The organism is Streptomyces sp. XM83C, from assembly GCF_023072675.1.
Taxonomy (GTDB): domain Bacteria; phylum Actinomycetota; class Actinomycetes; order Streptomycetales; family Streptomycetaceae; genus Streptomyces; species Streptomyces thermocoprophilus.
The window spans coordinates 1-57,671 of sequence record NZ_JALLGL010000002.1 but is presented as its reverse complement, the minus strand read 5'-3'; the positions used below and the strand labels follow the sequence as shown (position 1 = coordinate 57,671).

Genomic DNA, 57,671 nt, shown 5'->3' with positions numbered 1-57,671 from the left:
AGCGGTTCCTCCCCCGCGTTCTCGGCGGCGAGGTGGGCCAGTACGGTCGCGCCCACGGTGCGGCCGTCGGCGCGCACCGCGTGCTGCACCTCGCCGCCCTCCGGGTTGGAGGTCAGGGCCAGCACGAACAGCCCCGCGCCGCTCTCCCGGGCCATGGCCACGGCCGGGCCGAGCGAGCCGTACCCGAGGTACGGGGAGACGGTCAGCGCGTCGGAGAAGAGCGGGGAGTCCTTGCGCAGGAAGGCCTCGGCGTACGCGGCCATGGTGGAGCCGATGTCGCCGCGCTTGGCGTCCATGACGACCAGCGTGCCGGCCGCGCGGGCCTCCTCGACGGTCCTCTCCAGTACGGCGACGCCGCGTGAGCCGAACCGCTCGAAGAAGGCGCTCTGCGGTTTCACGACGGCGACCCGGCCGGCCACCGCCTCCACGACGGTGCGGCTGAACCGTTCGAGACCGGCCACATCGTCGTCGAGGCCCCACTCGGTGAGCAGGGACGCGTGCGGGTCGATACCGACGCACAGGGGGCCGCGCTCGTCCATCGCGCGGCGCAGTCGGGCTCCGAAGGGCTCGTACGGGCTCATGCTGCCTTGCTCCTCACATCGGCGCCGACCGCGTCGGCGAGGGTGGCGTACGGGCTGGTGCGCAGGCGCGCGGCGAGTCCCTTGTGGACGGCGCGCATCCAGAAGGGGCCCTGGTAGATGAAGGCGCTGTAGCCCTGGACGAGCGTGGCGCCCGCCAGGATGCGCTGCCAGGCGTCCTCGGCGTTCTCGATGCCGCCGACGCCGACGAGGGTGATCCGGTCGCCCACGCGCGCGTACAGGCGGCGCAGTACCTCCAGGGAGCGCTCCTTGAGGGGGGCGCCGGACAGGCCGCCGGTCTCCTGGACGAGGGCCGGGGCGGAGCGCAGGCCGAGTCCTTCGCGGGCGATGGTGGTGTTGGTGGCGATGATGCCGTCCAGGCCCAGCTCCACGGCGAGGTCGGCGACGGCGTCGACGTCCTCGTCGGCGAGGTCGGGGGCGATCTTCACCAGCAGCGGGACGCGGCGGGCGGGGACGGCCCGGTCGGCGGCATCGCGCACGGCGGTCAGCAGGGGGCGCAGGTGGTCGACGGCCTGGAGGTTGCGCAGGCCGGGCGTGTTCGGCGAGGACACGTTGACGACGAGGTAGTCGGCGTACGGGGCGAGCCGCTCGGCCGATTTCACATAGTCGCGGACGGCCTCGGTCTCCGGTACGACCTTGGTCTTGCCGATGTTGACGCCGACGACCGTGCGGAAGGCGGGGGTGCGGGAGGCCAGGCGGGCGGCGACGGCCAGCGAGCCGTCGTTGTTGAAGCCCATGCGGTTGATCAGCGCGCGGTCCTCGACGAGGCGGAAGAGCCGCTTCTTGGGGTTGCCGGGCTGTGCCTCGCCGGTGACGGTGCCGATCTCGACGTGGTCGAAGCCCAGCATCGCCATGCCGTCGATCGCCACCGCGTTCTTGTCGAAGCCGGCGGCGAGCCCGAAGGGGCCGTGCATGCGCAGGCCGAGGGCCTCGGTGCGCAGCTCCTTGTAGCGGGGGGCGAGCACGGCGGCGACGAAGGTCCGCAGCACCGGGACGCGGGCCGCCAGACGAATCCACCGGAACGCGAGGTGGTGGGCCTGTTCGGGGTCCATCCGCCGGAAGACCAGGCGGAAGAAGAGGTTGTACATCGCGGGGAAGTCCTCTGGGTCCTGGGGGGTCCTCATGACGAGGGGGACACCGCTGGACGGTGTCCCCCTCGCCGGCTGCTAGTCGCGAGCCGCAGTCAGGTGTTCCGCGTGTTCCTGAAGCGAGCGCACGCCCACGTCGCCGTGGTTGAGCGCGTCGATGCCTTGGACGGCCGCCGCGAGGGCCTGGACGGTGGTCAGGCAGGGCACGGAGCGGGCGACGGCGGCGGTGCGGATCTCGTAGCCGTCGAGCCGGCCGCCGGTGCCGTAGGGGGTGTTGACGATGAGGTCGACCTCGCCGTCGTGGATGAGCTGGACGATGGTCCGCTCCCCGTTCGGGCCGGTGCCCTCGGACTGCTTGCGCACCACGGTGGCGTTGATCCCGTTGCGCTTGAGGACCTCGGCGGTGCCGGAGGTGGCCAGCAGCTCGAACCCGTGCGCGACCAGCTCCCGCGCCGGGAAGATCATCGACCGCTTGTCCCGGTTCGCGACCGAGATGAACGCCCGCCCCTTGGTCGGCAGCGGCCCGTAGGCGGCGGCCTGCGACTTCGCGTAGGCGGTGCCGAAGACGCTGTCGATGCCCATCACCTCACCGGTGGAGCGCATCTCCGGACCCAGCACGGTGTCCACACCGCGCCCGGAGGTGTCCCGGAACCGTGACCAGGGCATCACCGCCTCCTTCACCGAGATCGGCGCGTCCAGCGGCAGCTCACCCCCGTCCCCGGTGGCGGGCAGCAGGCCCTCGGCGCGCAGTTCGGCGATGGTGGCGCCCAGGGAGATCCGGGCGGCGGCCTTGGCCAGCGGCACCGCGGTGGCCTTGGAGGTGAAGGGCACGGTGCGCGAGGCGCGCGGGTTGGCCTCCAGGACGTAGAGGATGTCCCCGGCGAGCGCGAACTGGATGTTGATCAGCCCGCGCACCCCCACACCCTTGGCGATGGCCTCGGTGGAGGCCCGCAGCCGCTTGATGTCGTGCCCGCCCAGCGTGATCGGGGGCAGCGCGCATGCGGAGTCACCGGAGTGGATGCCGGCCTCCTCGATGTGCTCCATCACACCGCCCAGATACAGCTCGCTGCCGTCGTAGAGGGCGTCCACGTCGATCTCGATCGCGTCGTCCAGGAACCGGTCGACCAGCACCGGGCGGGTCGGACTGATCTCGGTGGACTCGGCGATGTAGGCGGACAGGCGGGCCTCGTCGTAGACGATCTCCATCCCGCGCCCGCCCAGCACGTAGGAGGGGCGGACCAGGACCGGGTAGCCGATCTCGTCGGCGATGGCCTTGGCCTCGGCGAACGTCGTCGCCGTGCCGTGCTTGGGGGCGGGCAGCCCGGCCTCGGCCAGCACCCGCCCGAACGCCCCGCGGTCCTCCGCGGCATGGATGGCCTCCGGGGAGGTGCCCACGACGGGGACGCCGTTGTCCTTCAGCGCCTGCGCCAGACCCAGCGGGGTCTGCCCGCCCAGCTGCACGATCACACCGGCGATCGGCCCGGCCAGCGCCTCGGCATGGACGATCTCCAGCACGTCCTCCAGCGTGAGCGGCTCGAAGTACAGCCGGTCGGAGGTGTCGTAGTCGGTGGAGACCGTCTCCGGGTTGCAGTTGACCATCACCGTCTCGAACCCGGCATCCGACAGCGCGAAGGAAGCGTGCACACAGGAGTAGTCGAACTCGATGCCCTGCCCGATCCGGTTCGGACCCGACCCGAGGATGATCACCGCCGGCTTCTCCCGCCGGGCGACCTCGCTCTCCTCGTCGTAGCAGGAGTAGAAGTACGGCGTCCGCGCCGCGAATTCCGCCGCGCAGGTGTCCACCGTCTTGAACACCGGGCGGATCCCCAGCGCGTGCCGCACCTCCCGCACCACGTCCTCGCGCAGGCCGCGGATCTCACCGATCTGCAGATCGGAGAACCCGTGCCGCTTCGCCTCCGCCAGCAGCTCCGCCGTCAGCTCCGGCGCGGCGGCCAGCTCGTCCGCGATCTCCTTGATCAGGAACAGCTGGTCCACGAACCACGGATCGATCCTCGTCGCCTCGAACACCTCCTGCGCCGTCGCGCCGGCACGGATGGCCTGCATCACGGTGTTGATCCGGCCGTCGGTCGGCCGCACCGCCTCACGCAGCAGCTCGGTCTTGTCTCCCGGGTCACCGACGAACGTGAACTGGCTGCCCTTCTTCTCCAGCGACCGCAGCGCCTTCTGGAACGCCTCGGGGAAGTTCCGCCCGATCGCCATCGCCTCACCCACCGACTTCATGGTGGTCGTCAGCGTCGAGTCCGCCTGCGGGAACTTCTCGAACGCGAACCGCGGCGCCTTGACGACCACGTAGTCGAGGGTGGGCTCGAACGACGCCGGGGTCTCCTGCGTGATGTCGTTCGGGATCTCGTCCAGCGTGTACCCGACGGCCAGCTTCGCCGCGATCTTCGCGATCGGGAAACCGGTGGCCTTGGAGGCCAGCGCGGAGGATCGGGAGACCCGCGGGTTCATCTCGATCACGATCACCCGGCCGTCGACGGGGTTCACCGCGAACTGGATGTTGCAGCCACCCGTGTCCACACCCACCTCACGGATCACCGCGATGCCGATGTCGCGGAGGATCTGGTACTCGCGGTCGGTGAGCGTCATCGCCGGGGCGACGGTGATCGAGTCACCGGTGTGCACACCCATCGGGTCGAAGTTCTCGATGGAGCACACGACCACGACGTTGTCGTGCTTGTCCCGCATCAGCTCCAGCTCGTACTCCTTCCACCCCAGGATCGACTCCTCCAGGAGCACCTCGGTGGTGGGAGACAGCGCGAGCCCCTGCCCGGCGATACGGCGCAGCTCCTCCTCGTCGTGCGCGAAACCGGAACCGGCACCGCCCATCGTGAAGGAAGGCCGCACCACAACCGGATACCCGCCCAGCTCCTCGACGCCCTTGAGGACGTCGTCCATGGAGTGACAGATCACCGAACGCGCCGACTCACCGTGCCCGGTCCTGGCGCGGACGGCCTCCACGACCTCCTTGAACTGATCGCGGTCCTCACCCTTGTGGATCGCCTCCGGCCTGGCACCGATCAGCTCCACGCCGTACTTGGCGAGCACCCCGTTGTCGTGCAGCGAGATCGCCGTGTTCAGCGCCGTCTGCCCACCCAGCGTCGGCAGCAGCGCGTCCGGGCGCTCCTTCGCGATGATCTTCTCCACGAACTCCGGAGTGATCGGCTCGACATACGTCGCGTCGGCGATCTCCGGATCGGTCATGATCGTCGCCGGGTTGGAGTTGACGAGGATGACACGCAGACCCTCGGCCTTCAGTACCCGGCACGCCTGCGTGCCGGAGTAGTCGAACTCCGCGGCCTGGCCGATGACGATCGGGCCGGAGCCGATGACCAGGACGGACTGGATATCGGTGCGCTTAGGCACGCTGGCCCTCCATCAGGGAAACGAAGCGGTCGAACAGGTAGGCGGCGTCGTGCGGACCGGCGGCCGCTTCGGGGTGGTACTGGACGGAGAAGGCCGGCTGGTCGAGCAGCTGAAGCCCCTCCACGACGTTGTCGTTGAGGCAGACGTGAGAGACCTCGGCGCGGCCGAAGGGCGTCTCACTGACCTTGTCGAGCGGTGCGTCCACGGCGAAGCCGTGGTTGTGGGCGGTGATCTCCACCTTGCCGGTGGTGCGGTCCTGGACCGGCTGGTTGATGCCCCGGTGGCCGTACTTCAGCTTGTAGGTGCCGAAGCCGAGGGCGCGGCCGAGGATCTGGTTGCCGAAGCAGATGCCGAAAAGCGGGGTCTTGCGCTCCAGGACGGCCCGCATCAGGGCGACGGGGCCGTCGGCGGTGGCGGGGTCGCCGGGGCCGTTGGAGAAGAACACGCCGTCCGGGTCGACGGCGTACACGTCGTCGACGGTGGCGGTGGCGGGCAGGACGTGCACCTCGATACCACGCTCGGCCATGCGGTGCGGGGTCATGCCTTTGATGCCGAGGTCCACGGCGGCGACGGTGAACTTCTTCTCGCCGATCGCGGGGACGACGTACGCCTCCTGGGTGGCGACCTCCTCGTAGAGGCTCGCGCCCTTCATGTGGGGCTGGGCCTGGACGCGCTCGATCAGCTCGGCCTCGGCGGCGATGGCCTCGCCGGAGAAGATCCCGGCGCGCATGGACCCGCGCTCGCGCAGGTGGCGGGTGAGGGCGCGGGTGTCGATGCCGGAGATGCCGACGACTCCCTGGTCGACCAGCTCCTCGTCGAGGGAGCGGGTGGCGCGCCAGTTGGACGGCACGCGCGCGGGGTCGCGCACGACGTAGCCGGAGACCCAGATGCGGCGGGACTCGTCGTCCTCGTCGTTCCAGCCGGTGTTGCCGATCTGCGGGGCGGTCGCGACGACGATCTGCCGGTCGTACGACGGGTCGGTGAGGGTCTCCTGGTAGCCGGTCATGCCGGTGGAGAACACGGCCTCGCCGAAGGTCTCCCCCACGGCCCCGTAGGCGCGGCCGCGGAAGATCCGGCCGTCCTCCAGGACGAGTACGGCGGGAACCTTGGCGGTTCCCCTTGTGGAGGTCGTCATCGTGCGCCTTCCGTCTTGTTGATCATGTCGTTCAGGGTGTCGACCCATTCGGTGTGCTCGGCCGCGCGGTCGGAGCGGAAGCCGGAGTCGATCAGCCGGTCGCCGTGCGCCCAGGTCACCACCAGCAGCCCGCCCTCGGTGAGGACCTTGCCGGCGATGCCCTTGTCGAGCCGGGCGCCGCGCAGTGCGCCGGTGGGGACGAAGAAGTCGGCCGCTCCGGGGCGTACGACGTCCAGGCCCGCGTCGGTCAGGGTGAGCTCGGCCCGGCTGCGGGTGCCGAGGCCGTGGGCCACGATGCGGTCCAGCCACTGCCCGGCGGTGGTGGAGCCGTGGTAGCGGCCGCTCATGGTCAGTTTCGCCTCGCCGGGCGAGTCCGGCGCGGTGGGCAGCTCCGGAAGGTCGCTCTGGAGGGTGCCGCGCCATTTCCAGCCCTCGCGCATCAGCCAGTACACGAGGGCGATGAACAGCAGGATGCCGATGACCCAGCCGATCCGGGCGGCCCAGTCGGTCACCTCGGCCGACTGCTGTTCTGCGGCGATGGTCAGAAGGGGTGTCACGTGAGCTTCCCGTCGACGAGCGTGGCCTTGCCCCGCAGCCACGTGTGCGTCACACGGCCCGGCAGCTCACGCCCCTCGTACGGGGTGTTGCGGCTGCGCGAGGCGAAGCCCGCGGGGTCCACCCGGCCACGGTATGCCGCATCGACGAGGACGAGGTTGGCGGGCTCACCTGCCGAGACGGGCCGGCCGTGTCCGGTGGCCTGTCCGATCTGCGCGGGCTTGAAGGACATGCGGTCGGCGACGCCGGCCCAGTCCAGCAGACCCGTCTCCACCATGGTCTCCTGCACCACTGACAGCGCGGTCTCCAGGCCGACCATGCCCATGGCGGCGGCGGCCCACTCGCAGTCCTTGTCCTCGTGCGGGTGCGGGGCGTGGTCGGTGGCGACGATGTCGATGGTGCCGTCGGCGAGGGCCTCGCGCAGCGCCATCACGTCACGCTCGGTGCGCAGCGGCGGGTTGACCTTGTAGACCGGGTTGTAGGTGCGGACCAGCTCGTCGGTGAGGAGGAGGTGGTGCGGGGTGACCTCGGCGGTGACGCGGATGCCGCGGGACTTGGCCCAGCGGACGATCTCGACGCTGCCGGCGGTCGACAGGTGGCAGATGTGGACGCGGGAGCCGACGTGGTCGGCGAGGAGCACATCGCGCGCGATGATCGACTCCTCGGCGACGGCGGGCCAGCCGCCGAGGCCGAGTTCGGCGGAGACGACGCCCTCGTTCATCTGGGCGCCCTCGGTGAGGCGGGGCTCCTGGGCGTGCTGGGCGACGACGCCGTCGAAGGCCTTCACGTACTCCAGGGCGCGGCGCATGATCACGGCGTCGTGGACGCATTTGCCGTCGTCGGAGAAGACGGTGACGCCGGCGGCGGAGTCGTGCATGGCGCCCAGCTCGGCGAGCTTCTTGCCCTCCAGGCCGACGGTGACGGCGCCGATGGGCTGCACGTCGCAGTAGCCGTGCTCCTTGCCGAGCCGCCAGACCTGCTCGACGACGCCGGCGGTGTCGGCGACGGGGAAGGTGTTGGCCATGGCGAACACGGCGGTGTAGCCGCCGCTCGCCGCCGCGCGCGTGCCGGTGAGGACGGTCTCGGAGTCCTCGCGGCCGGGCTCGCGCAGATGGGTGTGGAGGTCGACCAGGCCGGGCAGCAGCACCTTGCCGTCGGCTTCGACGATCTCGGCGCCCTCGGCGGTGAGGCCGCTGCCGACCTCGGCGATGGTCTCGCCGTCGATCAGGACGTCCTGGGGCTCGCCGCCGAGCACCTTCGCACCGCGGATCAGGATCTTGCTCATGGGGTCACTTCTCCTCGGAGCCGGTGGGGCGGGTGTGGGTGACGGCGGGTTCGTTGCCGCCCAGCAGCAGGTAGAGGACGGCCATGCGGATGGACACGCCGTTGGCGACCTGCTCCACGGCGGTGCAGCGGTCGGAGTCGGCGACCTCGGCGGTGATCTCCATGCCGCGGACCATCGGGCCGGGGTGCATCACGATGGCGTGCTCGGGCAGCTTGGCCATGCGGTCGCCGTCGAGGCCGTACCGGCGCGAGTACTCGCGCTCGGTGGGGAAGAAGGCGGCGTTCATGCGTTCGCGCTGGACGCGCAGCATCATCACCGCGTCGCACTTGGGGAGGGTCGAGTCGAGGTCGTACGAGATCTCGCAGGGCCAGGTCTCGATGCCGACCGGGAGCAGGGTGGGCGGGGCGACGAGGGTGACCTCGGCGCCGAGGGTGTGCAGCAGGTCGACGTTGGAGCGGGCGACCCGGCTGTGCAGGACGTCGCCGACAATGGTGATCCGCTTGCCGGCGAGGTCCTGGCCGAGTCCGGCGTCCCGGCCGACGAGGCGGCGGCGCATGGTGAACGCGTCCAGCAGGGCCTGGGTGGGGTGCTGGTGGGTGCCGTCGCCGGCGTTGATGACGGCGGCGTCGATCCAGCCGGAGTTCGCGAGGCGGTACGGCGCTCCGGAGGCGCCGTGCCGGATGACGACGGCGTCGACGCCCATGGCCTCCAGGGTCTGCGCGGTGTCCTTGAGGGACTCGCCCTTGGAGACGCTGGAGCCCTTGGCGGAGAAGTTGATGACGTCCGCGGAGAGCCGCTTCTCGGCGGCCTCGAAGGAGATCCGGGTGCGGGTGGAGTCCTCGAAGAAGAGGTTGACGACGGTACGGCCGCGCAGGGTCGGCAGTTTCTTGATGGGCCGGTCCGCGACCCGGGCCATCTCCTCGGCGGTGTCGAGGATCAGGACGGCGTCGTCGCGGGTGAGGTCGGCGGCCGAGATGAGATGACGCTGCATCTGTCAGGCTCCGTAAGGAAGTTCAAGTCGGGAGGAGGTGGGCAAACCGGCGTGGGCAGGGCATGCCGAAGCAGGGCCTGCGCCCGGATTGCTACTGGTCGGCCTTGGCGCCGAGCAGCACGGTGTCGCGACCGTCCTCCTCGGCGAGCTGGACCTTGACCGTCTCCCGCAGCGACGTGGGGAGGTTCTTGCCGACGTAGTCGGCGCGGATCGGCAGTTCGCGGTGGCCGCGGTCGACGAGGACCGCGAGCTGGACCGCGCGGGGGCGCCCGATGTCGTTCAGGGCGTCGAGGGCCGCGCGGATGGTGCGGCCGGAGAAGAGCACGTCGTCGACGAGGACGACGAGCTTGCCGTCGATGCCGTCACCGGGGATCTCGGTGCGGGCCAGCGCACGCGGCGGGTGCATGCGCAGGTCGTCGCGGTACATGGTGATGTCGAGCGAGCCGCAGGGGACCTTGCGCTCGGTGATCTGCTCCAGCTTGGCGGCGAGCCGCTGGGCGAGGAAGACACCTCGGGTCGGGATGCCGAGGAGCACCACGTCGTCGGCGCCCTTGGCGCGTTCGACGATCTCGTGGGCGATGCGGGTCAGTACCCGCGCGATGTCGGGGCCTTCGAGAACGGGCCGTGCGTCGGACGCTTGCGCATCCTGCTGCTTGTCCATACGAAACGGACCTCCTTCTCCGCCTCACGGGACGGACCTTAAAGGACGTCGGGATTGCGCCACCCACGGTATCAGGTGGCAGCGACACCCCCTGATCACCCCCTTGAGGGGCGCCGTTTCACTCCACTGGAGCAATGGGGCGGCGATACCACGGAAGAGTCGGTGTGGACCATTCGGCTTGACGCACGAGAATCACGCTGCGTAACCTCACAGTGAGTTACCAGCCGCGCGGCAGGAAGCCAGTCCCGTCGCGTCGACACAGTGCCGGGGAGCTATATGTCCAGCGAATACGCCAAACAGCTCGGGGCGAAGCTCCGGGCCATCCGCACCCAGCAGGGCCTTTCCCTCCACGGTGTCGAGGAGAAGAGCCAGGGACGCTGGAAGGCCGTCGTGGTCGGTTCGTACGAGCGGGGCGACCGTGCGGTGACCGTGCAGCGTCTCGCCGAGCTGGCGGACTTCTACGGCGTGCCGGTGCAGGAGCTGCTCCCGGGCACGACGCCGGGCGGTGCCGCCGAGCCGCCGCCGAAGCTGGTCCTGGACCTGGAGCGGCTGGCGCATGTGCCGGTCGAGAAGGCGGGCCCGCTGCAGCGGTACGCGGCGACGATCCAGTCGCAGCGCGGTGACTACAACGGCAAGGTGCTCTCGATCCGGCAGGACGACCTGCGCACGCTGGCGGTCATCTACGACCAGTCGCCCTCGGTGCTCACCGAGCAGCTGATCAGCTGGGGTGTCCTGGACGCGGACGCGCGGCGCGCGGTCGCCCACGAGGAGGGCTGACCTCCCGCGGGTCCCCCGCAGAAACGTGCCGCCGGGGTGGCCGGAACTGTTCGGTTCCTGCCGCCCCGGCGGCTTTTTCGTGCCGTGCCGGACGTCGTCCTCACGGTGCCTCCCGCCGTGCCGGACCGCGCCGGCCCCGCCCGCATACGACAGGGCCCGCAGCAGGCTGTGCTGCGGGCCCTGTCGTATGCGGGCGGGTCACGTCCCGGTATGCGACCGTCGTCCGGTCACCGGGGCGTGCCGTGCCTGTCTCAGGCCTCCCTGCGCAGGGAGGGCTTGAGTTCCTTCAGGCGGCCGAGGAGCCCGTTGACGAACGAGGGCGACTCGTCCGTGGAGAACTCCTTCGCCAGCTGCACCATCTCGTCCAGGACCACGGCGTCCGGGGTCTCGTCGACCCAGATCAGCTCGTACGCGCCCAGGCGCAGGATGTTGCGGTCGACGACCGGCATCCGGTCCAGCGTCCAGCCCACCGCGTACTGCGAGATCAGCTCGTCGATGCGCTTCGTGTGCTGCGCGTAGCCCTCGACCAGCTGCATCGTGTACTCGCTGACCGGCGGCTGCCGGGTGTCGCTCCGGGAGAGCCGGATCCAGTCCGCGAGGACCGTCAGGACGTCGGCGCCGCGCTGGTCGCCCTCGAAGAGGATCTGGAAGGCGCGCTTGCGGGCCGTGTTGCGGGCAGCCACGGTTAGCTGTTCACCCGGCCGAGGTAGTCGCTGGTACGGGTGTCGACCTTGATCTTCTCACCGGTGGTGATGAAGAGCGGGACCTGGATCTGGTGACCGGTCTCCAGCGTCGCGGGCTTGGTGCCGCCGGTGGAACGGTCGCCCTGGACGCCGGGCTCGGTCTCCTGGACGGTCAGCTCGACGGCGGCCGGCAGCTCCACGAAGAGCACCTCCCCCTCGTGCTGCGCGACGGTGGCCTCGAAGCCCTCGATCAGGAAGTTGGCGGCGTCGCCGACGACCTTGCGGTCGATGTGCAGCTGGTCGTACGTCTCCATGTCCATGAAGACGAAGTAGTCGCCGTCCATGTAGGAGAACTGCATGTCACGCTTGTCGACGGTGGCCGTCTCGACCTTCACGCCGGCGTTGAAGGTCTTGTCGACGACCTTCCCGGACAGGACGTTCTTGAGCTTGGTGCGCACGAAGGCCGGGCCCTTACCGGGCTTGACGTGCTGGAACTCGACGACGGTCCACAGCTGGCCGCCTTCGAGCTTGAGCACCATGCCGTTCTTGAGGTCGTTCGTGGTGGCCACGGTTCTCGGAATCTCCTGGACTGACGTGGACGACCCCGGGGCAGGCGCACAGCGCGAGGCTAGAGCGCGAGCAGCTCCTTGGTCGTAATGGTGAGTAGCTCGGGTCCGCCGTCCGCCTCGGGGCGTACGACGAGCGTGTCATCGATCCGGACGCCGCCCCGTCCCGGGAGGTGGACCCCCGGTTCGACGGTGACCGGCACGCAAGCGTCCAGTTTACCCATGGCCGCGGGCCCCAATTGAGGGTCCTCGTCGATTTCGAGTCCGACGCCGTGTCCGGTGAGCGACGGCAGGCCCTGGGTGTAACCGGCGGAGTCCATCACCTGGCGGGCGGCGCGGTCCACGTCCCGGTAGGCGGCGCCCGGTGCGAGGGACTCGCGTCCGGCGCGCTGAGCGGCGAAGACGAGGTCGTACAGCTCGATCTGCCAGTCCGCGGGCGCGGTGCCGATGACGAACGTACGGCCGATCTCGCAGCGGTAGCCGCGGTAGGCGGCGCCCAGACAGACGGAGAGGAAATCCCCCTCCTCCACCCGGCGGTCGGTGGGCCGGTGTCCGCGCCGCCCGGCGTTCGGCCCGGTCGCCACGGAGGTGGGGAAGGCGGGGCCGTCGGCGCCGTGGTCGACCAGGCGACGTTCCAGTTCGAGAGCGAGGTGCCGCTCGGTGCGGCCGACGAGGATGGACTCCAGCAGCTCGCCGAGGGCCTGGTCGGCGATCTCGGCGGCGATGCGCAGACAGGAGATCTCCTCCTCGTCCTTGACCACCCGAAGCTGTTCGACGGCGCCGCCGAGGTCGGCGAGGCGCAGCCGGGGTGCGACGGAGCGGACGGCCCGGTGCCGGGCGACGGTGAGGTGGTGCTCCTCCAGGGCGAGCGAGTCGGCGCCCTGTGCCTCGGCGAGTCCGGCCGCGGCCACGGCGGGGTCACCGCCCGGGCCGGACAGGGTGTGCCGGCGCAGCGACTCGTCGGGTCGCCCAGCGGGCGTCGGGCGTTCGCCGGGCGGGCCGGAGCAGACCAGGACGTCCTCCTGGCGGCCGAGCAGCAGGACGGTGCCCAGGGGGGCGGGGCCCGCCAGATATCTCACGTTGGCGGGGCGTGTGATCAGCGCGGAGGCGCTGCCGCCTGCCTGACAGCGTTCCCTCAGGCGGGCCCGGCGGGCCGCGTACACCTCTGACATGACACGAGCGTAGGATCGATGGGCGTTTTGTGCCGTTCGGGAGGAGCCGAGTGGGGGTCACGGCGGGCCCACACTGCTTCCCTCCGCGCGGTCGGGCACCGCGCCGGGTCGGGCCCCACACGCTCCGTCACCGGCAGACGCCCCGTCACCACTTCGGCGGGCTGGCTATCGCCCGTGCCAGCACCTCGTCGAGGATGCGGGCGGTCTCCGGGATGTCGAGCTGGGAGTTGTCGATGATCGGCAGCCCGGAACCGTACCAGCCGGCCATACGGCCGTGGATGCGGGCCACCTCCTCGTCGCTGAGGCGGCGGTTGCCGGTGCGCTCGGCGTTGCGCTCCAGGACGATGTCCAGTCCGGGCAGGAGCACGACGGGGAGCAGGCCTGGTCCCACATGGCGCTTCCAGCCGCCGAGGCCGATCACCGGGCGGTCGGGGAAGACGGCGTCGTCGAGGATGCAGGAGATGCCGTTGGCGAGGAAGTTGCGGGCGGCGAAGCCGCAGGTGCGGCGGGCGAGGCGGTACTGCGCCTCGGAGTTGTCGTTCCACCCGGACTGCGGGTCGGCGAAGCCGGAGCGGACCCACTCGCGCACGTCGTCGAGGCTGATGTGGGCGGTGGGGACGCGGCGGTGGTCGGCCCAGTACTTGGCGACGCTGGTCTTGCCCGCGCCCGCCGGGCCGATCAGCAGGACGGCGAGGGTCGCGGCGCCCGGGTCCGGCGCGGCGCTGGGCGGCGCGCTGGGGATACCGACCGGGCCGGGCTATCCCGCCCCGCCGCCCGGGCGGCACGGGCGCCGGTCCCCGGTGGGCTCCCGGGTGGTGCGGGCCCGGCTGGTGCGGGCCCGGGTGGTGTGCGGCCGGCGACCAGCCGGCGGCCGGTCCGTGCCCCGGCTGGTGGGGCGGCGGCAGCGGAGAACCCACTGCGTGCTGCATCCGGTGCCACTCCGTCTCGTCAAGGCGGTTGTTGCTGGCAGCGGGCGTGAGACCCGCTCTCCCCCCACAGCCTAGAGGGCTCGAAGGCACCCGCGTTCGAACGGTACCGCCCCCGGCTGTCGTTCCGTGAACGGCCGGGGGCGGCGCGAAGTGCCCGACGCGGCAGGCGAATCGGGCGGATACCGCATGTCGGCCGCCGCACCGGGCCACTGCGGCGCGCCCGGGGCGGCGGACACCGCGTGCCGGTTCCTGCCGCCGGCCGGCCTCTACTGCCCGACCTCGCCGTAGGCGGCGAGGAGGACGGCCGGGTCGGGGCCCTCCAGCACCGTCGGCTTGGCGAGACCGTCCAGGACGATGAACCGCAGCAGGTCGCCGCGGGACTTCTTGTCGACCTTCATCGTCTCCAGCAGCCGCGGCCACTGGTCGTACCGGTAGTGCAGAGGCAGGCCGACGGCCTCGAGGATCGCGCGGTGCCGGTCGGCCGTCGCGTCGTCCAGCCGGCCCGCGAGCCGGCCCAGTTCGGCGGCGAAGTGCATGCCGACGGCGACGGCCGCGCCGTGCCGCCACTTGTAGCGCTCGTTCTTCTCGATGGCGTGGCCGAGCGTGTGACCGTAGTTGAGGATCTCCCGCAGCCCGGACTCCTTGAGGTCGCTGGAGACGACCTCCGCCTTCACCCGGATGGACCGCTCGATCAGCTCGGCGGTGTGCGGGCCGGCGGGGGTGCGCGCCGCCTCGGGGTCGGCCTCGATCAGCTCCAGGATGCGCGGGTCGGCGATGAAACCGGCCTTGATGATCTCGGCGAGGCCGGAGACGTAGTCGTTGACGGGCAGTGACTCCAGCGCGGCGAGGTCGCACAGCACCCCGGCCGGTGGGTGGAAGGCACCCACCAGGTTCTTGCCCTCGGCGGTGTTGATGCCCGTCTTGCCTCCGACGGCGGCGTCCACCATGGCGAGCACGGTGGTGGGGATCGCGATCCAGCGCACCCCGCGCAGCCAGGTCGCGGCGACGAACCCGGCCAGGTCCGTGGTGGCGCCGCCTCCCACTCCGACGATGACGTCGGTGCGGGTGAAGCCGGACTGGCCGAGCGCTTTCCAGCAGTACGCGGCGACCTCGGCGGTCTTGGCCTCCTCCGCGTTCGGCACCTGCACGGCGACGGCCTCGTAGCCCTGCTCGGCCAGGTCGGCGCGGAGCGCGTCGCCGGTCTCGGCGAGGGCCTCGGGGTGGATCACCGCGACACGCTTGGCCCGGTCGCCGATCAGGCCCGCGAGCTCGCCGAGCAGCTGCCGGCCCACCAGGACGTCGTACGGATCGGTGCCCGCCGTGCCCGCGACGTGGATGCGCGTGACCGACTCGCTCATGCTTCTTTCAACTCCAGTGCGTCCAGGACGGCTTCGGTGACCTCTTCGGGGGTGCGGCCGTCGGTCGGCACCACGGCGGTGGCGACCTCCTCGTACAGATGGCGGCGGGCCTCCATCAGCTCGCGCCACTGCTTGCGCGGGTTGACCGCGAGCAGCGGCCGGGCCACGTTCAGGCCGGTGCGCCGGACGGCCTCCTCGACGTCCATCGACAGGTACACCACCCGGTGCCCGGCGAGCAGCGCGCGGGTGTCCGCGTCGAGGATCGCGCCGCCGCCGAGCGCGAGGACTCCGTCGTGCCCGGTCAGGGCGCTCTGTACGGCGTCCTTCTCCAGCGCGCGGAAGGCGGGCTCGCCGTCCTCGACGAAGATGTCGGAGATCTCCCGGCCCTGCCCGGCGACGATGTCGTCGTCGGTGTCGCGGTAGCCGACGCCCAGCCGCTCGGCGAGCAGCCGGCCGACGGTGGACTTGCCGACGCCCATCGGCCCGACGAGGACCAGCAGCGGCCCGCTCATCGGATGTGCAGGTGGTCGAGGTACGACCGTACGTTGCGGCGGGTCTCGGCCACCGAGTCGCCGCCGAACTTCTCCGCCACCGCGTCCGCCAGCACGAGCGCCACCATCGCCTCGGCGACGATGCCGGCCGCGGGCACGGCGGAGACGTCGGAGCGCTGGTGGTGGGCCTGCGCCGGCTCGCCGGTGGTGACGTCGACGGTCTTCAGGGCGCGCGGCACGGTCGCGATCGGCTTCATCGCGGCCCGCACCCGCAGCAGCTCACCGGTGGACAGGCCGCCCTCGGTGCCGCCGGCCCGGCCGGAGACACGCCTGATGCCCTCAGGCGTGTTCACGATCTCGTCGTGCGCCTTCGAGCCCGGCACCCGGGCCAGCTCGAAGCCGTCGCCGATCTCGACACCCTTGATCGCCTGGATGCCCATCAGGGCACCGGCGAGGCGGGCGTCCAGCTTGCGGTCCCAGTGCACGTGGGAACCGAGACCGACGGGCACGCCGTAGGCCAGCACCTCCACGACACCGCCGAGGGTGTCGCCGTCCTTGTGGGCCTGGTCCACCTCCGCGACCATCCGCTCGGAGGTGTCGGCGTCCAGGCAGCGCAGCGGGTCGGCGTCCAGCTTCTCGACGTCGTCCGGGGTGGGGTAGACGCCCTGCGGGGCCTTGACGGAGCACAGCTCGACGACATGGCTGACGATCTCGATGCCGGCCGTCTCCTTCAGGTACGACCGTGCCACCGCGCCCAGCGCGACACGCGCCGCCGTCTCCCGCGCCGAGGCACGCTCCAGCACCGGCCGGGCCTCGTCGAAGCCGTACTTCTGCATGCCCGCGAGGTCGGCGTGGCCGGGGCGGGGCCGGGTCAGCGGGGCGTTGCGGGCCAGGCCGGCCAGCACCTCGGGGTCGACCGGGTCGGCCGACATGACCTGCTCCCACTTGGGCCACTCGGTGTTGCCCACCATGATCGCGACCGGGGAGCCGAGGGTGAGGCCGTGCCGCACACCGCCGAGGAAGGTGACCTCGTCCCGCTCGAACTTCATGCGCGCACCGCGGCCATAACCGAGCCGCCGCCGCGCGAGATGGTCCGCGACCATCTCCGTGGTGATCGGCACGCCGGCGGGAAGACCCTCCAGCGTCGCGACAAGTGCGGGACCGTGGGACTCACCCGCGGTCAGCCAACGCAGCCTGCTCAACGATGCTCCTCAGTGGTCGCGCTCGGGTTACTGCCCGCCGCGCGCTGCTCGGCGTACGGCGGCGGCGCGACCGGGTGCGCGTGCCCGGGCCCGCCACCTCCGATCCTCCCACGTCCGGCGTGCCGATCCGGCCGCCGGTCCAGCAGGCGGACGCCCGGACGGGGGGTCAGCGCTCGGCGAGCGCCTTCTCCCCCGCCCTGCGCATCGCCTCCAGCGGTGCCGGGGAGCGGCCGGTCATCTGCTCGACCTGGAGGACCGCCTGGTGCACCAACAGGTCGAGGCCGCTGACGACGGCGCCGCCGAACATGGACCAGCGGGCGGCGAGCGGGGTGGGCCAGGGGTCGTACAGCACGTCGAACAGGGCGGCGGGGCGCTCGGGTACGGCGTGGGCGAGGGCGTCGGTCGTCCCGGCCGGGGTCGTCGCGACGACGAGGGGGGCGTGCAGGGCCTCGGCCGCGTCCGCCCAGTCGGCGATACGGACATCGACGTCGAGGCGCTCGCCCCAGGCGCGCATCTCGGCGGCGCGGGCCTCGCTGCGGACGTGGACGGTGATCTCGCCGGCGCAGACCCGGGAGAGGGCGGCGAGCGCGGAGGACGCGGTGGCGCCGGCGCCGAGCACCGCGGCCGTCTCGACCTGTTCGATGCCGTGTTCGCGCAGCGCGGCGACCATGCCGGGGATGTCGGTGTTGTCGCCGACGCGGCGGCCGTCGTCGGTGAACACGAGCGTGTTGACGGCCTCGACGGAGCGCGCGGTCTCGGTGATCTCGTCGAGCAGCGGCAGCACGGCCCGCTTCAGCGGCATGGTCAGCGACAGTCCCGCCCACTCGGGGCCGAGCCCCTCCACGAAGGGCGCGAGCTGCGCCTCGTCCACCTCGAAGCGGTCGTACGTCCAGCCGTCGAGGCCCAGTTCGGCGTAGGCGGCGCGGTGCAGCACCGGGGAGAGGGAGTGGGCGATGGGCTTGCCGAGCACGGCGGCCCGGCGCGCGTCAGCTGCCATGGATGCCATACGGCGATCATCCCACGGGTGCCGACGTGCCGGGCGCCCGGCGCCTTGGGGGTCAGTTGCCCCGGGAGGCGTTGAACTCCTTCACGAGCTTGTTGTGCTCGGCGAGCGTCTTGGTGAACTTGCTGGTCTTGCCGTCCAGGGAGATGAAGTAGTACCAGCCGTCGTCGGTCGGGTTCAGCGCGCCCTTGAGCGCCTCCTCGCCGGGGTTGTCGATGGGGCCCGGCGGGAGTCCCTTGACGTAGTACGTGTTGTACGGGTTGTTGTACTTGCGCAGCTCGGCGATGCTCAGGTCGATCTTGCTCTGGTTCTTGACGTAGTTGTACGTGGAGTCGAACTCCAGGGAGCCGTACGTCTCGCGGTTGCCGGGCTTGAGCCGGTTGTAGACGACCTCGGCCATCTTGCGGAAGTCCTCGTGGCTGGTGCCCTCCGCCTGCACGAGGCTGGCGACGGTCAGCAGCTGCCAAGGGCCCTCCAGGCCGAGATCCTTCGCCTTCTGCTCCAGGCCGAGTTCCTCGTACTTGGCCTTGGCCTGGGAGACCATGTTCTTCAGGACCGCCTTGGGGTCCTGGCCCTTGGTGACGGCGTAGCTGGACGGGTACAGGAAGCCTTCCAGCGGGTCCTTGAGGTCGGGGTGGTTCAGCGCCCACGCCGGCAGGCCGAGGTTCTTGTACTCCTTCTTGGCGACGGCCGCGGTGGTGCCCGCGTTCACGCCCAGGCGTTTGTCGATCAGGCTGTAGACGGCGGTGTTGCGCAGGCCCTCGGCGATGATCAGGTTGCTGCGGCTCTTCGGGCTGAGCATGAGGTCGACCGCGCTGGCGGCGGACATCTCCTTCTGCAGCGTGTAGACGCCGTCCTGGAGGGACTTGCCGTCGGGGTCGGCCTCCAGCGCGGAGACGAACGCGGACGCGCTCTTGACGACGCCGGCCTCCGACAGCCGGCGGCCGATCTCCCAGCCGCCCGCGCCCTTGGGGATGACGACGGTGACCATCTGGCCGTTGCCGCTGCCCGCGTAGTCCGGGGCCGCGCTGAAACGTTCCTTGTAGAACTGGTAGCCGAAGTAGCCGACGCCGCCGACGCCACCGCCGAAGACCAGGACGACGACCAGGCAGGCGCAGCCGTTGCGGCGCTTCTTGCCCTTCGGGCCGTTCTTGTCGCCCTTGGGCGCGTTCTTGCCGCGCCGTTCGCCGCGGGTGCGGCGGTCCCCCGGCTCGTCGCCGCGGTCGTCGGTGCCGTCGGTGCCGTCGTCCGGGGTGTCCCGGTCGTCGTCGGCGCCGGTGAAGAAGGGGTGGTCGTCGGCCCGGCCGGGGTCCGGGTCCCAGTCGGTGCGGGGCTCCGGCTCGGCGCGCCGCCTCGCCGGGGGCTCGGGCGGCGGGTAGGCGTCCGGGGTCTGGTAGAAGTCGGCCTGCTCGCCGTTGTAGCCGGCGGGCTGCTGCCCGTAGGGGTCGCTCGGGTCGGGGACGTACGGGAGCGGTTGCCCGCCGGTGTTGTCCCAGCCGGCCTGCTGCGGGTAGCCCTGCTGCCGGCCCTGGCCGTCGTAGTACTGCTGCGGGTAGCCGTTGTGCTGCTGCTGGGCGCCGTAGCCGTCGTGCTGCTGGTCGCCGTACCCGGAGTGCTGCTGGTCGTAACCGGTGTACTGCTGGTCGTAACCGGTGTACTGCTGGTCCTGCCCGTACTGCTGCTGGTCCTGCCCGTACTGCTGCTGAGCGTGGCCGTACTGCTGCTGGTCCTGGCCGTAGGCCTGCCAGTCGCCCTGGCCCTGGGGGTGCTGCTGCGTGGGGCCGCCGTAGGCAGCCTGGCGGCCGGTGTGGGCCTGCTGCCCTTCCCATCCGCCGTCCCCGTACGCCGGGTCCTGCGGATGCCACGGTTCGGAGCCTGGGCCCCGGCCATACTCAGTCATCGATCCCCTAGAGCCGCGAGGCGGCGGTCACGCGGCACTCGGTCCGGCTTCCCGTTCCGCCTCTCTCTGCGCAGCGGCTGTTCGAACACCACCGCGTCGCGCGGAACGTTACCGTATCGCGATCAGATGACCACTTCGACGCCCTCGCCCGGAGCTTTACCTGACACCCGTTCGGATTCCAGTGCCTGCTGCAGGATGATCACAGCGGCGGCCTGGTCGATCACCGACCGTCCCTTCTTGGACCGCACCCCCGAGGCGCGCAGCCCCTGACTGGCCGTCACCGTCGTCATCCGCTCGTCGACCAGCCGCACCCCCACGGGCGCGATCATACGGGCGAGCTGCTCGGCGAAACCGCGGACCTTGGCCGCGGCCGGGCCCTCGCCCCCCTTGAGGGAGCGAGGGAGCCCGACCACCACCTCGATCGGCTCGTACTCCTCCACCAGCTGCTTCAGCCGGCGCTGGGCGGCGGGCACGTCCCGGCCGGGGACGGTCTCCACCGGTGTGGCGAGGATCCCGTCGGGGTCGCACGAGGCGACCCCGATCCGGGCGTCCCCGACGTCGACGGCGAGCCGGCGTCCTCTGCGCATTACTTGGCCGTCTCCGCGACCAGCCGCTCCACGGCCTCGACGGCCTCGCCGACAGCGGCCGGGTTCTGGCCGCCGCCCTGGGCGACGTCCGGCTTGCCGCCACCGCCGCCGCCGAGCGTCTTGGCGGCGGTGCGCACCAGGTCACCGGCCTTGAGGCCGCGGTCGCGGGCGGCGTCGTTGGTGGCGATCACGGTGAGCGGCTTGCCGTTGTTCACGGTGAACAGGGCGACGACGGCGGCCCGCCCGCCCTGGATGCGGCCCCGCACGTCGAGGACCAGCTTGCGCAGGTCGTCCGGGGTGGTCCCGTCGGGCACCTGCCCGGTCACCACGGCGATGCCGCGGACGTCCTTGGCGGACTCGGCGAGACCGGCGGCGGCTTGCAGCACCTTCTCGGCGCGGAACTTCTCGATCTCCTTCTCGGCGTCCTTCAGCTTGCCGAGCATCGCGGAGACCTTCTCCGGCAGCTCCTCCGGGCGGCCCTTGAGCAGCTCGGTCAGCTGGTTGACGACCGTGTGCTCACGGGCGAGGAAGTTGTAGGCGTCCACACCGACGAGGGCCTCGATACGGCGCACACCGGAGCCGATGGAGGACTCGCCGAGCAGCTTCACCAGACCCAGCTGGGCGGTGTTGTGCACATGGGTGCCGCCGCACAGCTCCTTGGAGAAGTCGCCGATGGTGACGACGCGGACCCGCTCGCCGTACTTCTCGCCGAACTCGGCGATGGCGCCCTGCTTCTTGGCCTCGTCGATGCCCATGACCTCGGCGCGGACGTCGAGGTCGCGGGCGAGCACCTCGTTGATCTTCTGCTCGACGTCGGTCATCACGGCCGTCGGCACGGCCGACGGGGAGCCGAAGTCGAAGCGGAAGCGGCCCGGCTGGTTCTCCGAGCCGGCCTGGGCGGCCGTCGGGCCGAGGGCGTCGCGCAGGGCCTGGTGGGTGAGGTGGGTGGCCGAGTGGGCGCGGGCGATGGCGGTACGCCGCCGGGCGTCGATGGCGGCGTGGGCCTTGGCACCGACGGTGACCTCACCGACCTGGACGACGCCCTTGTGGACGTAGACGCCCGGCACCGGCTTCTGGCAGTCGCGGACCTCGATGACGGCGCCCGTGTCCACCTTGATGCGGCCGGTGTCGCCGATCTGGCCGCCGCCCTCGGCGTAGAACGGGGTGCGGTCGAGGACGATCTCCACCTCGTCGCCCTCGGTGGCGGCCGGCGAGGAGACGCCGTCGACGAGGATGCCGACGACGGTGGACTCGCCCTCGGTGTCGGTGTAGCCGATGAAGTCGGTCTCACCGGCGCGGTCGGCGATCTCACGGTAGGCGCCGAGGTCGGCGTGGCCGGTCTTCTTGGCCTGGGCGTCGGCCTTGGCGCGCTCCCGCTGCTCCTTCATCAGGCGGCGGAAGCCGTCCTCGTCCACGGACAGGCCCTGCTCGGCGGCCATCTCCAGGGTGAGGTCGATCGGGAAGCCCCAGGTGTCGTGGAGCAGGAACGCCTTGTCGCCGGGGAGCACGGAGGAGCCGGCGGCCTTGGTCTCGGCGACGGCGGTGTCGAGGATGTTGGTGCCGGCCTTCAGCGTCTTGAGGAAGGCGGCCTCCTCGGCGAGGGCGACCTTCTCGATCCGCTCGCGGTCGGTGATCAGCTCGGGGTACTGCCGGCCCATCATGCCGATCACCACGTCGATCAGGTCCTTGACGACCGGACCGGTCGCGCCGAGCAGCCGCATGTTGCGGATGGCGCGGCGCATGATGCGGCGCAGCACATAGCCGCGGCCCTCGTTGCCGGGGGTGACGCCGTCGCCGATGAGCATGGTGGCGGTGCGCATGTGGTCGGTGACCACGCGCAGGGACACGTCCGACGCCTGGGCGTCGCCGTAGCGGACACCGGTCAGCTCGGTGGCCTTCTCGATGACGGCCATGGAGGTGTCGATCTCGTACATGTTCTGCACGCCCTGAAGAATCATGGCGAGCCGCTCCAGGCCGAGGCCGGTGTCGATGTTCTTGCTCGGCAGGTCCCCGAGGATCTCGAAGTTGTCCTTGCCGGTGCCCTCGCCCCGCTCGTACTGCATGAAGACGAGGTTCCAGATCTCCACGTACCGCTCGTCGTTGACGGCGGGGCCGCCCTCGACGCCGAACTCGGGGCCGCGGTCGTAGTTGATCTCGGAGCAGGGGCCGCACGGGCCGGGCACGCCCATGGACCAGAAGTTGTCCTTCATGCCGAGGCGCTGGATGCGCTCCTTCGGCACGCCGACGACCTCGTGCCAGATCTGCTCGGCCTCGTCGTCGTCCTGGTAGACGGTGATCCACAGGCGCTCGGGGTCGAGGCCGTAACCGCCCTTGTCCTGGGGCGTGGTGAGCAGCTCCCAGGCGAGCTTGATGGCGCCTTCCTTGAAGTAGTCGCCGAAGGAGAAGTTGCCGCACATCTGGAAGAACGTGCCGTGCCGCGTGGTCTTGCCGACCTCTTCGATGTCGGGGGTGCGCACGCACTTCTGCACGCTGGTGGCGCGCGGGAACGGCGGCTTGACCTCGCCCAGGAAGTAGGGCTTGAAGGGCACCATGCCGGCGGGGACGAGGAGCAGAGTCGGGTCGTCCGCGATGAGCGACGCCGAAGGGACGACGGTGTGCCCGCGCTCCTCGAAGAAGCTCAGCCAGCGACGGCGGATCTCAGCCGACTCCATCAGTGGTCCTCATTCCGGTTGTACGAGTACGTCGTGGTCTCGATGTACTGGGGGTTGCTGCGGTTGGTTTCCAGGGCGGCGAGCCGCCGGGGCGGGGTGAGTCCGGGGTCCTCGTGGATGCCGAGGGCCTCCTCGAGTTCCGCCTCCCGCCGGGCCATGTTGTCGCGGACGTCGAGGGCGAAGTCCACCGCTCGGTCCTTGAGCCGCTGACCGGTCTCCAGGGCCTTGTTCGCCGCGGTGGCGGCCAGGCTCTCGGGCGTCAGCTGCTTCAGCTTGCGGTTGACCTTGGTGGTGGCCCACACACCGGCGGCCACACCCGTGGTGAACCAGAACGTACGGCGGAACATCGCTCGGTCTCAGTCCTCACTTCCGCTTGCCCCGCCGCGCGGACGGGACGGTGCGGCCCACGATCACGGTACGCCGGGGCGACTCGGCGGGCACGTCCTTGCCGCGGGTGCCCTCGTCCCGGCGTCCGCCGAGGGCGCGGCGGACGCCATAGCCGAACGCCGCGACCTTGACCAGCGGGCCGCCGAAGGTGGAGGCCACGGTGGTGGACAGCGCGGAGGCGTTCGAGGTGACCTCCTGGACGTCCGAGGCGATCGCGTCGACCCGGTCGATCTGGGTCTGCGCGGAGCGCACCGCCGCGGAGGCGTCGGCCAGCAGCGGAACGGCCTGGTCGGTCACGTCCGCCACGAGCTTGGTGGTCGCCTTGAGCGTCTGGGCCAGCCTCGCGAGAGCCACCGCGAGGAAGGAGACCAGGATCGCCCAGAAGACGGCCACCAGGATCCCGGCCACCTCTCCACCGGACACCTTGTGCACCCGCTCCCTGAAAACGTGCCTGAACATCGAAAAATCAGTGTCACCGAGCCTATCGCGCCGGGGGTGCCGCTCCGTACCGGATTAGGCGCGGAGCGCGGGTGTCCGAAGGCGCGATTGTACGGACCGAACACGGTTCAGTACGCTCCGTGTCCCATGCGAGATCAGCAGCCCGGACAGGCGCCTCCGCCCGGCAATCTGCCCGTGGAGCCCGACGCGTTCGTGGGACGGTCGGCCGAACTGGCCTCGCTCGCCGAGGCGCTCCGCACCGCACGGCTGGTGACCGTGACAGGACCGGGCGGGGTCGGCAAGTCGCGGCTGGCCGGGCGCGCCGCGGGCGGTGCCGGCGCCCGGGACGGGGCGTGGCGGGTGGAGCTGGCGCCGCTGCGCGACCCGGAGGTCCTGGACCACGCCGTCGTGGAGGCACTGGGGCTGACGGACCAGCGGCCCCGGGGGCCGCGGGAGACGCTGCTGGCGCATCTGCGCGGGCGGGAAGTGCTGCTGCTGCTCGACGGGGTGGAGCATCTGGCGGAGGCGTGCGCGGAGCTGGTCGCGGAGCTGCTGGCCAGGCTGCCGTCGCTGAGGGTGCTCGCGGTGGGCCGCCGCCCGCTGCGGCTGGCCGGTGAGCGGCTGTTCCCGCTGGAGCCGCTTCCCCAGGCGGACGCGGTGCGGCTGTTCGCGGACCGTGCCGCCGCGCAGGGCGTGCCGGTCGACGGGGAGACGGATGTCGTACGGGAGTTGTGCCGGCGTCTGGACGGGATCCCGCTGGCGGTCGAGCTGGCGGCGGGGAGGCTGCGGGCGCTGTCGCCGCGTCAGTTGCTGGAACGGTTCGACGACCGGTTCCGGCTGCTGGCGGGCGGGGCGCGCGACGCGCTCCCCCGTCATCGGGCGCTGCGCACGGCGATCGGCTGGAGCCATGAGCTGTGCACCCCCGAGGAGCGGCTGCTGTGGGCGCGGCTCTCGGTGTTCGCGGGCCGGTTCGATCTGGAGGCGGCGGAGTATGTGTGCGGGGGGCACGGGCTGCCCTCCGACGAGGTGCTGGAGGTGCTCACCGAGCTGATCGCGCAGTCGGTGGTGACGCGGGAGGAGACCGCGGCCGGGGCGCGCTACCGGATGCTGGACACGCTCCGTGCGTACGGCGCCGAGTGGCTGCGGGCCACCGGGGACGAGCCGCGGCTGCGGCGGCGGCACCGTGACTGGTATGTGGGTCTGGCGACCTGGTGCGAGCTGGAGTGGTTCTCGCCCCGGCAGGCGGAGGTGGCGGCGCGGGCCGAGGTGGAGCTGCCGAACCTCAGGTGCGCGCTGGAGCACTGTCTGACCGAGCCGGGCGAGGCGCATCTGGGCCAGTATCTGGCGGGTTCGCTGTGGTTTCTGTGGGTGGGCTGCGGGCGGCTGCCGGAGGGCCGGCACTGGCTGGAGCGCAGTGTGGAGCTGGACGCCGACCGTCCGGCGCACGCGCGGACACGGCTGAAGGCGCTGTGGGTGCTCGGCTATGTGGCGATCCTCCAAGGCGACTCGGTGCCCGCGCTGGCGGCGCTGGAGGAGTGCCGGGAGGGCGCGGAGCGCACCGCCGACGCGACGGCGCTGGCGTACGCGGAGCACCGCACCGGCTGTCTGGCGCTGGTCTCGGACGACGCGGTGCGGGCGGAGCGGCTGCTGCGGTCGGCGCTGGAGCGCTACCGGGAGGTCGGCGAGCTGAACAGCAATGTGCTGATGAGCCAGGTGGAGCTGGCGATGACGCGGGCGTTCCTCGGCGACCGGGCGGACGCGGTGCGTATCAGTGAGGACGTACGGCGGATCTGCGACGACCACGGGGAGCGGTGGGCGCGGGCGTACGCGCTGTACGTGCTGGGGTACGCGGCGTGGGCGGAGGGTGATCTGCCGGGTGCCCGTACGCTGCTGTCGGCGTGTCTGTCCGACGCGCACGGCTTCCACGATCTGCTGGGTTCGGTGCTGGCGCTGGAGCTGCTGGCGCTGGTGACGGCGTCGGAGGGGGACGCGGCGGAGGCGGCGGTGCTACAGGGCGCGGCGAGCCGGATCTGGCCGTCGGTGGGGCTGCCGCTGTTCGGGTCGGCCCACTACAACGCGCCGCACGAGCTGTGCGCGGCGGCGGCACGCGAGCGGCTCGGCGAGGAGCGGTACGAGCGGTGCCTGGCCCGGGGGCGGCTGCTGGACCGGGAGGCGGCCGTGGCGCGGGCGTTGCGCCGTACCGGTCCTCGGCCGGCGCCGGCGGGCTGAGGTGCTACGGCGCGCTGGAGATCAGCGGGCGTAGTACTCGACGACGAGCTGCTCGTCGCAGATCACCGGGATCTCCTTGCGGTTCGGCTCGCGGTCCAGGCGGAACGCCAGGGCCTTGAGGTTCACCTGGAGGTAGCGCGGGGTCTCGCCCTCGGGGGCGAAGCCACCCTCCCGGGCGATCTGGAAGAGCGTCTTGTCCTTGGAGCGGTCGCGGACCTGGACGACATCGTCGGGACGGACGACGAAGGACGGCTTGTCGACCTTCTTGCCGTTGACCTGGATGTGGCCGTGGACGACCATCTGGCGGGCCTGGTAGATCGTGCGGGCGATGCCGGAGCGCAGGACCAGCGCGTCGAGGCGCTTCTCCAGCTCCACGATCAGGGCCTCACCGGTCTTGCCCTGCACCTTGGCGGCACGCTCGTAGGCGCGGACCAGCTGGCGCTCGGAGATGTCGTACTGCGCGCGCAGACGCTGCTTCTCCAGCAGACGGACCTTGTAGTCCGAGTTCTGCTTGCGGCCACGGCCGTGCTCACCCGGCGGGTAGGGACGGGCCTCGAAGTACTTGACGGCCTTCGGGGTCAGCGCGATACCGAGGGCACGCGACTTCTTGACCTTGGGGCGGGACTGGTTCGCCACTGTCTCTCTTTTCCTAGTGTTCGGCTCGTCAGGGTTACGGGAGGTCGCATCCGCAGCCGGGGAATCCCTCCTCGCCGCGATGGGCGGGGCGGGCAGCCGCTCCCCTGGTCTGGGCACATACGTGCAGCACGCGAGTGGCCCACCGACCGGTCCCGGGATTCCGGGTGGTGGTGGGCTGCCCGCGACACCGTTCGACGGTGCGCGACGCTCCTGGAACCCGCGGGGGGTTCCGGCTGGCCGTCCCGCTCTGACAGCACGGGACACAGCACTTCGGGGCAGTCTACAGGGTGCTCACGACGGTCTGCGACCGAGGTGCCTGCGGGTCCATTCGACGGCGTCCGCGTACCGCGCCTCGGCGCCGTGCCGGGTGGGGGTGTAGTACTCGCGGTCCTTGAGGGCGTCGGGCGCGTACTGCTGGGCGGCGATGCCCTCGGGCAGGTCGTGCGGATAGACGTAGCCCTGGGCGTGGCCGAGCTTGGCGGCGCCCTTGTAGTGCCCGTCGCGCAGATGCGGCGGGACCGGGCCCGCCAGGCCTTTGCGTACGTCGTCCAGGGCGGCGCCGATCGCGGTGGTGGCCGCGTTGGACTTGGGCGCCAGGGCGAGGGCGATGGTGGCGTGGCTGAGGGTGAGGGCGGCCTCGGGGAAGCCGATCATGGCGACGGCCTGCGCGGCGGCGACCGCGATGGGCAGGGCGTTGGGGTCGGCCAGGCCGATGTCCTCGCTGGCGGAGATCATCAGCCGGCGGGCGATGAAGCGGGGGTCCTCGCCGGCCTCGATCATGCGGGCCAGGTAGTGCAGGGCGGCGTCGACGTCGGAGCCGCGGATCGACTTGATCAGGGCGCTGGCGACGTCGTAGTGCTGGTCGCCGTCACGGTCGTACTTCACCGCCGCCCGGTCGACGGTGGCCTCCAGGGTGGCGAGGGCGATCTCGCTCTCGCCCTTGTCGAGAGCGGCCCCGGCGGCGGCCTCCAGCGCAGTCAGGGCGCGGCGGGCGTCACCGCCGGCGATGCGCAGCAGATGGTCCTCGGTGTCCTCGGGGAGGGCGACGGCCCCCTTCAGGCCGCGCTCGTCGGTGAGGGCGCGGCGCAGCAGGCCCCGGACGTCGTCGTCGGTGAGGGGTTCCAGGGTGAGCAGCAGGGAGCGGGACAGCAGCGGGGAGATGACCGAGAAGTACGGGTTCTCGGTGGTGGCGGCGATGAGGGTGACCCAGCGGTTCTCCACGGCGGGCAGCAGGGAGTCCTGCTGGGCCTTGCTGAAGCGGTGGATCTCGTCGAGGAAGAGGACGGTCTCCTGCCCGTACCCCCCGCTGGCGCGGCGGGCGCCGTCGATGACCGCGCGGACCTCCTTGACGCCGGCGGTGATCGCCGACAGTTCGACGAAGCGCTTGTTGGTGGCCTTGGAGACGACGTAGGCGAGGGTGGTCTTGCCGGTGCCGGGCGGGCCCCAGAGGATCACCGAGGACGGTCCGGCCGGGCCCTTGGCGCCCTCGCCGACCAGTCTGCGCAGCGGTGAGCCCGGCTTGAGCAGGTGCTGCTGCCCCACGACCTCGTCGAGGGTGCGCGGGCGCATCCGGACCGCGAGGGGGCTGGCGGTCGGGTCCTTCTCCTGGCGTTCTTCGGCGGCTGCGGTGAACAGGTCGGGCTCCACACCGAAACCCTAAGACACACCACTGACAGTGCCGCCCCGGCCGCCGGCCGGGTGCGGTCCGCCGGTCAGCTCGTCCAGAAGTCCCACCAGCGGGTCAGGACCAGCATGCCGATGATGCCGATGTGCAGCACGGGCATGACCCAGGTGAACTCGCCGAAGAAGCTCTTGAGCCAGCGCGGGGCGGGCAGGAAGTCGTTGCGGACGTTGAACGAGGTCACGTACCAGAACATGATGATCGTCGCGCACCAGGCCAGCGAGCACCACAGGCACAGCGCGTTGATGCGGTACAGCGACTGGAACATCAGCCATGCGCAGAAGCAGACGCCGAAGAGGGTGCCGGCGTTGAAGGTGAGCCAGTACCAGCGCGGGAAGCGGGCCCGGGCGAGCAGGCTCATGCCGACGCAGATGACGATGCCGTAGCACACGAGGCCGAGCATCGGGTTGGGGAAGCCGAACACGGAGGCCTGGTCGGACTGCATGACGTTGCCGCAGGAGACGACCGGGTTGAGGCTGCACGCGGGCGTGAAGGTCTTGCCCTCGACCTTGGCTTCGAGCAGCTTGAACTTGTCGATCGTGATGACCCACGCGGCGAGCAGCCCGGCGGCGCCGGTGATGACCAGCATGAGGGCGAAGGCCCGGCTGCCGCCCTCCGTCCTCGGCCCGGCGTCGGCCTGGGCGCGCTGCGGTTCGGGCTCCGTGGAGACGTCCTTGACTGTCGTCTTGCTCATCACGCCGATTCCGTCTGCTTGAGAGTTGGACCTTCTTCGGGCAGGGGCCATTGTGCCGTACCGGCCTGTGCACGCACCGTTCGCTTCACATAAGGACGTACGTACGGAGGGGGAAGAACGCTCGGTTCCGGACAAGGTCCGTGATACAGCGGGGCGCCGGTGCCTCCGGGGAGGCAACCGGCGCCCTGCACGCGCGCGTTCAGCCGAGCCGGGACTCCAGCTCCGCGACGATCTCGTTGACGCCGACGGGGATCTGTTCGCCGGACTCCATGTCCTTGAGCTGGACGACACCCTCGGCGAGGTCCCGCTCACCGGCGACGATCGTGTAGCGGGCGCCGCTGCGGTTGGCGTTCTTCATCGAGCCCTTCAGGCCCTTGCCGCCGTAGGCGAAGTCCGCGGCGATCCCGAGCTTGCGCAGCTCGGTGACCTTGGCGAACAGCACCCGGCGGGCCTCCTCGCCGAGCGGGACGGCGTAGACGCTGGTCGTCGCGGGGATGTCCAGTTCCACGCCTTCGGCCTGGAGGGCGAGGACGGTGCGGTCGACGCCGAGGGCCCAGCCGACGGACGGCAGTTCGGGGCCGCCGATCATCTCGGACAGCCCGTCGTACCGGCCGCCGCCGCCGACCGCGGACTGCGAGCCGAGGCCGTCGTGGACGAACTCGAAGGTGGTGCGGGTGTAGTAGTCCAGGCCGCGCACCAGCTTCGGGTCGTCCTCGAAGGCGACGCCGGCGGCCATGAGCAGCTCGCGGACCTCCTCGTGGTACGCCTTGCAGGCGTCGCACAGGTGGTCGCGCAGCAGCGGGGCGTCCGCGAGCTGCTTCTGCACCTCGGGCCGCTTGTCGTCGAGGACGCGCAGCGGGTTGATCTCGGCGCGGCGCACGGTGTCCTCGTCGAGGTCGAGCCCGCGCAGGAACTCCTGGAGGGCCTGCCGGTAGACGGGGCGGCACTGCTTGTCGCCGAGGCTGTTGAGCAGGATGCGGAACTGTCGCAGGCCCAGCGAGCGGTAGGCCTGGTCGGCGAGGATGATCAGCTCGGCGTCGAGCGCGGGGTCCTCCGCGCCGATCGCCTCGGCGCCGACCTGGGAGAAGTGGCGGTAGCGGCCTTTCTGCGGGCGCTCGTAGCGGTAGTAGGAGCCGGAGTACCACAGCTTGACCGGCAGGTTGCCCGCCTTGTGGAGGTTGGCCTCCAGGGTGGCGCGCAGCACGGAGGCGGTGCCCTCGGGGCGCAGGGCGAGCTTGTCGCCGCCCTTGGTCTCGAAGGCGTACATCTCCTTGGTGACGATGTCGGTGGACTCGCCGACACCGCGCGCGAACAGCTCGACGTTCTCGAAGCCGGGCGTCTCGATGTAGCCGTAGCCGGAGGAGAGCAGCGGGGCGGCGATCGCCTCACGGACCGCCAGGTACTTCGCGGACTCGGGCGGGATCAGGTCGTAGGTGCCCTTGGGGGCCTTGAAGGTGCTCACGGAAGGTCTCTCGTCACATTCCTCGTCGGGGAGCGGCGGGCGCTCCCTGGCCGGCGGCCACCTGCCGCAGATAGGGGTTGGTGGCGCGCTCGCGGCCGATGGTCGTCTGGGGGCCGTGGCCGGACAGCACCACGGTGGAGTCGTCGAGCGGCAGGCACACACGGGCCAGCGACTCGAGCATGTCCTCCATGGAGCCCCCCGGCAGGTCGGTGCGTCCGATGGAGCCGGCGAACAGCAGGTCCCCGGAGAAGAACACCGGCGGGACGTCGCCGGCCTCGGGCATCCTGAAGGTCACCGACCCCTTGGTATGGCCCGGTGCATGGGCGACGGAGAAGCGCAGGCCCGCCAGGTCCAGCTCGGTGCCGTCGGACAGCTCCCGCACGTCGTCCGGCTCCCCCACGGTCAGCTCGCCCAGGAGCGGCATGCCGATGGACCGGCCGAGCGCCTTCTCGGGGTCGCTCATCATGTACCGGTCGTCGGGGTGGATCCAGGCCGGTACGCCGTGGGCACCGCAGACGGGGACGACCGAGGCCACATGGTCGATGTGGCCGTGGGTGAGGACGACGGCGACGGGCTTGAGCCGATGCTTCTTCAGCGTCTCCTCGACTCCGGGGGCCGCCTGGTGGCCCGGGTCGATGATCACGCACTCCTCACCGGCGGCGGGGGCGACGAGATAGCAGTTCGTCCCCCAGGCCCCGGCGGGGAACCCGGCAATGAGCACGATCGTCCTTCGGTGTGTCGGTTCGGGGTGGTTCCGGTCGGCTGTGGCTGCTGTCAGAGCCTACCGGCGGTGCCGATTCCTCAGCGAACCCATATACGGTACGGGGCACACGCAGGCGATCGGCTCAACTGACGCACGCGCCCCAGTCGACGAACGAGACGCATTGAGGAGTAAACCCGGTGGTCAGCCAGGAGCAGCGGCGGCGTCAGCTCGCCCGGGAGAAGTTCTTGCGGCAGCAGCAGCGGCGCACCGAGGCACGGCGCAAGGCGCGCACGCGCAACGCGGTGATCGCGTCCGTGCTCGGCGTGGTTCTGGTCGGCAGTGTCGCCCTGTACACGACGGACGCCTTCAAGGGTGACGACGACAAGACCAACGCGAGCGCGGAGGTCACGCCGAGCGCGTCGGCGAGCAAGGTGTCCGACCCGTGCGGCAAGCCGGCGGCGGGCGCGGTCAAGTCGGAGAAGTGGTCGAAGGAACCGGCCATGACCATCGACAAGTCGGCGAAGTACACGATGAAGCTGGAGACGACGTGCGGTGACATCGACATCGCGCTGAAGACGTCGGCGGCGCCGCACACCGTCAACTCGTTCAACTTCCTCGCCGGCAAGGGGTACTTCGACCACACCAAGTGCCACCGGCTCACCGACACCGGCATCTACGTGCTGCAGTGCGGTGACCCGACGGGCACCGGCACCGGCGGCCCCGGCTACACGATCCCCGACGAGAACCTGAAGGACAGCAGCCTGAAGGGCGACGTGTACCCGGCGGGCACGGTGGCGATGGCCAACACGGGTCAGCCGCACACGGGCGGCAGCCAGTTCTTCCTCGTCTACCAGGACAGCCAGCTCCCGCCGAGCTACACCCCGTTCGGTACGGTTTCCGAGGCGGGCATGAAGGTGCTGAAGAAGATCGCGTCGGCGGGCGCCCAGGCCGCCGACCCGACGACGGGCAACACGGCACCGAACGCGACCGTGGTGATCGACAAGGCGACCGTGACGAAGTCCTGACACCGGCGGCCGGGCCTCGCGGTGCCTCGTGGGGCCCTCACCGGCGTCTTCCGTGGCCGGCGGCGAAATTTCGGTCGCGCTGGATGCGGACAGGGAACCCGCTGGTCGCCTATGTTGGCGGTGACGAAACTGTGGACGATGCCCGGGGGAGCTGAGGCCCCCCGCAGGCATCATGTGGAGGAGGCGCTGTGAGCAGCGACCCGTGGGGCCGCGTCGACGAGACGGGGACCGTGTACGTGCGTACGGCCGACGGCGAGAAGGTCGTCGGTTCCTGGCAGGCCGGCTCTCCCGACGAGGCACTGGCCTACTTCGAGCGCAAGTACGAGGGCCTGGTTGTGGAGATCGGCCTCCTCGAGAAGCGCGTGCAGACCACAGACCTGTCGGCGAAGGACGCCATGACCGCGATCGGCCATCTGCGTGAACAGGTGGACGCGCACCACGCGGTCGGCGACCTGGACGCGCTGCGGGTCCGGCTGGACAAGCTCGTCGAGACCGTCGAGAAGCGCCGTGAGGAGCGCAAGGCGCAGCGGGCGAAGCAGTCGGACGAGGCACGCCGGGCCAAGGAGGCGCTGGTGGCCGAGGCCGAGGAGCTGGCCCGGTCCGATCAGTGGCGGGCGGCCGGTGAGCGGCTGCGGGCGCTGGTGGACACCTGGAAGGGTCTGCCCCGGCTGGACCGCAAGTCCGACGACGAGCTGTGGCACCGCTTCTCGCATGCCCGGTCGGCGTTCTCCAAGCGGCGCAAGGCGCACTTCGCGCAGCTGGACGCGCAGCGGGAGGAGGCCCGCCGGATCAAGGAGCGGCTGGTCGCCGAGGCGGAGGCGCTGTCGGACTCGACGGACTGGGGTCCGACGGCTGCGCGGTACCGCGAGCTGATGGCCGAGTGGAAGGCGGCGGGCCGGGCGCAGCGCGAGCACGAGGACGACCTGTGGAACCGCTTCCGCGGCGCCCAGGACGTGTTCTTCGCGGCCCGCAGCGCGGTGTTCGCCGAGCGTGACGCGGAGCAGGCCGAGAATCTGAAGCTGAAGGAGGAGCTGGCCGAGGAAGCCGAGAAGCTCCTTCCGATCACGGATCTGAAGGCCGCACGGGCCGCGTTCCGGTCGATCAACGAGCGCTGGGAGGCCATCGGCCATGTGCCGCGGGACGCCCGGCCGAAGGTCGAGGGCCGGATGCACGCCGTGGAGCGGGCGATCCAGGAGGCCGAGGAGGCCGAGTGGCGCCGGACCAACCCGGAGGCACGCGCGCGTGCCGAGGGGCTGACCGGTCAGCTGCAAGCGGCCGTGGACAAGCTGAAGGGCCAGATCGAGCAGGCACGCGCCCAGGGCAACACCGCGAAGGCGGAGAAGCTGGAGCGTGAGCTGGAGGGCCGCCAGGCGCTGCTGGACCAGGCGCTCAAGGGCCTTCAGGAGTTCGGCGGCTGACCCCGCCCGTCCCGTCACGCGTCGGAGCCCCCGTACAGCCGCTGTACGGGGGCTCTCGCGTGTCCTGCCGGGCCGGCCGGCCTCGGTGAGGGCCGGGGGCTACGACGGCCTGCGGGCGGACGTCACGCGGTAGACGTCGTACACGCCCTCCACGCCGCGCACCGCCTTCAGGACGTGACCGAGATGCTTGGGGTCGCCCATCTCGAAGGTGAAGCGGGAGGTGGCGACCCGGTCGCGGGAGGTCTGCACGGCCGCGGAGAGGATGTTGACGTGCTGGTCGGACAGGACGCGGGTGACGTCGGACAGCAGACGGGAGCGGTCCAGGGCCTCGACCTGGATGGCGACGAGGAACACCGACGACTGGGTGGGCGCCCACTCGACGTCCAGGATGCGCTCAGGCTCGCGGGACAGTGACTCCACGTTGACGCAGTCGCTGCGGTGCACGGACACGCCGCTGCCGCGGGTGACGAAACCGATGATCGGGTCGCCGGGCACGGGCGTGCAGCAGCGGGCCAGCTTGACCCACACGTCGTCGACGCCCTTGACGACGACGCCGGGGTCCTGGCTGCTGCGCCGCTTGCGGCCGCGGCCGCGGGCCGGCGGGACCGCCTCGTCGATCTCCTCGGTGGCCGCCTCCTCGCCGCCGAGCGCCTGCACCAGCTTCTGCACGATGTTCTGCGCGGAGACATGGCCCTCGCCGATCGCCGCGTACAGCGCGGAGATGTCCGCGTAGCGCATCTCGTGCGCGAGGGTGACCAGGGAGTCGCCGGTGAGGATGCGCTGGATCGGCAGGTTCTGCTTGCGCATGGCGCGGACGATGGCGTCCTTGCCGTGCTCGATCGCCTCGTCGCGGCGCTCCTTGGAGAACCAGGCGCGGATCTTGTTGCGGGCGCGCGGCGACTTGACGAAGCCGAGCCAGTCGCGGGACGGGCCGGCGCCGGGTGCCTTGGAGGTGAAGACCTCCACCAAGTCGCCGTTGTCGAGGGTGGACTCCAGCGGGACGAGTCTGCCGTTGACCCGTGCCCCTATCGTGCGGTGGCCGACCTCGGTGTGGACGGCGTACGCGAAGTCCACCGGGGTGGCACCGGCGGGCAGGGCGATCACATCGCCCTTGGGGGTGAAGACGAAGACCTCGTTGCGGGACAGGTCGAAGCGCAGGGACTCCAGGAACTCGCCGGGGTCCTCGGTCTCCTTCTGCCAGTCCAGCAGCTGCCGCAGCCACGCCATGTCGTTGATGGCGTCCTTGTCCTTGCCGGACGTCTTCGGGGCGTCGGTGCGGACCTTGGAGGCGCCGGCGACGGCGTCCTGCTTGTACTTCCAGTGCGCCGCGATGCCGTACTCGGCGCGGCGGTGCATGTCGAAGGTGCGGATCTGCAGTTCGACCGGTTTGCCGCTGGGCCCGATGACCGTCGTGTGCAGCGACTGGTACATGTTGAACTTGGGCATCGCGATGTAGTCCTTGAACCGCCCGGGAACGGGGTTCCAGCGGGCGTGGACGGTGCCCAGCGCCGCGTAGCAGTCGCGGACGGTGTCCACCAGGACGCGGATGCCGACCAGGTCGTAGATCTCCGCGAAGTCACGGCCGCGGACGATCATCTTCTGGTAGACGCTGTAGTAGTGCTTCGGGCGGCCGGTGACGGTGGCGCGGATACGGGCGGCGCGCAGGTCGGACTGGACCTCGTCGATCACCTTGGCCAGATACTCGTCCCGCTTGGGGGCGCGCTCGGCCACCAGGCGGACGATCTCGTCGTACATCTTGGGGTAGAGGATCGCGAAGGCGAGGTCCTCCAGCTCCCACTTGATGGTGTTCATGCCCAGGCGGTGGGCGAGCGGCGCGTAGATCTCCAGGGTCTCGCGCGCCTTCTTCTCCTGCTTCTCCCGCTTGAGGTAGCGCATGGTGCGCATGTTGTGCAGGCGGTCGGCAAGCTTGATGACCAGGACGCGGGGGTCCTTGGCCATCGCCACGACCATCTTGCGGACGGTCTCCGCCTGCGCGGCCTCACCGAACTTGACCTTGTCGAGCTTGGTGACGCCGTCGACGAGGAGGGCGACGACGTCGCCGAAGTCGCGGCGCAGGTCCTCCAGGCCGTACTCGGTGTCCTCGACGGTGTCGTGCAGCAGGCCCGCCATGAGGGTGGCCGGATCCATGCCCAGCTCGGCCAGGATCGTGGTCACCGCGAGGGGGTGCGTGATGTACGGGTCGCCGCTCTTGCGCTTCTGGCCTCGGTGCCAGCGCTCGGCGACCTGGTAGGCGCGTTCGATCTGGCGCAGCGTCGCCGTCTCGATCTTGGGGTCGTTGCTGCGGACTATGCGCAGCAGCGGCTCCAGGACCGGGTTGTACGGGTTGGCGCGCTGCACGCCGAGGCGGGCGAGGCGGGCGCGGACGCGGTTGGAGGATCCGCTGCGGGCGGGCTGGCCGACGTTGGGCCGGACCGCGGGCACGGCACGCTCCGGAGGGGCCGGTTTGGGGCGCGCCTGGTCGGCGGCGGGGCGCTCCGCGGGCGCGGACGGGGCGTGTTCGATCGGCCCGCGCGTGTCGTTCTTGGCGTGCGGTGCGTTCGGCGCGGGCTTTGCCGCCGCGGCCGAGGCGGACTCGGGCTTGGCGGCGGTCAGGTGCTGGGCCTCGTCTGGCAAGAGGACTCCTCGTGCGCGATCCGGGTCCCCCGGTCAGGCTCCGGAAACCCCATGGTAGCGATCCTGGGCTCAGGGATCGCCTTCAGGCCACTGTGAGGACCGTTCACCCGCACAACACGAGGGGCGGATGCCGGATTCCTCCGGCACCCGCCCCTCACGGTGCGTGATGCGGCGCGCGTCAGACGGTGATCAGCGATTCCAGCGGCGCTCCCCGCAGGGCGGCCTCCAGGCGGGCGCGGCCGTCGAGGAAGCTCAGCTCCATCAGTACGGCGACACCCGCGACCCGGGCGCCCGCGCGGTGGATGAGCTGGAGGGAGGCCTCGGCGGTGCCGCCGGTGGCGAGCACGTCGTCGACGACCAGGACGCGGTCGTCGCCGCAGAGGTCCTCGGCGTGCACCTCGATCTCCGCGGAGCCGTACTCCAGGTCGTAGGCCTGGCTGAGGGTGGCGCCGGGGAGCTTGCCCGCCTTGCGGACGGGGACGAAGCCGAGGCCGGCGCGGACGGCGACGGGGGCGCCGAGGATGAAGCCCCGGGCTTCCAGGCCGACGACCTTGGTGGCGCCGGTGCGCTCGGCGATGCCCGCGAACGCGTCGGTCAGCGCCGTGAACGCCTCGGGGTCCGCCAGGAGCGGGGTGATGTCCTTGAACATCACGCCCGGCTCCGGGTAGTCCGCCACGTCACGGATGCGGCTGAGCAGCAGCGTGGCGAGGTCGCGGGTCTCGGTCATCGGCGCTTCCCGGAGGGTCGGCCACGGCCCCGGCCACGGGCGGCGGGCTGGGTGCGGGGTCCGACGACCGCGGGGGTGGCGTCCTCCGCCGTGTCGTCGCCGCGTCCGCCGGGCGGCTCCTCCCCGGCGGCGGCCTGGGCGCGCTTGGCCAGGACTCGCTTCTTCAGGGCCTTCATGGCCGGCTCGCGCTCCTTGAGGTCGGCGACGAGCGGGGTGGCGATGAAGATCGAGGAGTAGGCGCCGGCGGCGAGACCGACGAACAGGGAGAGCGAGATGTCGTTGAGCATGCCCGCGCCGAGGACACCGCCACCGATGAACAGCAGGCCCGCGACCGGCAGCAGTGCGACCACCGTGGTGTTGATGGAGCGGACCAGGGTGCCGTTGATGGAGCGGTTGGCGACCTCGCTGTAGGTCCAGCGGGTCTGCTTGGTGATGTCCTTCGTCTGCTCCTTGAGGCTGTCGAAGACGACGACCGTGTCGTAGAGCGAGTAGCCGAGGATGGTGAGCAGACCGATCACCGTGCCCGGTGTGACCTCGAAGCCGACGAGGGCGTAGATACCGGTGGTGATGGTGATGTCGTGGATCAGCGCGACGAGCGCGGCGACTGCCATCCGCCACTCGAAGGCGATCGCCAGGTAGATCACGACCAGGATCATGAAGATCGCCAGGCCCTGCCAGGCCTTGTTGGCGATCTGCTCGCCCCAGCTGGGGCCGACCAGTTCGGCGTTGATCTTCTCGGCGTCGACCTTCAGGTCGTCGGCGAGCTTGTCCTTGATCTGGTCGGCCTTGTCCGTGTCGATGCCGGCGACCTGGATGCGCAGGCTGCCGTCGCCGAGCTGCTGGACGATCGCGTCGTGCCCGGAGGCGTCCTCCGCGTACGTCTCCGCCTGGGAGACCGACACGTTCGTCTTCTTGGGGGTGGTGAAGACGGCGCCGCCCTGGAACTCGATGCCCATGTTCAGGCCGCGCACCGCCAGGCCGAGGACGGCCGTGATGGTGATCAGGATCGAGATGCCGTACCAGATTTTGCGGTTGCCGACGAAGTCGTACCCGACCTCGCCGCGGTGGAGTCGGGCGCCGAGGGTGCCGAGCTTCGACATCTCACGCCTCCTTCGGGTCGACGGAGCCGGCGGGCGGGGTGGGGCGACGGCGCGTGCTGCGCAGCGGCGGCTTGGCGCCCAGCGCCTTCGGGTCCAGACCGGACCAGCGGTGGCCGCTCGCGTAGAACTTCCTGCGCGCCATGATCGTCATCAGCGGCTTGGTGAACAGGAAGACCACGACCACGTCGAGCAGGGTGGTCAGGCCCAGCGTGAAGGCGAAGCCCTGCACCTTGCCCACGGTGACGACGAAGAGCACCGCGGCGGCGAGGAACGAGACGAAGTCGGAGACGAGAATGGTGCGCCGGGCGCGCGGCCAGGCCCGCTCGACGGCGGGGCGCAGCGAGCGGCCCTCGCGGATCTCGTCCCGGATGCGTTCGAAGTAGACGATGAACGAGTCGGCGGTGATACCGATGGCGACGATGGCGCCGCAGACCGCCGGCAGGTTCAGCGCGAAGCCGATGGCCGGGCCGAGCAGCGACATGATCACGTAGGTGAGCGCGGCGGAGACCAGCAGCGACAGGATCGCGATGAAGGACAGGCCTCGGTAGTAGACCAGCAGGTAGATCACGACGAGTGCGAGGCCGATGGCGCCGGCGACGAGACCGGCGTGCAGCTGCTCACCGCCGAGGGCCGCGGTCACCGTGGTGACGCTGTCCTCCTTGAAGGTCAGCGGCAGGGCGCCGTACGACAGCATGTTGGCGAGGCTCTGGGCCTCCTCCTGGTCGAACCTGCCGGAGATCTCGGCGCTGCCGCCGGTGAGCGCCTGGTTGACGTACGGGTCGGAGACGACCTCGCCGTCCAGGACGATCGCGAACTGGTTCTGCGGGGACGGCTGCTGGGCCAGCTTGCCGGTGATGTCGCCGAACTTCTTGGCGCCCTTGCCGGTGAACTCCATGGTCACGGTCCAGCCGGCGGCGCCCTGCGTGTTGAAGACGGCCTGCGCCTTCTTCACGTCGGTGCCGTCGACCGCAGCGGGGCCGAGGATGTACTTCTGCCACAGGCCCTGCGAGTTCTGGCCGCAGGCGACGGTGGTGTCGGTGGGCTTGGCGCCCTTGCCGGCGGTGGCGCGGTCCTTCTCGTCGGCGCAGTTCAGCGCCGCGTACTGGGCCTGGACCTTGGCGTCGGGCGTGTCGCCGGAGGCGCCGCCGCTCGCGGACGGGGTCGGCGTGGCGGAGGCCTTCGGGCTGCCGGAGGCGGAGCCGCTGGGGGTGGGGTCGGCCTTGAGGGCGTCGGTGACGGCGCGGCCCTGCGAGGTGGCGGTCGCCGAGGGCGCGGTGGACGAGGTCGCCTTGTCCTTGTCGCTCTGGTCGCTCTTGTCGCCCTTGCCGGTCGCCGAGGCCGAGGGGGACGGCGATCCGCTGCCCGAGGCGCTGGGGCTCGGGGTGGGGGCGGCCGGCTCGGAGATCTCGGTGGCGATGACCGGGCGGAAGTACAGCTTGGCGGTGGTGCCGACCTGTTCCCGGGCTTCCTTGGAGTTGGTGCCCTTGGGAATGTTGACGATGATGTTGCGATCGCCCTGGGTCTGGACCTCGGCCTCGGAGACGCCGAGCCCGTTGACACGGCGGTTCATGATGTCGACCGCGGTGTCCATGTTGGTCTTGTTGATCGCGCCTTCCTGGCCGGCCTCGGGGACCGCGCGCAGCGTGATGCTGGTGCCGCCGGCGAGGTCGATGCCGAGGCGGGGGGTGGTGTTCCCCGACCAGAACATTCCTCCGGTGAGCGCCGCGATGGCGATCAGGATCAGGGCCAGCGAGCGCCAGGGCTTGCTCTGGGCGCTCGCGCTCCGGCCCTTTTTAGGTGCTGCCACCTTCTCGTACTCCCTCTCGGGCCGCCCCGCGCCCCTCGGGCGCGGCGGCCATGACATGGATGGGGACCCCCCGCGAGAAGCACACGTCGCGCGGCGCGCGGGACCGGCCCGCGCGCCGCGGCGCGTGACTACTTCGCGTCGGTGCCGCCGTCGGTCTTCTTCGGCTCCTCCGCGTCGGCCTTGACGGCCTCGGCGTCCTCGGACGGCTCGTCGGCCTGGTCGGCCTCGTCCTTCTTGCCGAGGTCGACGGACGGGGCGTCGGAGGCGGCGGCAGCGTCGGCGGGCTCGTCGGTCTCGGTGAGGGAGGAGGCGTCGTCCGGGACGACGTCGGAGTCGGACTTCAGGTCGTGCTCGATGCCGTGGACGATGCGGTTGTACTCGTCGTCGGTCAGGACGGCGCCGATCGCGTTCTTGGCGAAGAGGAGCTCGACGCCGGGGCCGGCGTCGAGGAGGACCGTGTCCTCGTTGACCTCCTTGACCGTGGCGTACATGCCCCCGATGGTGCGGACACCGGAGCCGGGCTGCATCTGGTTCCGCATGTCCGCGGCCTGCTGCTGCTTGCGCTTGGCCGAGCGGGTCATCAGGAACATGGCCCCGATGAGCACGATGAACGGGAGGAGGGTCACGAGGCTATTCACGGGACGAATTTTCCTTCGCACGACCGCGACGGGGGGCGGCCTGGTGGATGGGGGTGGGTCGGCGCCGCCCGCATGGGCGGCATCGGCGGAGTCTAAGCGAGTCCGCGCGCAAGGAACAACGCTCAGCATGGCACCTGGGTTCCTGACCCGGCCAATACCGCCCCGTCACGGATGCATCACGCCCCGAACAGGTCCTGTTGTCCGTTTCCCGAGGTCTGCGGCCGGGGCGGGGTGAGTCCGAGGTGGGCCCAGGCCGCCGGGGTGGCCACGCGGCCGCGCGGGGTGCGGGCGAGGAGGCCCTCGCGGACGAGGAACGGCTCGGCGACCTCCTCGACGGTCTCGCGCTCCTCCCCCACGGCGACGGCCAGCGTGGACAGGCCGACGGGGCCGCCGCCGAACAGCTTCAGCAGGGCCTCCAGGACGGCCCGGTCCAGGCGGTCCAGACCGCGGGCGTCCACCTCGTACACGGCGAGGGCTGCGGCGGCGATCTCACGGGTGATCACGCCGTCGGCCTTGACCTGCGCGTAGTCGCGGACGCGGCGCAGCAGGCGGTTGGCGATGCGGGGCGTGCCGCGGGAGCGGCCGGCGATCTCGGCGGCGCCGTCCGGCTCGATCTCGACGTCGAGGAGGCCGGCGGAGCGGTGGATGACGCGTTGCAGTTCGGCCGGTTCGTAGAACTCCATGTGCGCGGTGAAGCCGAAGCGGTCGCGCAGCGGGGGCGGCAGCAGGCCGGCCCGGGTGGTGGCGCCGACCAGGGTGAACGGGGGCAGCTCCAGGGGGATGGCGGTGGCGCCGGGGCCCTTGCCGACGATGACGTCGACGCGGAAGTCCTCCATGGCCATGTACAGCATCTCCTCGGCGGGCCGCGACATGCGGTGGATCTCGTCGAGGAAGAGGACCTCGCCCTCCTGGAGGGAGGACAGGATCGCGGCGAGGTCGCCGGCGTGCTGGATGGCCGGGCCGGAGGTGATACGGATGGGGGCGCCCATCTCCGCGGCGATGATCATGGAGAGGGTGGTCTTGCCGAGGCCGGGGGCGCCGGAGAGCAGCACGTGGTCGGCGGTGGCGCCGCGGGCGCGGGCGGCGCGCAGGACGAGGTCGAGCTGTTCGCGGACCTTCTCCTGGCCGATGAACTCGCCCAGGTCCTTGGGGCGCAGGGCCGCTTCGACGGCCTGGTCCTCCCGGTCGGCGGACGCACCGACGAGCCGCTCCGGTCCGGCGGCGGTGTCGGTCGTGTCGTCCCAGTTCATGTGATGTGCCTTCGGCTGTCGGGGGCGGCGGTCTTGCGGGGAGGGCGGCGGCCGGTCGGCGGGGCCGGTGCCGCCCCGGCGGGCGTGCGGGCCCGCGCGGCGTCAGCGGGCGCGGTTGAGGGTCTGCAGGGCGGCCTTCAGCAGCTGCCCGATCTGCGGGGTGCCGCCGGCGGCCTCGGCCTGCGGGGCGACGGCGGCGACGGCCTCGTCGGCCTCCCTGGTGGCGTACCCCAGGCCGATGAGGGCGGCGTGCAGCTGGTCGCGCCAGCCCTGGGAGACCGGGGCGCCGACGGCGGGGCTGCCGACGGGCGCGCCGAGCCGGTCCCTCAGTTCGAGGAGCAGCTTCTGGGCGCCTTTCTTGCCGATGCCGGGGACGGCGGTGAGGGCTTTCTCGTCGCCGGTGGCGACGGCGCGGCGCAGCGCGTCCGGGGTGTGCACGGCGAGCATCGCCTGGGCGAGGCGGGGGCCGACGCCGCTCGCGGTCTGGAGCAGCTCGAAGACCTGGCGTGCGTCGTCGTCGGCGAAGCCGTACAGCGTGAGGGAGTCCTCGCGCACGACCAGGGAGGTGTGGAGTCTGGCGGGCTGTCCGACGCGGAGCTGCGACAGGGTGTCCGGGGTGCACTGGACGGACATGCCGACGCCGCCGACCTCCACCACCGCGGAGTCGGGGGCGAGCGCGGCGACGGTGCCGCTGACGAAGGCGATCATGCCGTACGGCCTTTCGGTGCGTGGGCGGTGTGGCGGGCGACGGCCTGTTGGAGCCGGTTCTGGGCGGGGGCGCGCCAGATGTGGCAGATGGCGAGGGCGAGCGCGTCGGCGGCGTCGGCCGGCCTGGGCGGCGCGGAGAGCCGCAGCAGCCGGGTGACCATGGCGCCCACCTGCGCCTTCTCCGCGCGACCGCTGCCGGTGACGGCGGCTTTGACCTCGCTGGGGGTGTGCAGGGCGACGGGGATGCCGCGGCGGGCGGCGCACAGCATGGCGACGGCGCTGGCCTGGGCGGTGCCCATGACGGTGCGCACATTGTGCTGGCTGAAGACGCGTTCGACGGCGACGAACTCCGGGCGGTGCTCGTCCAGCCATTCCTCGATGCCCTGTTCGACAGCGAGGAGCCGGTGGCTGAGGTCGGCGTCCGCGGGGGTGCGGACGACCCCGACGCCGAGCATGGTGAGCGGGCGGCCCGCGACCCCCTCGACCACGCCGACCCCGCACCGGGTCAGTCCGGGGTCCACCCCCAGTACGCGCACCGCGCCCCTCCCTCACGTCCTCCGCCGGTCACCGCCGGCCGGGCGGCGCCGGTGGCCGCCGGTCGCCTCACGATCGTCTGTTCGTGCAGGCTATCGGGTGGCACTGACAACGCGGCCGTACGACAGGGCGGCCCGCGCCGACAAAGCGGCGGGCCGACGGGGTGTCCCGTCGGCCCGCCGGTGCAGCGTGCGCGTTACGCGTCGACCTTCTCCATGATCTCGTCGCTCACGTCGAAGTTGGCGAAGACGTTCTGCACGTCGTCGCTGTCCTCGAGCGCGTCGATCAGCTTGAAGATCTTCTTGGCGCCCTCCTCGTCCAGCTCGACCTGCATGGTCGGGACGAAGTTGGCCTCGGCGGACTCGTAGTCGATGCCCGCCTCCTGCAGCGCGGTGCGGACGGCGACGAGGTCGGTCGGCTCGCTGATGACCTCGAAGCTCTCACCGAGGTCGTTGACCTCCTCGGCACCGGCGTCCAGGACGGCGCCGAGGACGTCGTCCTCGGTCAGCTCGCCCTTGGGGACGATCACCACGCCCTTGCGGTTGAACAGGTACGACACCGAGCCCGGGTCGGCCATGGAGCCGCCGTTGCGGGTCATGGCGACGCGGACCTCGGACGCGGCGCGGTTGCGGTTGTCGGTGAGGCACTCGATGAGCACCGCGACGCCGTTCGGCCCGTAGCCCTCGTACATGATCGTCTCGTAGTCGGCGCCGCCGGCCTCGAGGCCGGCGCCGCGCTTGACCGCGGACTCGATGTTCTTGTTCGGGACCGACGACTTCTTGGCCTTCTGAATGGCGTCGTACAGCGTCGGGTTGCCGTCGGGGTCGGCACCGCCCATCCGCGCCGCGACCTCGATGTTCTTGATCAGCTTCGCGAAGAGCTTGCCGCGCTTGGCATCGATGACGGCCTTCTTGTGCTTCGTCGTGGCCCATTTAGAGTGGCCGGACATCTGCCTGTCTCCTTCGCGTAACCCATCTCTGTACGAACGCCAGGAATCCTACAAGGACTCCGCGGCTACTCCCGCGTCCGGTGCGCCCGGACCATGTCGACGAACAGGGAGTGCACCCGGTGGTCGCCGGTCAGTTCCGGGTGGAAGGAGGTGGCGAGCGCGTTGCCCTGGCGGACGGCGACGATGTGGCCGTCGTGCTCGGCGAGCACCTCGGCGCCCGCCCCGACGGACTCCACCCAGGGGGCGCGGATGAAGACGCCCTCCACGGGTTCGCCGTCGATGCCCTTGACGTCGACGGACGCCTCGAAGGACTCGTTCTGCCGGCCGAAGGCGTTGCGGCGCACGATCATGTCGATGCCGCCGACGGTCTCCTGGCCCGAGCGCGGGTCGAGGATCTTGTCGGCGAGCATGATCATGCCGGCGCAGGTGCCGTAGACGGGCAGGCCGTCACGCACGCGCGTGCGCAGGGGCTCCATGAGCCCGAAGAGGACGGCCAGCTTGGAGATGGTGGTGGACTCACCGCCGGGGAGGACGAGGCCGTCGACCTCCGCCAGCTCTTCGGGGCGCCGCACCGGCCTGGCCACGGCGTCGGCCGCGGCCAGGGCGATGAGGTGCTCCCGTACGTCGCCCTGGAGGGCCAGGACGCCGATGACGGGCGTGTTGCTCATGGGTTCGTGTGCCTTACCAGCCGCGGTTGGCGTAGCGCTCGGTCTCGGGGAGGGTGTCGCAGTTGATGCCGACCATGGCCTCGCCGAGGTTGCGGGACGCGTCCGCGATGATCTTCGGGTCGTCGTAGAAGGTGGTGGCCTTGACGATGGCGGCGGCGCGCTTGGCCGGGTCGCCGGACTTGAAGATGCCGGAGCCGACGAAGACGCCCTCGGCTCCGAGCTGGCGCATCAGGGCGGCGTCGGCGGGGGTGGCCACACCGCCGGCGGAGAACAGGACCACGGGGAGCTTGCCCAGCTCCGCGACCTCCTTGACCAGCTCGTACGGGGCGCGCAGCTCCTTGGCGGCGGCGTACAGCTCGTGGTTGTCCAGGCCGCGCAGGCGGGCGATGTCGCCCTTGATCTGGCGCAGGTGGCGGACGGCCTCGACGACGTTGCCGGTGCCGGCCTCGCCCTTCGAGCGGATCATCGCGGCGCCCTCGGCGATACGGCGCAGGGCCTCGCCCAGGTTGGTGGCGCCGCAGACGAACGGGGTGGTGAAGGCCCACTTGTCGGAGTGGTTGACCTCGTCGGCCGGGGTGAGGACCTCGGACTCGTCGATGTAGTCGACGCCGAGGGACTGGAGCACCTGGGCCTCGACGAAGTGGCCGATGCGGGACTTGGCCATCACCGGGATGGAGACGGCGTCGATGATGCCCTCGATCATGTCCGGGTCGGACATCCGGGCCACGCCGCCGTCCTTGCGGATGTCCGCCGGGACCCGCTCCAGGGCCATGACGGCCACGGCGCCCGCGTCCTCCGCGATCTTCGCCTGCTCCGGCGTGACGACGTCCATGATCACGCCGCCCTTGAGCTGCTCCGCCATGCCGCGCTTCACGCGCGCGGTGCCGGTCTCGGGAGCCTGGTTCTCGGTGCTGGACACGGGTTGACCTCACTGAAGGGAAAGAGGGTGTTCTGCACCCCGGCGAGGGGGTGATGGTGCATCCCCGAGGAAACGTGAGGGGACCAGGCCACAGCAAGGGCCAATGGCGAGCCGGTGGATCGTTTTTCGCGAACCGACGACGGGCACCGGTTCTCGCCCGGCGGTCTCGTCAGCCGGTGCGGTCGGCCAGGGCGGCCGGGGGTTCGTCGTCCATCTCGAACGCCATGGGGAAGGGCGCGTGGCCCGCGAGCCGGAACCAGCGGACCTTGCGGTGCTCGCGCAGCCGGCGGGCCGCGCCGACGGCGTCGTTGTGGAAGCGCCGGGCCATGGGCACGCGCCGTACCGCCTCCGTCAGCTCATGGGCCGCCTCCTCCCCGCCGGGTGCCGCGCGGACGGCGTCGACCTGCTCCCGCTCGGCGAACACCGCCCGCAGGGCCTGGCTCAGCTCGCTCTCGGCGACCTCGCGCTGTTCCTCCTCGGCCTGCCGGGCGGCGTGCGCGGCCTCGTACAGCACGATCGACGCGGCCGGGTCGAGGACGCCGGAGGTGGCCACCTCCTGGGCGACGGAGGCGCGGCGCAGCAACTGGGCGTCGAGCGCGGCACGGGCGGCGTCGATCCGGGCGTGCAGCCGGTCGAGTCGGCCCGCGGTCCAGCTCAGGTAGAGCCCGATCGCGGCGAGTGCGACGAGGATCCAGATCAGGGTTGCGGTCACGGGCGGCTAGATTACGCGCCGTACGCCCGGGCGGGCCCGAAGCCCGTCGTACGCCGGGCCCGGCCCTGCCCGCCGACCGCCCCGTCAGTCCCGGGCCAGCCCCAGCCTGGCCCGCAGGCCGCTCCCCCAGCCGTCGCCGTCGGGCGTGTCGTCGGCGGCGACGGCCGCCGAGCCCGCCGTGACCGTCTCGTACACGGAGAGGATGTCCGCGCCGACCGTCGACCAGTCGAAGCGGCGGACATGGGCGCTGCCGCGTTCCCGCAGCTCGGCGCGGCGCTCGGGGTCCTCCAGGAGGCGTACTGCGGCCTCGGCGAGCGCGTCGGCGTCCTCGTTGGCGAACAGTTCGCCGGCCGCTCCCCCGTCGAGTACCTGCGCGAAGGCGTCGAGGTCGGAGGCGAGCACCGGGGCGCCCGCCGACATGGCCTCGACGAGGATGATGCCGAAGCTCTCGCCGCCGGTGTTGGGCGCGACGTACAGGTCGAGGCTGCGCAGGAAGCGGGCCTTGTCCTCGTCGCTGATCATGCCGAGGAACTCGACGCGGGAGCGCAGCTCCGCCGGCAGGCCGGCCACGGCCTCCTTCTCGTCGCCGCGTCCGGCCACCAGCAGCCGGGCCCGGGGGCGGGCGGCGAGGATCTTCGGCAGGGCCTTCATCAGCACCGGCAGGCCCTTGCGGGGCTCGTCGATACGGCCGATGAAGCCGATCGTGTCGCCCTGCCACTCGGGGTTGGGCTCGGCCTTGGCGAAGAAATCGACGTCGACGCCGTTGGGGATGACGACGGCGTCGCCGCCGAGGTGCTCGACGAGGGTGCGGCGGGCGTACTCGCTGACGGCGATACGGGCGCTGATCTTCTCCAGCGCGGCCTGGAGGATGGCGTACGCGGCGATCATCGCCTTGGAGCGCGGGTTGGACGTGTGGAACGTGGCCACCATCGGTCCGCGCGCCGCCCAGCAGGTCAGCAGGCCCAGGGAGGGCGAGGTCGGCTCGTGGATGTGGACGACGTCGAAGGCGCCGTCGTGCAGCCAGCGGCGGACCCGGGCGGCGCTGAGGAAGCCGAAGTTCAGCCGGGCGACGGAGCCGTTGTACGGCACGGGCACCGCGCGGCCCGCGGAGACGACGTACGGCGGCAGGGGCGTGTCGTCGTCGGCGGGCGCGAGGACGGACACCTCGTGTCCGAGCCGGATGAAGTACTCGGCGAGGTCACGGATGTGGAACTGGACGCCGCCGGGTACGTCCCAGGAGTACGGGCAGACGATGCCGATCCTCACGAGGCCGGCCTCTCGGCCCCGTCGGACCGCCCGGAGGTCTCCGCCTCGGGCGGAGCCGCTTCCTGGGCGCTCCTCGGGGCGGGTGCCTTGGCCGGGTCGAGGTCGGCGGTCCACAACCGCTGCAGCATGTGCCAGTCCTCCGGATGCTCGGCGATCCCCGTGGCGAAGGCGTCGGCCAGCGCCTGTGTCATGGCAGACGTCTTCTCCGCGCGCGTACCTGACTCGGGCACCGCGACCGGCGGATGGACACGCCCCTGCATGACCGGGGAGTCGTCGTACCAGAGGGTGACCGGCAGCAGCAGTGCGCCGGTCTGCTGGGCGAGCAGCGCCGGGCCGGCGGGCATCCGGGCCGTCTCGCCGAAGAACCGCACCTCGACGCCGGAGGCGGACAGGTCGCGGTCGGCGACCAGGCAGACCAGGCCGCCGTCGCGCAGGCGGCGCGCGAGCGTGCCGAAGGCGGAGCCGCCGCTGTGCGGCAGGACCTCCATGCCGAGGCCCTCGCGGTAGGCGACGAACCGGTCGTACAGGGTCTCCGGCTTCAGCCGCTCGGCGACCGTGGTGAACGGGATGCCCAGCTCGGTGGTGACCCAGGCGCCCGCCAGGTCCCAGTTGGCGAGGTGGGGCAGGGCGAGGATGACGCCCTTGCCGGCGGCCATGCCGTCGACGAGGTGGTGCACGTCCGCGGGGGCGAAGCCGTTCTTGATCCGCTCGTCGCTCCAGGCGGGCAGTCGGAAGGACTCCATCCAGTAGCGCAGGTAGGAGCGCATGCCCGCGCGGGACAGTTCGGCGAGCCGCTCGGGGCCGGCGCCGGGCACCACGCGCGCGTAGTTGCTCTCCAGGCGCCGTACGCCCGCGCCGCGCTGCTTCCAGGCGAGGTCGGCGATGGTGCGGCCGAGGCGCACGGCGACCGGTTCGGGGAGCTTCTTCACGGTGCCCCAGCCGAGGCCGTACAGCGCGTCGGTCAGCCGCTCCTGGGCGCTCACTTCGCCGTCTCCCTCCCGTGGGAGTCCTCTTCACGGGCGGCGGCGGCCTCCGCCTCGGCGGACTCGCGGCGGACCGTGACCACCCGCTGGATCAGGGTGACCAGGCTGCCGACGGCGACGATCCACAGTGCCACCGGCAGCAGGTACTGGATGCCGGGCACGCCGAACTTGTGCAGCCCCGCGAAACCGGCGGCGACCAGGGAGATCACCAGGCGCTCGGCGCGCTCCACCAGGCCGTTGACGGCGACCGGGAGGCCGATCGACTCGCCCCGTGCCTTGGTGTACGACACGACCTGGCCGCTGGCCAGACAGAAAATGGACACCGCGCACAGCGCGTTGTCGTCCCCGCTCCCGGCGTACCACAGGGCGAAGCCGCCGAAGATCGCCCCGTCGGCGACCCGGTCGAGCGTGGAGTCCAGGAAGGCGCCCCAGCGGCTGGAGCGGCCCAGCTGGCGGGCCATGTTGCCGTCGACCAGGTCGGAGAAGACGAACAGCGTGATCACGACCGTGCCCCAGAAGAACTCGCCCCTGGGGTAGAAGACCAGCGCGCCCGCGACCACACCGGCGGTGCCGATGAGCGTGACCGTGTCGGGGCTCACTCCGCGGCGGATGAGAAACGCGGCGAACGGTGTGAGAACACGCGTGAAGAAAGCACGCGCGTACTTGTTCAGCATGGCCTTCCCGAGGGTCGGTGTGGCCGTGCGGCCCCTGCTGGCCACCGGCTGGCCCATCGTAGCCACGCGCGCGTGCCGACGGCGGACGGGCACCCGTTCCGCGCCCGCGGATCCGGCGGACGGACCGCACCCACCCGTCGTGCCACGCCGCCCGCGAACCGGGCGGACGGACCGCACCCACCCCGTCCTGCCACGCCGCCCGCGAACCGGGCGGACGGACCGCACCCACCCGTGGTGCCGTGTGGTGCCGCGCCCTGCGCCCCTCCCCCGTCCGTCCCCACCTCCCGGGGACGGGCGGCCCCCGTCCGCCGAGCCGTCCGTCGTATGGACGCACCGTGACGGGAGTGGAAAGCTCGAAGAACGCGGGCGTCACCGGAGCCGCCCAGCACGCGGTCCCGCATGTCCGCGCCCACAGTGACCTCACCGTGCACGGGAGGCAGGATCATGGGCGACAAGGCACACACCCACCCCGGAGCCGCCGGCAGGGCAGTGGCGGCCGACCACCCCCAGTCCATTCGGAACGTGGTGCTGGTCGGCCACTCCGGATCCGGCAAGACCACCTTGGTGGAGGCTCTCGCGCTGACCGCGGGGGCGCTGAACCGGGCGGGCCGCGTGGAGGACGGCGGCACCGTCTCCGACCACGACGACATCGAGCACCGACAGCAGCGCTCGGTACAGCTCTCCCTGGTGCCCGTCACCTGGGACGGCATCAAGATCAACCTGTTGGACACCCCTGGATACGCCGACTTCGTCGGGGAACTGCGGGCCGGTCTGCGAGCGGCGGACGCGGCCCTTTTCGTCGTCTCGGCCTCCGACGGCGTGGACGGCTCGACCCGCATGGTGTGGGACGAGTGCGCGGCCGTCGGCATGCCCCGCGCCATCGTGATCACGCACCTGGAGGCCGCCCGCGCGGACTTCGAGGAGATGACCAGGATCTGCGCGGAGGCCTTCGGCGGTGACGACCCCGACGCCGTCCTGCCGCTGTACCTGCCGCTGCACGGTCCGCAGGGCCCGGACGGGCACGCGCCCGTGACCGGGCTGGTCGGCCTGCTGACGCAGAAGCTGTTCGACTACTCCTCCGGCGAGCGCGTGGAGACCGAGCCCGGCCCGGACCGGCTGCCGGACATGGAGACCGCCCGCAACCGGCTCATCGAGGGCATCATCGCCGAGAGCGAGGACGAGACCCTCATGGACCGCTACCTCGGCGGGGAGCAGGTCGAACTGAAGACCCTGATCGAGGACCTGGAGCGGGCCGTGGCCCGGGGCACCTTCTTCCCGGTGCTGGCCGCCGCGCCGGCCGCGGAGGGCGCCCGGCAGGGCATCGGCACGGTCGAGCTGCTCGACCTGATCACCCGCGGTTTCCCGACGCCGTTCGAACACCCCACCCCGGCCGTCACCACCATCGACGGCAAGCCGCGCGAGCTGAAGCCCTGCGACATCGACGGCCCGCTCGTCGCCGAGGTCGTCAAGACCTCCTCCGACCCGTACGTCGGCCGGATCTCACTCGTCCGGATCTTCTCCGGGACGCTCCGGCCCGACCAGACCGTCCATGTCTCCGGGCACGGCCTGACCGACCGCGGCCACGAGGACCACGACGTCGACGAGAAGATCGGGGCGCTGTCCACACCGTTCGGCAAGACGCAGCGGCCCGTCACCCATGCCGTCGCCGGCGATCTGGTGTGCGTGGCCAAGCTCGCCCGCGCCGAGACCGGGGACACCCTGTCGCCGAAGAACGACCCGCTGCTGATGGAGCCGTGGGAGATGCCCGACCCGCTGCTGCCGCTGGCGATCCAGGCGCACAGCAAGGCCGACGAGGACAAGCTCTCCCAGGGCCTGGCCCGGCTGGTCGCCGAGGACCCCACCATGCGCCTGGAGCAGAACCAGGACACCCACCAGGTGGTGCTGTGGTGCCTCGGCGAGGCCCACGCGGACGTCGCGCTGGAGCGGCTGCGCACCCGCTACGGCGTCCAGGTGGACGTCGTACCGCACAAGGTGTCCCTGCGGGAGACGTTCGCGACGAGGTCGGCGGGCCGCGGACGGCATGTGAAGCAGTCCGGCGGGCACGGCCAGTACGCGATCTGCGAGATCGAGGTGGAGCCGCTGCCGAACGGCTCCGGCATCGAGTTCGTCGACAAGGTCGTCGGCGGTGCGGTGCCGCGCCAGTTCATCCCGTCCGTGGAGAAGGGGGTGCGCGCGCAGGCCGCGAAGGGCGTCGCCGCCGGCCATCCGCTGATCGACGTGCGGGTGACGCTGCTGGACGGCAAGGCCCACTCGGTGGACTCCTCCGACGCCGCGTTCCAGACGGCGGGGGCGCTCGCGCTGCGGGAGGCCGCCGCCGACGCGAAGATCCATCTGCTGGAGCCGGTCGCCGAGGTCAGCGTCCTCGTCGGCGACGACTACGTCGGCGCCGTGATGAGCGACCTGTCCGGGCGGCGCGGACGGGTGCTGGGCACCGAGCAGACGCCCGGCGGGCGCACGCTCGTCCGCGCCGAGGTGCCGGAGATCGAGATCGGCCGGTACGCCGTCGATCTGCGGTCCCTGTCGCACGGCACCGCACGCTTCAGCCGCCGGTACGTGCGGCACGAGCCGATGCCGGCGCAGATCGCGGAGAAGCTGCGCGAACAGGAGCGCCAGGCCTCGTAGTTCGCGCCCGGCGCACGCGCGAGGCGTGCCGGTGTTCCGGTTCACGCCGTTGTCCCACCGCGTCGGCGGGCGGTTTCGATCGTCCGCCGACGGGCTGTCAGTACCTGCGGATACGCTGATGACCTGATCAACAGGTGTGCGCAGCAAGGAAGTCGGGAAGGCCGCAGAAGCGACAGTGCGGCGTTGGGGGGTGGGGAAGTGACCGTGGAGAGCGGTTACGGCGACGCGTTCGGACCGCAGGTGCCGCGCACCGGCGACGGAGGCCATACGGCCACCTTCGCGCTGGCCTCGGCGGCCTACCGGGACAGCCCGGTGCAGGACATCAAGAAGGCCGACAACGAGTGGCACAAGACGACGGTGAAGGAGGGCCGCTCCTGGGCCACGATCTTCCGTCCCAATCTGGGTGAGGCGTTCTCCCGCGCGGTGGTGGACCGCATGCTGGGCAGTGGCCGCGCCCCGCTCATCCAGTCGTTCGGCACCGAACCTCAGATGGTCGTCGAGCACTGCCTCGCCGCCAACAACATCCGCCGCGCCCGCGACAACCGTCTCACCGCGATCAGCGTCGTGTGCGGGCTGCTGTTCCTGCCCGGCTTCCTGGGCTGGCTGCTGGTCTTCCAGATCCGCCAGAAGACCGGCAGGACCACCGACCGGCGGGCCTCCGCCCTGGCGACGGCGCTTCTCGCCGGGGTGGGCATCCTCGCCGTGCTGTTCCTGGTCAGGATGCCGTTCACCGGCTTCTGGGCGTGGTACGCGCGTGCGTCGGTGGTGATGCCGGTCATCGGCTGGTTCTGGGCGCGCCGCGTCTGCGAGAGGACCGCCCGCGATCTGCGGGAGCGCTGGGACGGCCTGCTGTCCGGGAGCAGCGTCGGCGCGAAGGTGCCCGAGGCGGTGCCGACCAGTCCGCGCGAGACCGCCGCCGAGTCGCTGCGCCAGTCCCTGGCCAGGCTCAGCGCCGAGCAGCAGTCGAACTCCGTCTTCTACGCCGGCCCCAAGGGCGTCCTCGGCATGGGCACCCGATGGGGTTCCTGGCAGCTCGCGGAGGATCTGGTCCCGGCCGATCCCGACCGTGAGATCCACCCGTTCCGCAGCTGGGACGTCATACGGGCGATCCATGACCAGCTGCGCATGCTGGAGCGCGGCCCACTGAACACGGGCGGTTTCCCCCGCCCGTCCATACGGCACTGGATCGTCACGCCGATCGGCGAGAACGCCACGGCGGTCGCCCGGCCCGACGGCACGGACGTGGAGGACTACCAGGTCAAGCCGCACGCCATACAGGAGATCTGCAACAAGCAGCAGTTCGGCGCGGGCGACCGGCACTATCTGGGCGTGCAGTGGACGCTGTGGGACGGCCAGCTGGTCATCACCATGCTGATCACGGTGACGGTGCTGTACGAGACGCTGCGCATCGAGGTGACCGGGCATGCGCTCGGTCCGGTGAACCCGCTGTTCACCGCGAAGCCGGAGGCCCCCACGAAGACGGTCACGAAGTCCTTCAAGCCGTGGGAGACGCGGACGGTGAAGTTGCCGCTGGTCAGCACCGACGAGGTGGTACGGCTCGCCGTGCGGGCGCCGCTCACCTGGTATCCGCCGCTGCTGAACTGGCTGGGCGGCGGCATCGCCCTGCCGGAGCCGTTCGGGCTGCGGCACGCGTGGGCGGACCAGCCGTGGCGGCACCGGTTCATGGCGGACGACGCGTTGCGGGCGGCGACGCCGGTGCTGCGTGTGGTGCACTCGGCGGCGCTGAAGGTGCTGAAGGAGAACGGCGTCGACACCGAGAAGTTCGGCGCGCGGTCGGCCTCCCTCAGCGCGGCGGTGCAGGACGTGGCGCCGAAGAAGGCCGACGTGTACGACGCGTAGCGGCGCGTCGGGCGCGGGTGCGGGCGGGCGTCAGGCCGGGGGCCAGGCGTCCGCCAGCATCTTGCGGGTGTCGGCCAGCAGCTGCGGCAGCACCTTGGTGTGGCCGACGACGGGCATGAAGTTGGTGTCGCCGCCCCAGCGGGGCACGATGTGCTGGTGCAGGTGAGCGGCGATGCCCGCGCCGGCGGCGGCGCCCTGGTTCATGCCGATGTTGAAGCCGTGGGCGCCGGACGCGGTGCGCAGCGCCGTCATGGCCTGCTTGGTCAGCTCGGCCAGCTCGGCGGTCTCGGCGTCGGTGAGGTCGGTGTAGTCGGCGACGTGCCGGTAGGGGACGGTCATCAGGTGGCCGCCGTTGTACGGGTACAGATTGAGCACCGCGTACACATGCTCGCCCCTGCGGACGATCAGACCGTCCTCGTCGGACTTGGCCGGGATGGAGCAGAAGGGACAGCCGTCGTCGGCGCCCGGGCCGCTCGGCTTGTTCTCTCCCTGGATGTAGGCCATCCGGTGGGGCGTCCACAGGCGCTGGAACGCGTCCTGCGTCCCCACTCCGATCTGCTGCTCCGGCTCACTCGTCATGCGTGCAGCATATGGCGTCCGGGTGAAGGGAAGGGCAAGGCCCCCGGCGAGATCAGGTCACCGGGGGCCGCCCACGCGCCGGGTCAGATCTGCGCCCGCTCCTCGACGACCTTCGCGATCTTCGCGATGGCCTCGTCGAAGGGGATGCCGTTCTCCTGGGAGCCGTCGCGGTAGCGGAAGGACACGGTGTTGTGGCCCATGTCCTCGTCGCCCGCGATGACCATGAACGGCACCTTCTGCTTCTGGGCGTTGCGGATCTTCTTCTGCATACGGTCCGAGGAGGAGTCCACCTCGACGCGCAGGCCCTTGGCCTTCGCCGCGGCGGCCCACTTCTCCAGGTACTCGACGTGGCTGTCGCCGATCGGGATGCCGATGGCCTGGACCGGTGCCAGCCAGGCGGGGAAGGCACCGGCGTAGTGCTCCAGCAGCACCGCGAAGAACCGCTCGATCGAGCCGAACAGCGCACGGTGGATCATGACCGGACGCTGCTTGGTACCGTCGGCCGCCGTGTACTCCAGGTCGAAGCGCTCCGGCAGGTTGAAGTCGAGCTGGATCGTCGACATCTGCCAGGTGCGGCCGATGGCGTCCTTGGCCTGGACGGAGATCTTCGGGCCGTAGAACGCGGCGCCGCCCGGGTCGGGCACGAGGGGCAGGCCCTGCTTCTCGGCGACCTGCCGCAGGGTCTCGGTCGCCTCCTCCCAGACCTCGTCGGAGCCGACGAACTTCTCCGGGTCCTTGGTCGACAGCTCCAGGTAGAAGTCGGTGAGGCCGTAGTCGCGCAGCAGGTTCAGCACGAAAGTGAGCGTCTTGTCGAGCTCGTCCGACATCTGCTCACGGGTGCAGTAGATGTGCGCGTCGTCCTGGGTGAAGCCGCGGGCGCGGGTGAGGCCGTGCACGACGCCCGACTTCTCGTACCGATACACGGTCCCGAACTCGAACAGGCGCAGCGGCAGTTCGCGGTAGGAACGGCCGCGCGCGTCGAAGATCAGGTTGTGCATCGGGCAGTTCATGGGCTTGAGGTAGTAGTCCACGCCCTCGTCGAGCTGCATGGGCGGGTACATGCCGTCGGCGTACCAGTCCAGGTGGCCCGAGGTCTCGAAGAGCTTCCCCTTCGTCGCGTGCGGGGTGTAGACGAACTCGTAGCCCTCTTCCTCGTGGCGGCGCCGCGAGTAGTCCTCCATGACCCGGCGGACGATGCCGCCCTTGGGGTGGAAGACGGCGAGGCCGGAGCCGATCTGCTCCGGGATGGAGAACAGGTCCAGTTCGCTGCCGAGCTTGCGGTGGTCGCGCTTCTCGGCCTCGGCGAGGAAGTCCAGGTACTGCTTCAGCTCGTCCTTGGACGGCCACGCGGTGCCGTAGATGCGCTGGAGCATCGGGTTCTTCTCGCTGCCGCGCCAGTAGGCGGCGGCGTTGCGCATCAGCTTGAACGCCGGGATGAGGCGGGTGGAGGGCAGGTGGGGACCGCGGCAGAGGTCCTTCCAGCACAGCTCGCCGGTCTTGGCGTCCAGGTTGTCGTAGATCGTCAGCTCGCCGGCGCCGACCTCGACGTCCGCGCCGTCGTCGGAGGAGGCGGAGCCCTTGAGGCCGATCAGCTCCAGCTTGTACGGCTCGTCGGCCAGCTCCTCGCGGGCGGCCTCGTCGGTGACGACGCGGCGGGCGAACCTCTGCCCGCGCTTCTGGATCTCCTGCATCTTCTTCTCGATGGCCTTGAGATCCTCGGGCGTGAACGGCTTCTCGACGTCGAAGTCGTAGTAGAAGCCGTCCTTGACGGGCGGGCCGATGCCGAGCTTCGCCTCCGGGAACAGCTCCTGCACGGCCTGGGCCATGACGTGCGCGGTGGAGTGGCGCAGGATGTTGAGACCGTCCTCGGAGGAGATCTCGACGCCCTCGACCTCGTCGCCGTCGGACAGCTCGTACGAGAGGTCCTTCAGCTCACCGGCCACGCGCGCGGCGATGATCGAGCGCTCGCCGGCGAAGAGGTCGGCGGCCGTAGTGCCCGTCGTCACCACGCGCTCTTCCCGCTCGGAATCGCGTTGGATGATCACACGGACGTCTGACACCGGTCTCTCCTGACTGAAGGTGGGGTGCGGCGCCATACCGGAGCGCACGCATAGGTATGGATCGTACCGACCCTCACCCGTGCTCCGCGAAATCGATATCGGCGGTCAGTCCGCGCAGTCCCCTCCGCAGGCCCCTTCGAAGAAGTCGAGGTTCTCCTGGAGTTCCTTGATCAGCCGGTCCCGTTCGGCCTCCTCGACCTGCGCGGGGGCGACCTCGGTGACGGCGGTGAGCCTGCGGAAGCCGCCGCGGCTCTCCAGCCGGCCGCACACCCGCACCGGCAGTCCGACGAGGTGGGCCTGGCCGGCGATGCGGTAGTCGTCCTCGCCGAGGGTGAGGCGGACGTGCGGGACGTCGGCGCCGTCGAGGACCCGCAGCCGTACGGTGCCGTCGCCGCGGGGCTGGGAGCGGCGCATGCGGACGACGGTGCCGGTGATCTCCACGGGCTGGGACGGTTCGCCGTGCAGATAGCGGGCGCCGGCCTCGCGCAGGACGGGCAGGTCGCCGGGTGAGAACTCGACCGGTTCGGTGTCGGTCGTGCCGTGGCCGGGGACGGGGGCGGCCGGGGCCCAGGCGACGGCGACGCGGGCACCTTCGGTGCCGTGGACGAGGGTGATCAACGCCTCGGTCAGTTCCCTGCTGACGCCGGCCTCGACGGCGGCGTCGAAGGCGTCCGTACGGCCGGTGGCGCGCCGGTAGTCAATGGCCTCGCGGGTGGCGTGCAGGGCCTGGTGGAGGCGGACGGTGAGCGGCCGGGCGGCGCGGACGGGGACGAACGCGGTGAGGGCGTGCCCGCCGTCGGCGGCGCCGACCAGGACGTTCTCCAGCAGGCCGGCGGCGGCGCGGCGGTGCCGGGCGCCGTGGAAGCCGGCGCGTGCACGGGTGGCGAGGGCGGCGGCGAGGAGCATGCGGCGGGCGGCGCCGCGCATCTGTTCCTGCGCGGTCCAGGAGGTGGCGCCGGCGGGGCCGTCGGGTGCGTCGCGCCACCAGCGGATCTCGTCGCTGGGCACGGCGAGGGCGAGCAGGACCTCGCGGGCGGCGGGGGTGGCGCTGCGGGCGAGGGCGTCGAGTGCCTCTGCGAGCAGGTCCTCGCTGTCGGGGAAGGCCCGTGATTCGGGGACGAGGAGGCTGGTGCCGGTGTCGGGGCCGGGCGGGGTCCAGCGGCCGTAGCGTCCCCGGGCGCCGCCGCGGCGCGACCAGCCGTGCCGGGCGAGCAGGGCACCGAGGGCGGCCGGGTCGATGTCGCCG

The 57,671-nt window shown here is 71.2% G+C and carries 49 protein-coding genes and 1 pseudogene (1 of these 50 running past the window's edge); 6 read left to right on the top strand and 44 right to left on the bottom strand.

The genetic code is table 11. The annotated features are described in order from the left end of the window. The 8 genes from pyrF to pyrR form a co-directional block, all read right to left on the bottom strand. A protein-coding gene (pyrF, locus tag MTQ10_RS00710; protein WP_247461093.1) for an orotidine-5'-phosphate decarboxylase crosses the window boundary here: on the bottom strand, positions 1-581 show its 5' portion. 265 nt of this gene lie to the left of the window's left edge; only the first 581 of its 846 coding nucleotides appear in the window; it begins with the start codon at positions 579-581; the stop codon falls past the left edge of the window. Then, entirely contained in the window at positions 578-1,687 is a 1,110-nt protein-coding gene (locus MTQ10_RS00705; RefSeq protein WP_247461120.1) for a quinone-dependent dihydroorotate dehydrogenase, read from the bottom strand. The genes pyrF and MTQ10_RS00705 overlap by 4 nt, the downstream gene beginning before the upstream one ends. A 78-nt stretch (positions 1,688-1,765) precedes the next feature. After that, complete coding sequence (gene carB, locus MTQ10_RS00700; RefSeq protein WP_247461091.1) at positions 1,766-5,074, bottom strand: carbamoyl-phosphate synthase large subunit; 3,309 nt, start codon at positions 5,072-5,074, stop codon at positions 1,766-1,768. Then, the gene (carA, locus tag MTQ10_RS00695; RefSeq protein WP_247461089.1) at positions 5,067-6,209 is read right to left on the bottom strand and encodes a glutamine-hydrolyzing carbamoyl-phosphate synthase small subunit; all 1,143 of its coding nucleotides are present in this window, start codon (positions 6,207-6,209) and stop codon (positions 5,067-5,069) included. The genes carB and carA overlap by 8 nt, the downstream gene beginning before the upstream one ends. Continuing rightward, entirely contained in the window at positions 6,206-6,766 is a 561-nt protein-coding gene (locus MTQ10_RS00690; RefSeq protein WP_247461087.1) for a PH-like domain-containing protein, read from the bottom strand. Before MTQ10_RS00690 ends, carA begins: the two co-directional genes overlap by 4 nt. After that, on the bottom strand, positions 6,763-8,049 hold the full coding sequence (locus MTQ10_RS00685) for a dihydroorotase (RefSeq protein WP_247461085.1): 1,287 nt from the start codon (positions 8,047-8,049) through the stop codon (positions 6,763-6,765). The genes MTQ10_RS00690 and MTQ10_RS00685 overlap by 4 nt, the downstream gene beginning before the upstream one ends. A 4-nt stretch (positions 8,050-8,053) precedes the next feature. Further along, the gene (locus tag MTQ10_RS00680) at positions 8,054-9,040 is read right to left on the bottom strand and encodes an aspartate carbamoyltransferase catalytic subunit (RefSeq protein ID WP_247461083.1); all 987 of its coding nucleotides are present in this window, start codon (positions 9,038-9,040) and stop codon (positions 8,054-8,056) included. Between the two features lie 91 nt (positions 9,041-9,131). After that, positions 9,132-9,701 (bottom strand): bifunctional pyr operon transcriptional regulator/uracil phosphoribosyltransferase PyrR, encoded by a 570-nt coding sequence (gene pyrR / locus MTQ10_RS00675; protein WP_247461081.1) that lies wholly within the window; start codon positions 9,699-9,701, stop codon positions 9,132-9,134. A 276-nt stretch (positions 9,702-9,977) separates the two neighbouring features. On the opposite strand from pyrR, the gene bldD reads away from it, so the two are divergent. Next, positions 9,978-10,478, top strand: a complete 501-nt coding sequence (gene bldD, locus MTQ10_RS00670; RefSeq protein ID WP_187750771.1) for a transcriptional regulator BldD — start codon at positions 9,978-9,980, stop codon at positions 10,476-10,478. 251 nt (positions 10,479-10,729) lie between these two features. On the opposite strand, the gene nusB is transcribed toward bldD, so the two are convergent. The 13 genes and pseudogenes from nusB to MTQ10_RS00605 all read right to left on the bottom strand — a co-directional run bounded on the left by nusB (position 10,730) and on the right by MTQ10_RS00605 (position 23,860). Continuing rightward, positions 10,730-11,161, bottom strand: coding sequence for a transcription antitermination factor NusB (nusB, locus tag MTQ10_RS00665; protein ID WP_247461078.1), 432 nt, complete (start codon positions 11,159-11,161; stop codon positions 10,730-10,732). 2 nt (positions 11,162-11,163) lie between these two features. Beyond that, complete coding sequence (gene efp, locus MTQ10_RS00660) at positions 11,164-11,730, bottom strand: elongation factor P (protein WP_247461076.1); 567 nt, start codon at positions 11,728-11,730, stop codon at positions 11,164-11,166. 59 nt (positions 11,731-11,789) lie between these two features. After that, a complete protein-coding gene (locus MTQ10_RS00655; protein WP_247461074.1) occupies positions 11,790-12,899 on the bottom strand; it encodes an aminopeptidase P family protein in 1,110 nt (369 codons plus the stop codon). 145 nt (positions 12,900-13,044) lie between these two features. Then, positions 13,045-13,804: pseudogene (locus tag MTQ10_RS00650) on the bottom strand (AAA family ATPase). A gap of 290 nt (positions 13,805-14,094) precedes the next feature. Further along, complete coding sequence (aroB, locus tag MTQ10_RS00645; RefSeq protein ID WP_247461072.1) at positions 14,095-15,186, bottom strand: 3-dehydroquinate synthase; 1,092 nt, start codon at positions 15,184-15,186, stop codon at positions 14,095-14,097. After that, positions 15,183-15,698: a shikimate kinase gene (locus tag MTQ10_RS00640; RefSeq protein WP_247461071.1), complete on the bottom strand. Its 516-nt coding sequence runs from the start codon at positions 15,696-15,698 to the stop codon at positions 15,183-15,185. Before MTQ10_RS00640 ends, aroB begins: the two co-directional genes overlap by 4 nt. Continuing rightward, entirely contained in the window at positions 15,695-16,879 is a 1,185-nt protein-coding gene (aroC, locus tag MTQ10_RS00635; RefSeq protein ID WP_247461069.1) for a chorismate synthase, read from the bottom strand. The genes MTQ10_RS00640 and aroC overlap by 4 nt, the downstream gene beginning before the upstream one ends. A gap of 166 nt (positions 16,880-17,045) precedes the next feature. Then, a complete protein-coding gene (locus MTQ10_RS00630; RefSeq protein ID WP_247461067.1) occupies positions 17,046-17,885 on the bottom strand; it encodes a shikimate dehydrogenase in 840 nt (279 codons plus the stop codon). A gap of 52 nt (positions 17,886-17,937) precedes the next feature. After that, positions 17,938-19,782 (bottom strand): endolytic transglycosylase MltG, encoded by a 1,845-nt coding sequence (mltG, locus tag MTQ10_RS00625; protein ID WP_247461065.1) that lies wholly within the window; start codon positions 19,780-19,782, stop codon positions 17,938-17,940. A gap of 122 nt (positions 19,783-19,904) precedes the next feature. Then, positions 19,905-20,369 (bottom strand): Holliday junction resolvase RuvX, encoded by a 465-nt coding sequence (ruvX, locus tag MTQ10_RS00620; protein ID WP_247461063.1) that lies wholly within the window; start codon positions 20,367-20,369, stop codon positions 19,905-19,907. Further along, a complete protein-coding gene (gene alaS, locus MTQ10_RS00615) occupies positions 20,369-23,041 on the bottom strand; it encodes an alanine--tRNA ligase (protein WP_247461061.1) in 2,673 nt (890 codons plus the stop codon). Before alaS ends, ruvX begins: the two co-directional genes overlap by 1 nt. Next, entirely contained in the window at positions 23,041-23,388 is a 348-nt protein-coding gene (locus MTQ10_RS00610) for a hypothetical protein (protein ID WP_247461059.1), read from the bottom strand. The genes alaS and MTQ10_RS00610 overlap by 1 nt, the downstream gene beginning before the upstream one ends. Positions 23,389-23,404: 16 nt before the next feature. Then, a complete protein-coding gene (locus MTQ10_RS00605; RefSeq protein ID WP_247461116.1) occupies positions 23,405-23,860 on the bottom strand; it encodes a DUF948 domain-containing protein in 456 nt (151 codons plus the stop codon). A gap of 153 nt (positions 23,861-24,013) precedes the next feature. Here MTQ10_RS00605 and MTQ10_RS00600 point away from each other — a divergent pair, with 153 nt between their 5' ends. Next, positions 24,014-26,095 carry an ATP-binding protein gene (locus MTQ10_RS00600; protein ID WP_247461057.1) on the top strand — a complete coding sequence of 694 codons (2,082 nt, stop codon included), beginning with the start codon at positions 24,014-24,016 and terminating at the stop codon, positions 26,093-26,095. A gap of 21 nt (positions 26,096-26,116) precedes the next feature. On the opposite strand, the gene rpsD is transcribed toward MTQ10_RS00600, so the two are convergent. From rpsD to MTQ10_RS00575, 5 genes are all read right to left on the bottom strand, one after another. Then, positions 26,117-26,731, bottom strand: a complete 615-nt coding sequence (gene rpsD, locus MTQ10_RS00595; protein ID WP_247461055.1) for a 30S ribosomal protein S4 — start codon at positions 26,729-26,731, stop codon at positions 26,117-26,119. 291 nt (positions 26,732-27,022) lie between these two features. Then, a complete protein-coding gene (locus MTQ10_RS00590; protein ID WP_247461053.1) occupies positions 27,023-28,378 on the bottom strand; it encodes a replication-associated recombination protein A in 1,356 nt (451 codons plus the stop codon). A gap of 65 nt (positions 28,379-28,443) precedes the next feature. Then, a complete protein-coding gene (locus MTQ10_RS00585) occupies positions 28,444-29,106 on the bottom strand; it encodes a vitamin K epoxide reductase family protein (protein ID WP_247461051.1) in 663 nt (220 codons plus the stop codon). 199 nt (positions 29,107-29,305) lie between these two features. Further along, positions 29,306-30,568, bottom strand: coding sequence for a histidine--tRNA ligase (gene hisS / locus MTQ10_RS00580; protein ID WP_247461049.1), 1,263 nt, complete (start codon positions 30,566-30,568; stop codon positions 29,306-29,308). 13 nt (positions 30,569-30,581) lie between these two features. Beyond that, positions 30,582-31,289, bottom strand: a complete 708-nt coding sequence (locus tag MTQ10_RS00575) for an MBL fold metallo-hydrolase (RefSeq protein ID WP_247461047.1) — start codon at positions 31,287-31,289, stop codon at positions 30,582-30,584. A gap of 179 nt (positions 31,290-31,468) precedes the next feature. Between MTQ10_RS00575 and MTQ10_RS00570 the strand changes: the two genes are divergently transcribed. After that, on the top strand, positions 31,469-32,296 hold the full coding sequence (locus MTQ10_RS00570) for a peptidylprolyl isomerase (protein WP_247461045.1): 828 nt from the start codon (positions 31,469-31,471) through the stop codon (positions 32,294-32,296). A gap of 188 nt (positions 32,297-32,484) precedes the next feature. Continuing rightward, positions 32,485-33,714, top strand: coding sequence for a DUF349 domain-containing protein (locus MTQ10_RS00565; RefSeq protein ID WP_247461043.1), 1,230 nt, complete (start codon positions 32,485-32,487; stop codon positions 33,712-33,714). Between the two features lie 99 nt (positions 33,715-33,813). Here MTQ10_RS00565 and relA read toward each other — a convergent pair whose 3' ends face one another. From relA to pgsA, 15 genes are all read right to left on the bottom strand, one after another. Beyond that, complete coding sequence (gene relA / locus MTQ10_RS00560) at positions 33,814-36,348, bottom strand: GTP pyrophosphokinase (protein ID WP_247461041.1); 2,535 nt, start codon at positions 36,346-36,348, stop codon at positions 33,814-33,816. Positions 36,349-36,526: 178 nt separating this feature from the next. Beyond that, positions 36,527-37,075, bottom strand: coding sequence for an adenine phosphoribosyltransferase (locus MTQ10_RS00555; RefSeq protein WP_247461039.1), 549 nt, complete (start codon positions 37,073-37,075; stop codon positions 36,527-36,529). After that, positions 37,072-38,175, bottom strand: a complete 1,104-nt coding sequence (gene secF, locus MTQ10_RS00550) for a protein translocase subunit SecF (protein ID WP_247461037.1) — start codon at positions 38,173-38,175, stop codon at positions 37,072-37,074. Before secF ends, MTQ10_RS00555 begins: the two co-directional genes overlap by 4 nt. 1 nt (position 38,176) lies before the next feature. Continuing rightward, entirely contained in the window at positions 38,177-39,982 is a 1,806-nt protein-coding gene (gene secD, locus MTQ10_RS00545; RefSeq protein WP_247461035.1) for a protein translocase subunit SecD, read from the bottom strand. Positions 39,983-40,110: 128 nt separating this feature from the next. Continuing rightward, the gene (gene yajC / locus MTQ10_RS00540) at positions 40,111-40,620 is read right to left on the bottom strand and encodes a preprotein translocase subunit YajC (RefSeq protein WP_308404524.1); all 510 of its coding nucleotides are present in this window, start codon (positions 40,618-40,620) and stop codon (positions 40,111-40,113) included. Positions 40,621-40,796: 176 nt separating this feature from the next. Next, positions 40,797-41,870, bottom strand: a complete 1,074-nt coding sequence (gene ruvB / locus MTQ10_RS00535; RefSeq protein ID WP_247461033.1) for a Holliday junction branch migration DNA helicase RuvB — start codon at positions 41,868-41,870, stop codon at positions 40,797-40,799. Between the two features lie 102 nt (positions 41,871-41,972). Next, positions 41,973-42,578 (bottom strand): Holliday junction branch migration protein RuvA, encoded by a 606-nt coding sequence (ruvA, locus tag MTQ10_RS00530; RefSeq protein WP_247461031.1) that lies wholly within the window; start codon positions 42,576-42,578, stop codon positions 41,973-41,975. Beyond that, positions 42,575-43,114, bottom strand: coding sequence for a crossover junction endodeoxyribonuclease RuvC (ruvC, locus tag MTQ10_RS00525; protein ID WP_247461029.1), 540 nt, complete (start codon positions 43,112-43,114; stop codon positions 42,575-42,577). The genes ruvA and ruvC overlap by 4 nt, the downstream gene beginning before the upstream one ends. A gap of 194 nt (positions 43,115-43,308) precedes the next feature. Continuing rightward, positions 43,309-44,061 carry a YebC/PmpR family DNA-binding transcriptional regulator gene (locus MTQ10_RS00520; RefSeq protein ID WP_247461027.1) on the bottom strand — a complete coding sequence of 251 codons (753 nt, stop codon included), beginning with the start codon at positions 44,059-44,061 and terminating at the stop codon, positions 43,309-43,311. A 65-nt stretch (positions 44,062-44,126) separates the two neighbouring features. Further along, positions 44,127-44,729 carry a pyridoxal 5'-phosphate synthase glutaminase subunit PdxT gene (gene pdxT / locus MTQ10_RS00515; RefSeq protein ID WP_247461024.1) on the bottom strand — a complete coding sequence of 201 codons (603 nt, stop codon included), beginning with the start codon at positions 44,727-44,729 and terminating at the stop codon, positions 44,127-44,129. A 13-nt stretch (positions 44,730-44,742) separates the two neighbouring features. Then, positions 44,743-45,648 carry a pyridoxal 5'-phosphate synthase lyase subunit PdxS gene (gene pdxS / locus MTQ10_RS00510; protein WP_308404523.1) on the bottom strand — a complete coding sequence of 302 codons (906 nt, stop codon included), beginning with the start codon at positions 45,646-45,648 and terminating at the stop codon, positions 44,743-44,745. Positions 45,649-45,817: 169 nt separating this feature from the next. After that, a complete protein-coding gene (locus MTQ10_RS00505; protein WP_247461023.1) occupies positions 45,818-46,360 on the bottom strand; it encodes a hypothetical protein in 543 nt (180 codons plus the stop codon). An 84-nt stretch (positions 46,361-46,444) separates the two neighbouring features. Beyond that, on the bottom strand, positions 46,445-47,626 hold the full coding sequence (locus MTQ10_RS00500) for a glycosyltransferase family 4 protein (protein ID WP_247461021.1): 1,182 nt from the start codon (positions 47,624-47,626) through the stop codon (positions 46,445-46,447). Next, on the bottom strand, positions 47,623-48,609 hold the full coding sequence (locus MTQ10_RS00495; RefSeq protein ID WP_247461019.1) for a phosphatidylinositol mannoside acyltransferase: 987 nt from the start codon (positions 48,607-48,609) through the stop codon (positions 47,623-47,625). Before MTQ10_RS00495 ends, MTQ10_RS00500 begins: the two co-directional genes overlap by 4 nt. After that, positions 48,606-49,340 carry a phosphatidylinositol phosphate synthase gene (gene pgsA / locus MTQ10_RS00490; protein WP_247461109.1) on the bottom strand — a complete coding sequence of 245 codons (735 nt, stop codon included), beginning with the start codon at positions 49,338-49,340 and terminating at the stop codon, positions 48,606-48,608. Before pgsA ends, MTQ10_RS00495 begins: the two co-directional genes overlap by 4 nt. Positions 49,341-49,727: 387 nt before the next feature. On the opposite strand from pgsA, the gene MTQ10_RS00485 reads away from it, so the two are divergent. Together MTQ10_RS00485 and MTQ10_RS00480 are read left to right on the top strand one after the other, a co-directional pair. Next, positions 49,728-51,926: an elongation factor G-like protein EF-G2 gene (locus MTQ10_RS00485; RefSeq protein ID WP_247461018.1), complete on the top strand. Its 2,199-nt coding sequence runs from the start codon at positions 49,728-49,730 to the stop codon at positions 51,924-51,926. A gap of 198 nt (positions 51,927-52,124) precedes the next feature. After that, positions 52,125-53,786 carry a hypothetical protein gene (locus MTQ10_RS00480; RefSeq protein ID WP_247461016.1) on the top strand — a complete coding sequence of 554 codons (1,662 nt, stop codon included), beginning with the start codon at positions 52,125-52,127 and terminating at the stop codon, positions 53,784-53,786. A 30-nt stretch (positions 53,787-53,816) separates the two neighbouring features. On the opposite strand, the gene MTQ10_RS00475 is transcribed toward MTQ10_RS00480, so the two are convergent. The 3 genes from MTQ10_RS00475 to MTQ10_RS00465 form a co-directional block, all read right to left on the bottom strand. After that, entirely contained in the window at positions 53,817-54,365 is a 549-nt protein-coding gene (locus MTQ10_RS00475; RefSeq protein ID WP_247461014.1) for an HIT family protein, read from the bottom strand. 83 nt (positions 54,366-54,448) lie between these two features. After that, the gene (thrS, locus tag MTQ10_RS00470) at positions 54,449-56,425 is read right to left on the bottom strand and encodes a threonine--tRNA ligase (protein ID WP_247461012.1); all 1,977 of its coding nucleotides are present in this window, start codon (positions 56,423-56,425) and stop codon (positions 54,449-54,451) included. A 105-nt stretch (positions 56,426-56,530) separates the two neighbouring features. Continuing rightward, positions 56,531-57,671, bottom strand: a 1,141-nt coding sequence (locus MTQ10_RS00465; protein ID WP_247461010.1) for a hypothetical protein, incomplete at its 5' end; no start/stop codon positions are given.

What these genes read in the sequence shown, in the direction of transcription:
- MTQ10_RS00705 (WP_247461120.1), bottom strand. Translation starts at nt 1,687, where the DNA reads ATGTACAACCTCTTCTTCCGCCTGGTCTTCCGGCGGATGGACCCCGAA.
- carA (WP_247461089.1), bottom strand. Translation starts at nt 6,209, where the DNA reads ATGACGACCTCCACAAGGGGAACCGCCAAGGTTCCCGCCGTACTCGTC.
- MTQ10_RS00685 (WP_247461085.1), bottom strand. Translation starts at nt 8,049, where the DNA reads ATGAGCAAGATCCTGATCCGCGGTGCGAAGGTGCTCGGCGGCGAGCCC.
- MTQ10_RS00680 (WP_247461083.1), bottom strand. Translation starts at nt 9,040, where the DNA reads ATGCAGCGTCATCTCATCTCGGCCGCCGACCTCACCCGCGACGACGCC.
- pyrR (WP_247461081.1), bottom strand. Translation starts at nt 9,701, where the DNA reads ATGGACAAGCAGCAGGATGCGCAAGCGTCCGACGCACGGCCCGTTCTC.
- bldD (WP_187750771.1), top strand. Translation starts at nt 9,978, where the DNA reads ATGTCCAGCGAATACGCCAAACAGCTCGGGGCGAAGCTCCGGGCCATC.
- MTQ10_RS00655 (WP_247461074.1), bottom strand. Translation starts at nt 12,899, where the DNA reads ATGTCAGAGGTGTACGCGGCCCGCCGGGCCCGCCTGAGGGAACGCTGT.
- aroB (WP_247461072.1), bottom strand. Translation starts at nt 15,186, where the DNA reads ATGAGCGAGTCGGTCACGCGCATCCACGTCGCGGGCACGGCGGGCACC.
- MTQ10_RS00640 (WP_247461071.1), bottom strand. Translation starts at nt 15,698, where the DNA reads ATGAGCGGGCCGCTGCTGGTCCTCGTCGGGCCGATGGGCGTCGGCAAG.
- MTQ10_RS00630 (WP_247461067.1), bottom strand. Translation starts at nt 17,885, where the DNA reads ATGGCATCCATGGCAGCTGACGCGCGCCGGGCCGCCGTGCTCGGCAAG.
- mltG (WP_247461065.1), bottom strand. Translation starts at nt 19,782, where the DNA reads ATGACTGAGTATGGCCGGGGCCCAGGCTCCGAACCGTGGCATCCGCAG.
- ruvX (WP_247461063.1), bottom strand. Translation starts at nt 20,369, where the DNA reads ATGCGCAGAGGACGCCGGCTCGCCGTCGACGTCGGGGACGCCCGGATC.
- alaS (WP_247461061.1), bottom strand. Translation starts at nt 23,041, where the DNA reads ATGGAGTCGGCTGAGATCCGCCGTCGCTGGCTGAGCTTCTTCGAGGAG.
- MTQ10_RS00610 (WP_247461059.1), bottom strand. Translation starts at nt 23,388, where the DNA reads ATGTTCCGCCGTACGTTCTGGTTCACCACGGGTGTGGCCGCCGGTGTG.
- MTQ10_RS00600 (WP_247461057.1), top strand. Translation starts at nt 24,014, where the DNA reads ATGCGAGATCAGCAGCCCGGACAGGCGCCTCCGCCCGGCAATCTGCCC.
- MTQ10_RS00585 (WP_247461051.1), bottom strand. Translation starts at nt 29,106, where the DNA reads ATGAGCAAGACGACAGTCAAGGACGTCTCCACGGAGCCCGAACCGCAG.
- MTQ10_RS00555 (WP_247461039.1), bottom strand. Translation starts at nt 37,075, where the DNA reads ATGACCGAGACCCGCGACCTCGCCACGCTGCTGCTCAGCCGCATCCGT.
- secF (WP_247461037.1), bottom strand. Translation starts at nt 38,175, where the DNA reads ATGTCGAAGCTCGGCACCCTCGGCGCCCGACTCCACCGCGGCGAGGTC.
- ruvB (WP_247461033.1), bottom strand. Translation starts at nt 41,870, where the DNA reads ATGAACTGGGACGACACGACCGACACCGCCGCCGGACCGGAGCGGCTC.
- ruvA (WP_247461031.1), bottom strand. Translation starts at nt 42,578, where the DNA reads ATGATCGCCTTCGTCAGCGGCACCGTCGCCGCGCTCGCCCCCGACTCC.
- MTQ10_RS00520 (WP_247461027.1), bottom strand. Translation starts at nt 44,061, where the DNA reads ATGTCCGGCCACTCTAAATGGGCCACGACGAAGCACAAGAAGGCCGTC.
- pdxT (WP_247461024.1), bottom strand. Translation starts at nt 44,729, where the DNA reads ATGAGCAACACGCCCGTCATCGGCGTCCTGGCCCTCCAGGGCGACGTA.
- pgsA (WP_247461109.1), bottom strand. Translation starts at nt 49,340, where the DNA reads ATGGGCCAGCCGGTGGCCAGCAGGGGCCGCACGGCCACACCGACCCTC.
- MTQ10_RS00485 (WP_247461018.1), top strand. Translation starts at nt 49,728, where the DNA reads ATGGGCGACAAGGCACACACCCACCCCGGAGCCGCCGGCAGGGCAGTG.
- MTQ10_RS00475 (WP_247461014.1), bottom strand. Translation starts at nt 54,365, where the DNA reads ATGACGAGTGAGCCGGAGCAGCAGATCGGAGTGGGGACGCAGGACGCG.